Source organism: Hahella sp. HN01, assembly GCF_018986435.1.
GTDB lineage: Bacteria > Pseudomonadota > Gammaproteobacteria > Pseudomonadales > Oleiphilaceae > Hahella.
This window is the reverse complement of sequence record NZ_JAHMIN010000022.1, coordinates 57,672-114,531: the sequence shown is the minus strand read 5'-3', so window position 1 is coordinate 114,531 and position 56,860 is coordinate 57,672. Positions and strand designations below refer to the sequence as shown.

Below are 56,860 nucleotides of genomic sequence, written 5' to 3'. Positions count from 1 at the left end.
GACTTCAGACTTCAGACTTCAGACTTCAGACTTCAGACTTCAGACTTCAGACTTCAGACTTCAGACTTCAGACTTCAGACTTCAGACTTCAGACTTCAGCTGCGCCTTTATTTTTTAAACGCGATTAAATGTTCTGCTTTCAGGCGAATGGCGACTTCCGCATCAATGGGGAAATCCTGGTGGCTGGGCGTCAGCGCTTCCAGTTTGCGGCCAGAGCTGAGGAGGAGTCGATAGAGGGTTGAGGAGCCAGCAAATATCTTATCGATAATTTTGGCCTTTTGAGGGGAGGTATCGTCGAATACCAAGTCGTCAGGACGGATCAATACTTCGACAGCCTGTTGCGGATTCCAGGGGTAGGCCCTGTTGCCGCGAATGACGCCAAGCTCGGTTTCAACGCTGTCATGGGTGGTCAATACGCCGGGTAATAGGGCTCCGCGGCCGATAAAGTTGGCGACAAAGCGGTTGGCGGGTTCGTGGTACAGGTTATAGGGAGTATCCCACTGCTGTAAGCCTCCTCCGTGCAAAATGCCAACGTGATCGGCCATGGCGAAGGCTTCGTTTTGGTCGTGGGTCACCAGAATTGCGGTGATGTCCCGCTTTTTGAGTATTTCCCTGACGTCCAGGCTAAGGCGCGAGCGAAGTTCCGCATCCAGATTGGAAAAAGGCTCGTCCATTAGTAGTAGCACTGGATCTGGCGCAAGTGCGCGAGCTAAGGCGACGCGTTGCTGCTGGCCTCCAGAAAGCTGGTGAGGGTAAGCATTGGCGTAAGCTGTCATACCGGTAAGCTCCAGCATGTCTTTCAGCTTTGCGTCTGCTTCCGTCGCACTGCGATTATGCAGGCCAAACCTGATATTTGCGGCGACGCTTAAATGAGGGAAGAGCGCATAATCCTGGAATACCATGCCGACTTGGCGTTTCTCCGTCGGCACAGTGGCGGATGACGTAGACACAGGCGCGCCGTTTACTCTCACCTCTCCCGCAAAGACGGGCTGAAAGCCCGCCAATACACGCAGAACAGTCGTCTTGCCGCAGCCGCTGGGGCCTAGCAAGCTGGCTATTTCGCCTTTGTTCAGCTGAAAAGACAGATGAGATACGACAGCCTGATCACCATAGCCGCAGCTGAGGTCTTTGGCCTCCAGCAGAGGAGCGCTCGCCGCCATGTTAAACCTGCTTGCCGTAGAGCAGGAATTCCATGAGGGCCTTTTGCGCATGCAGGCGGTTCTCTGCTTCGTCCCAGACAACGGAGCGTTGGTCATCAAGCATGTCTGTGCTGATTTCCTCGCCTCGGTGTGCGGGCAAACAATGCATGAACAGCGCATCGGGCGCGGCTTTATTCATTAACTCAGGGGAAACCTGGAATTGGGAGAAAGCCTTTTCCCGCTCTGCCTGCTCTTGCTCTTGTCCCATGGAAGCCCATACGTCGGTAACGACCAAGTGGGCGCCTGCGACAGCGTCAGACGGGTTGCGAAATATTTTTACCCGGTCCGCATTCTGCTCTACTAACGACTGCATGGGCTCATATCCTTCAGGGCAGGCGACCGCCAGTTCAAACCCGAATTGGCGCGCAGCGTTGATGTATGAGTTGCACATATTGTTGCCGTCGCCAATCCAGGCGACTTTCCTGCCTCGGATAGAGCCTCTGTGTTCGACATAGGTCTGTATGTCTGCGAGAAGCTGGCAGGGGTGGTAGTCGTCAGTCAGTGCATTAATGACCGGTGCAGAGGAATACTTGGCGAAGAGTTCAAGTTTGCTGTGTTCAAAGGTGCGAATCATGATGATGTCGACCATGCGCGACAGAACCCGAGCGCTATCCTCAATAGGTTCTCCGCGGCCCAGCTGTGTGTCGCGAGGCGAAAGAAATATGGCTGAGCCTCCCAGCTGCGCCGCTCCCGCCTCAAAAGAGACGCGAGTGCGAGTGGAGGACTTCTCAAAAATCATACCCAGAACCTGGCCTTGCATCGGCGTATAGGCCTGTTTGCTTTTATGTTTGGCTTTAAGCTGGATGGCCCGCTCAATCAGATATTCCAGTTCAGCCGGGGAAAAGTCACACAATGTCAGAAAATGTCTGATGCTCATGGTGCGTTACTCGCCATTTCAGTAGGTTTAAGTCAAATATAGAAGGAATGAAAGACGACGGCGGTCGCCTTTCAGTATGCACGGCTATAAACCTACCTTGGTTTTTTTCGATCGTCCGCTGCGTAGAGCTTGATCAGTCGCACCAGTGTCGTTACTAGATGTTCTGCTTCAACGTCCGTCATGGTCAGAGCCGGCAATAACCGGATAACGCGATCAGACGTGACATTGATCAGAAGTCCCACTGTTTGCGCCAGGGGAACTAATTCGGGGCAGGGCTCAGTCATTTCTATGCCGATCATCAAGCCCTTGCCGCGAATGTCCTTGATATATTCGGCGCCACCGAATTCCTGCTTCAGCTTGCTGAGGATTTGCTCGCCAAGAGTACGGGCTCTTTCGGTCAAATTGTTGCTTTGAATCGTCTTAATGACCGCCATCGCCGCTGCGCAAGCAAGTGGATTGCCGCCAAATGTCGAGCCATGAGAACCGGGATGGAACACTTCGGAAGCGACGCCTTTGGCCAGGCAGGCGCCAATAGGCACGCCATTGCCCAGGCCTTTGGCTGTTGTTACGACATCGGGAGCGATGCCATAGTCCTGGTAAGCGAAGTAAGCGCCAGTGCGGCCGTTGCCGGTTTGCACTTCATCCAGCATCAGCAGCCAGCCTTTGGAGTCACACAGTTTTCTTACTGCATGGAGATATTCTACTGGCGCGATGTTAACGCCGCCTTCGCCCTGGATAGGTTCCATCATTACCGCGACAATATTATTGTTGGCGCGAGCGATATTCTCCAGGGTTTTCATATCGTTGTATGGTGCTCTAACGAAGCCTGACACCAATGGCTCAAATCCGGCCTGAACTTTGCGGTTGCCGGTTGCGCTCAATGTCGCGAGAGTGCGGCCGTGGAAAGAGTGATCCATGACGATAATTGAGGGGGATTCAATGCCCTTCTTTTTGCCGTATAGACGGGCAAGCTTGATGGCGGCTTCGTTGGCTTCGGCGCCGGAGTTGCAAAAGAAGACACTGTCCATACCGGCGACTTGGCACAATAGATCGCCCAGTTGTTGCTGTAGAGGAACCTGATAAAGATTGGAGCAGTGCAAAAGCTTCTTGGATTGGCTGCAAACCGCTTCGGAAACGGCAGGGTGCGCATGACCCAGTCCACATACGGCGATTCCGGTTACTGAGTCAAAGTAGCGGTTGCCTTGAGTATCGTATAACCAGCAACCTTCTCCATGCGTAAAGGCGATGGGCAGTCTGCCATAAGTATTCATCAGGGTTGGACCGGCCATTTTCTTCGTCCTCTTATATACAACCTTAAACTCTATATATGGTTGAAAACCCTATATAACGCAAAAAGGCAGCCCCGGCTGCCTGTTCCAACAACTATAGTATAGATAATTGTTACACATGGCAACGAAGCCCAGGGAGGCGCTGATCTGGCTCAAATTTCCTGGTTAACGGACGATTATTTGCCCCTGAAGAAGCGTCTCTTTTCGCGTATACTTCCGCTCCAGAAGGGGCGAAGAGCCTTATTTTTTGCGCTCTATGTCGATGCCTGTTTAAATCGTCATCGCTAGCGCATAAAAACATAGTAAAATAGTCAACCAATCACTCAATGACTGTTATTAAAGGTTAGGTTTATGGATGTCATCGAAGTTATCAAAGAGCAATTGACCAGCAACCCTGTCATTCTTTTTATGAAGGGGTCGCCCAATGCTCCTCAGTGCGGATTCTCCGCTCGTACTGTTCAGGCGTTGATGGCCTGCGGTGAGAAATTTGCTTATGTGAATATTCTGGAGCATCCAGAAATTCGTGAAGCGTTGAAAACCTACTCTAACTGGCCGACCTATCCTCAGCTTTATATTAAAGGCGAGTTGGTAGGCGGGTGCGATATCGTCACTGAGTTGTACGAATCTGGCGAATTGCAGGGAATGGTGAAAGGCGCTGCAGTCGCAGAATAACCATTTCAAATATGCGGCTTTGGACCTGCAGCTATAGCTTAGCTGGCGGGGGTGTACAGGATCTGCACTAGATAACTGTATCCAAATACGCTGTCTGTAGAAGGTGGGCGTTGATAGGGGTTGGCGGCGTATGCGCTGCGAATCGCCGCAGCGTCCAGCTTCTCGTTCCCACTACTCCTCTCTACCTCCGCTTTAACTAGCATTCCTGTTTCTTGAAACTGCAACTTGAGCACGACCATGCGGGGCTCTGTGAGGTCGCTATATTCATATTGATTGTTGTAGAGGCGATTTTGCGCCAAGTGGCGCACGAGGTATGGCCAAAAAGTAGAGTGTGTTGATGGTTGGCTTTTCAATAGCTCTAGGACGGATGCGTCCATCTCATATGTTTTGTTTTCTGGTTTATTGGGTTTCTTGTCGCCAGAGAGCGGCTCGCCTTTAAACAGGTCGCTCACCCAGTTCAGGTTAGTGCGATTTGCATTGCTGCGAGGTATTCCTGAGAAGGTATCTTGTTGTGCGCCTTTCCATGGCGGCGTGTCGTCGACAATGTCCTTTGGCGTATCGGCTTGTGTGGGTTTGTTATTAGTTTGAGCTTCTGGGGCGGCGGGCGCTCGTGCGCTGAGAGTGACTGTAATTGTTGAGTTTTCTTTTGGTGGAAGCTGGATGGAAAATAGTAGAAAGAGTATGCCTGCGTGAGCGAGGATGGAGAAGAAAATAGCGTTGGTGACGCGCGCGCCGTTAAATTCACTGTCAGACATAAAATACATAGAACTTGAGGTCTGCAGTGAATTTAACTTATTTCCCAGGGCGGTAGAAATGAGTTTTCGTCAGTTATGTGAAGCGGGTAGTCCTATTCCGCCTCACGCCGCCTTGCCTGACATCTTTCTCAGGTTGCCAATAACGGCATCCATCGCCCTGTCGAACAGGAGGCCTTCTTCCAGCGCTTTGATACGCCCTTTACGTAATTCGTGAGCCAGCTCGCCTCGGGTCTTCTCGACGACTTTCAGTCCTAGGCGGTTAACGAATATGTAGGTGTCGGAGTCCTCGATCTTTGTGGACAGCTTGCATCTGAAGCGAGCGCCATTTACCAGAGAAAACTCAATCCAGGCTCCGCACTCCATCTCGTCCACTTTGGCGAGATACTCCGCCAGTGCGGCGTCTTCGTACTCGCTCTGACGTTCTACCGCTGTTTTTGCGGCAGGAGTGAGTTTTTGTTCTATGACTACTGGGACCGATACGGGCGGCTTGGGTGCGTCATTCTGTGCGCTGGTTATAGACTGTTGCTTGAAGGTTTCTGTCAGCGCCTTCTTCAGTTCTCCCAGCATGTGCTCAAGCTTGGCTGAGTTGTAGGAAACCTCTTTCAAGCCAGCTTTGAGGTTTTTGAGTAACTGGGGAACAACTTTAACCCAGCGCTGTCTGGCTTCAACTTCGGCATGGGGCTGTAAGCACCAAGTCAGTTCGTCCACCACTTTGGTGCACTGATTCAGGCGATGTTCCGTGTCTTCTTTTAAGTAAGCCAGGAACATAACGCGGCTCCAACCGCCGCGAAGTAGTTCAACGGCAACAGGTGGGAGAGGTTGCGCAGCGATTTTCTCGCTGAGAATCTGTTCTACCACCTGATGGGCTTTATGGGACTTGACGCGGCCAATTTCCGCTTCTTTGGTTCGCTGCTCAACCAGCTTGGCCTTTCGTTCTTCGCGGCTTAAATATTGAGAGAACTCTTGGTATATCTCTTCGAAAAGCTCGCTTTCGCCGTTGAACTCCTCAAGGATGCGCTGAACGGCGCGGTGAATTTGTTCGTAGAGCTTGTCGCGTTTTTTCTCTGATGCGTCACTCCAGCCAATGCCTGCTTTCGCCAGTGCGTTTAAAAGCTTGCGGGCAGGGTGGGACGGCTTACTAAAGAAACTTTTGTCTCTGATTGCGACTTTGAGAATAGGGATTTGCAGGCGACTGATTAGAACCTGAATCGGAGCCGACAGGTTGTAGTCATCAAGAATGAATTCGAAAAGCATTGAGACCAGGTTGATGAGGTCTTCATCAACTTGATCAAGTGCTGTCGCCTTGCCTGACTTCTGGCTTTCTTCGGTCAACAGCCCTTGTACCGCTGAGCGTAGATCTAACGCTACGACGGGCCCTTCCGCCAGATTCTCAGTGCGAACGCTATGCTGCAAACGGGATAGGATTGAAAGTAAGTCGGCGTCTGCAATAAATTGCACATTTCCTGGGGGCGGAGCTTGTCGTCCACCGGCTCCAGCGTTTGCGCCTTGTTGCTGCTCAGAAGAGTCTGAAGGCGTGTTCCTGAGCGCGGACAGTAGCTCTTGTACTTGACTAAAAACATCGCCTGCGCCGTCATGACTGTTTGCATCGCTTTGTGCTTCCAAAGGGCGTGCGGAGACGTCGGAAGTTGACCGGGGAGTGACGCGGGACTTTTTGGCCGTATATTTCAGGTTAGGCATAACACCCGCCTGAATCATTATCTTGTTAGCCTCTTCAAGACTCTCGACCAAGTTGCCCATTACGTAGCGGTCGAATTGCTTATAAACGATCAGCTTTTCTTTTATTTCGATATCAAGACCGATACAGGCGTCGGAAAATGCCTTGCAGATATGCTCGGGGTCTAATGGGTTGACCGCATTTTCTTCATTGGTTTCGCCATACACACTGGATACGCGAGTCTGAAACTGCAATAGCGAGCCGGAGAAGTTAGCTCTTGCCTTGCTGATCATGCTGTTAATCGCGACGGACTCTTCCAGGGCGTCGTTCTGCACCAGGCTCAGTACATCAACATCGACATTGTTGGACAATGTCTCGCTGGACTTGTGCTGAGAGGGGGGCTGATTGAACAGGCGTGCGAGTTCCTGCTGGAAGTGGTTTTCTATCCCCTTCCGTTTTATCCGGATCTCACGCATGGCTTCGAAATAGCGATTCTGCTCATTATTTGTATGAGCGTGATTCGCTAGTTCAAAGAAAGAATCATCAACACCATCGAACATGCTGTTGAGGAAGTTAAGGAGCATTGAGATGGAGTGATCGCGAATACGCGTAAGCAACTGCTCATCCGCGGGCTTTGGGTGAGCCTTCACGCGCTCGCGAATGTAACTTACACCGCTCCCCTTATTCATAAACTTCTCCTGTTGCACCCAAATGGGGCGTCAAAAACAAGCTGACAACAGATATTGTTATTTTTTTTTGGGTATGAGTTTGGCGGTGAGTCGTTATAATAATTGCCGTCTATTTTACGGCTTTATATACAAAAATCTACCATAAGTTACTAAAACGGTCTTGCCATCTTAGGCTGTATTGCGCCGTTTTAGTCGATTCTATGCGGTCGCCCCTAGAGTCGACCGCATAGGTAAAGGCGTTAATAGCTTCAGTTCGTATAAACCGGACCGATGCCAACGCTCCAAATGACAACACTGGTGGCGATTAAAGCTACAAGCATAACCAGACCAACGGTCAGAACGCTTGTGGCGAACATAAAGCCTCTTTCTTTAGGGATTTTCATCAGAATCGGTAGACCTTCGTAAAGAAGATATACAGAGTACGATACCCCGACTAATCCTGCGAACATGTCTACCCAAATATTGGGGTAAACGGCTATGGCTCCCATGATAAATAATGGTGTTGCTGCGTATGCAGCCAGCTCAATACCTCTGGGCGCATTTTTGTCCACGCCATAAGTAATTGCCATGAAGTCGATGAATTTGCCCAGAATATAGATTCCGGACAGCATCGCCACGTAGAAAAGCGCGCATAAGTTAAAGGCGCTTACTTGAGTTAGCTTGACGGTTTCTTCGCTGCCAATGGTCCAGCCCACTTGCGTAGAGCCGATATAAGCGGCGATGGTTGGAATTAAGGCCAGTAATAGCGTGTGTTGTACGTACAGTCGCCCGGTTGTGGCGCGCTCTTCGCGTATTGACAGCCATTCCTGATCTGGATGCGTGAAAAGACCTAACGTGTGGCCCAGGATCATATAGGAAGCCTCCTTCTTATTTTTATGGTCACTATTACTTCATAGTGTTCCGGCTATTTTTAGTCAAGAAGTAGCTTATATTTTGATCTTTTAAACGATTTTTTTTTATTCGCTAACTGCATATGGAGGGGCGCCGGACATTGATTTGAATGAGTTTCCGGCGCGTATTATTTACTGTTGGGCGGCTTTTTTCTTTTTGCTGCTCTTTGGAGGGGCGAATGGGTCGTGGACGATGGCGGCCTTAACGACATTGTCTTTGACCTGTTTGATTTCCACATTGTACCCGTGCAGCTTAAGGCATGTTGGATTCTCTGGAATGGTCTCCAGCAGTTCCATGATAAGTCCGTTTAGCGTTTTGGGGCCGTCGGTGGGAAGTCTCCACCCCAGTATTTTGTTGATCGTGCGGATTGTCGCAAAGCCATCGATCATGTAACGGTTGTCGTCCATTGGCGTGATGTCTGGGCTGGTGGCGGCGATATCGGTGGTGAACTCTCCGACAATCTCTTCCAGTATATCTTCCAGGGTGGCTATGCCTTGTACGTCGCCGTATTCGTCTACAACAACCGCAATTCGCCGCTTTTCTTTCTGGAAGTTAAAAAGCTGGGTGTTTAGCGGAGTGCCTTCTGGAATGAAGTAGGGCTCACGGCAGCTTTGCATGATCATTGCCTTGTTTATCTCGTTCTGAGTGAGAAATTTGGCGGCATTGCGGAGGTGGAGGATGCCTATAATGTTGTTTATATCCCCCCGGTAGACTGGCAGCCGGGTGTGTTGAGCTGATCTTAATTGTTCGACAATTTCATCAATGTCGTCCTCTATGTCGATCCCCGTAATTTCATTTCGTGGGATCATGATGTCCTCTATGGTGACTTTCTCCAGATCCAGGATGCTCAGAAGCATTTGTCTGTGTCGTTTTGGGATGCGGACTCCCGCCTCGTGAACCAGGGTGCGTAGCTCTTCGCGAGACAAGTGGTCGGATCCTGCTTGAGACTCGGTGACTCCAAATAGGCGCAATAGCGAGTTGGAGGCGATATTGACGCACCGTACAAAGGGATAAAGGAGTTTTAGGAGAGGGATTAGCGCCACTGAGGCGGGAAATGCTACTCGCTCCGGGTAGAGGGCGGCGAGCGTTTTGGGTGTAACCTCAGAAAAAACCAGGATAGTTATTGTCAATGCTGATGTGGCGATAGCAACGCCGGCGTCTCCCCATAGGCGGGTAGCAATAACGGTGGCGATTGCGGAGGCGAGTATGTTGACGAAGTTATTACCTATCAGAATGACGCCGATCAGCTGATCTGGACGCTGCAGTAAGGTGTTCGCGCGTTTTGCGCCTTTGTGTCCGTTTTTGGCCATGTGCCTTAAACGATAGCGATTCAGAGTCATCATCCCTGTCTCTGAGCCGGAAAAGAATCCAGAGAGAGCTATTAGGATGACTAATACAGCGAGTAGAAAGGTGGTGGATAAGTCGTTCAAGGGGAGCGTTAAACCGTTTGTTGTGATTACGAAGTCATCATAGAAACGCTTGGGGGCGTGTCAAGATCAGATTTTGGGTTGAATGATAAACTCTAAGGCGATCTTGCTGCCCAGAAACCCTAGGGCTAGCAGTAAGCATCCGCCAATTGTCAGTCTGGCGGCGAGCAAGCCTCTCCAGCCCCATAGGTTACGGCCAACGGCCAAGAGTGCGAAGATAAGCCAGGATAAAATCGAAAGCGCTGTCTTGTGGACCAAATGTTGTGCGAACAGGTCCTCCACAAAAAAGCTACCAGTTATTATCGCCAGAGTGAGAAGGATCAGGCCTGTCCAGATCATCTCAAATAAAATATCTTCGGTGGTTTGAAGAGGGGGGAGCGCTTTTACGAGTCGGCCGGTCATGTGAGACTTCAGCTGCTTGTTTTGGGCATAGAGAAGTAAGGCTTGTAATCCGGCCAGACTAAATACGGAGTATGCAATCACTGATAAGGTGATGTGCGCCATGAGCCCCACGTGTCCGGGCTCTACCACCTGAGTGGGGCCTTTAAAGCTGACGGCTGCGATGACTGTTATGATCGCTATGGGGTAAATTAGCAGCTTCAGGTTGTGTACGGGTTTTATGTATGCGAAGGAAACAATCAAAGCGCTGAGGAATAGGCTGATTATTGAGATGATTTTGAAAAAGCCGAAGTCTGCTCCGAGAGAGGTTGAGCTCAGTAGCCAAACGCTAACTGCATGCGCTGCGACAGCCAGAAAGCCAATGGCTCCGGCCAAGTGCGGGCGTTGTGGCGTCTTGCCCTCGTAAACAGCGTATTGAAAGGCTGTGGCGACAGTGTAAAAAACGGTGGCGACTATGCTAAGGGTGACAACGCTCATTAAATGTCAGTCATGTCGGCTGGGGTGTGTTAGCTGTTTTGGCCCTGCTGGTTGTTGTCTTTGTTTATGGAAATGAGGCGCTTTGGCATATTCTTGCGCTTACTCAAAAGCGCCGAAAGTCGCCTAATAAACAAAGAGTTGGAAAAATAGGTTTCGGCTGGGTCCATTTGTTAGATGAAGTATGCCGTAGGGTTGGATATAATCCAAGCCCTTTTACGACATACCTGATTATTAAGGGGAACGCTATATGTTTGATAGTCTGACGGAAAGGTTGTCCGACAGCCTAAAAAAGATTACCGGCCAGGCGAAACTAACTGAAGACAACATCAAGGAAACTCTCAGGGAAGTTCGCATGGCTTTGCTGGAGGCTGATGTTGCTCTCCCCGTCGTAAAAGAATTCGTTGATAGCGTTAAAGCGAAGGCCGTAGGTCAGGACGTGATGCGAAGCCTGACGCCGGGGCAGGAGTTTATTCGCGTTGTGCAGAATGAGCTTATTGCTGTCATGGGGCAGGCGAATGAAGACTTGAATCTTAATTGCCAGCCTCCAGCCGTGATTTTGATGGCGGGCTTGCAGGGCGCTGGTAAAACGACATCTGTGGGTAAGTTGGCTCGGTTCCTAAAGGAGCGTCGCAAAAAATCTGTCATGGTGGTGAGTGCGGACGTATATCGTCCCGCCGCTATTAAACAGCTGGAAACCTTGGCGGGGGATGTCGGGGTTAATTTCTTCCCGAGCACTGCTGACCAAGATCCCGTTGATATTGCAAGTGCGGCAATTGCTGAGGCTCGCAAGCGTTTTAATGATGTGGTGATTGTTGATACGGCGGGGCGGTTGCATATTGACGCGGATATGATGTCCGAAATCAAGCGTCTGCATGCTGCGGTCAATCCGATTGAAACTTTATTTGTTGTTGACGCCATGACGGGGCAGGACGCGGCGAATACCGCTAAGGCGTTCAATGATGCTCTGCCTTTGACGGGCGTGATTTTGACGAAGGCGGACGGTGATGCTCGTGGCGGCGCCGCCTTGTCTGTGCGTTCTATTACTGGCAAACCCATCAAATTCATGGGGATGGGGGAGAAAGTAGAGGCTCTGGAGCCGTTTCATCCAGATCGAGTTGCGTCAAGAATCCTTGGTATGGGGGATGTGCTCTCTCTTATAGAGGAGGCTGAGCGCAAGCTTGATAAGAAGAAGGCTGAGAAGCTCGCCAAGAAAGTTATAAAAGGGAAGTCCTTTGATCTCGAAGATTTCCGTGACCAGCTACAGCAAATGAAAAATATGGGCGGAATGGCTGGCATGCTGGATAAGTTGCCGGGAATGGGGCAAATCTCTCAAGTCGCGCAACAGCATATGAACGATAAGATGTTTGTTCATATGGAGGCGTTGATAAATTCAATGACTCCGCATGAACGGCGGTTTCCTGATGTTGTAAGCAATTCACGCAAACGTCGGATTGCCATGGGGGCGGGTCTACAAATACAAGACGTGAATCGCCTTCTTAAGCAGCACAAGCAAATGCAGAAGATGATGAAAAAATTCAGTAAGAAAGGTGGCGTCATGAATATGATGCGGGGAATGGGTGGGATGATGCCTCCTGGTGGTGGAATGCCTCCAATGGGGCGCATGAGATAGTTCTGGCGTCTAATTGCCAGAGAGTAAACAAAAAGGTTTTCAATGCTTGAATTATTGCGTAGAATATGCGCCCTTTCAGGTGTTGAGCCAACAACATTGGTTTATTTACAACAGGATTCAAACTGAGATGGTTACAATTCGACTAGCGCGTGGCGGTTCAAAAAAACGTCCTTTTTATCACCTTAACGTGACTGATAGCAGAAACGCCCGTGACGGCCGTTTCATTGAGCGTGTAGGTTTCTTCAACCCTACTGCGCGCGGTAACGACGAGCGTGTCCGTGTAGACGCAGAGCGTCTGCAGTTCTGGGTTGAGCGTGGAGCTCAGATGTCTGATCGCGTTCGTGATCTGGTGAAGGCCAGCGCTTAAGCAGGTTGGTGAAGCACGCCGATGAATGAGAAAATTTGCATAGGCAAAATCGTCGGTGTGTATGGCGTAAAAGGTTGGCTGAAAGTTCATTCTTTCACGTCGCCACCGGAGAATATGCTTCGGTACGCTAATTGGGAATTGGTGCGCGAAGATGGAAATCGCTCGGGCGCAAAGCTTCGGTCTGGTAAGCCTCAGGGTAAAGGGATCGTTATTGCGCTAGCTGGCGTGGATGATCGAGATATGGCAAAAAACTATGTTGGTTGTCAGATTGAGATTGAGTCGTCAGAGCTTCCAGTTTTGGAAGAGGGTGAATTCTATTGGCGTCAATTGGAAGGGCTCACCGTTGTTACCTCTGAAGGGGTAAATATAGGGCGGGTGAGTCATTTGATTGAAACTGGCGCTAATGATGTGCTTGTCGTTGCAGGATCTGCGGAAAGCATTGATAAGCGTGAGCGGCTAATTCCTTACTTGCCAGGCCAATTCATAGAGAATATTGATCTGGATAAGAATTTAATGGTTGTTGACTGGGATCCGGATTTTTAAAGTGTGGTTTGGCGTCATAACTTTATTTCCGGAAATGCTGAAGTCGGTTACGGACTTTGGCGTGGTGGGCAAGGCTATCAAGCAGAGTTCGATAGAAGTTTACTCTTGGAATCCCAGGGATTACGCAACCGATAACTATCGCACGGTAGATGATAGGCCGTATGGCGGTGGTCCTGGAATGCTGATGAAGGTGGAGCCTTTAGAGGCTGCATTAAATGCGGCGAAGTCTGTGGCTCCTGCGGGAAGTAAAGTTATTTATCTGTCTCCTCAGGGGAGGCGAATAAATCAAGCTTTGGTTCGCTCGGCGTTAAATGTCCCAGGATTGATTCTTCTGTGTGGTCGTTACGAAGGGATTGATGAAAGATTGATTGAGGATGAAGTCGACGAAGAGTGGTCTTTGGGTGACTTTGTTCTTAGTGGCGGCGAGATTGCCGCTATGGCTATTATCGATAGTGTTTCTCGGCTTGCGCCAGGAGTGCTCGGTCACAATGAGTCTGCTGAGCAGGACTCTTTCGAGAATAGCTTGCTGGATTGTCCTCATTACACGAGGCCGGAGGTATATCGCGATAAGCGGGTTCCTGGGGTTTTATTGAGTGGCAATCATGAAAAGATTAGGCGTTGGAGGTTGGAGCAGTCTTTGCTTAGAACGCTTCAGCGCAGACCCGATTTGCTCGAGCAGCGTGAGCTATCCGAAGAAGAAGCTCAAATCATACAAGAGTTGCGGCGCGGGCAGTTAATATCAGAAACGTAGGATTACTTCGGATTAGTTAGGAGCGAGCCATGAGCAGCAAAAACACAATCATTAGCCAGCTTGAAGCTGAGCAAATGACTAAAGAAATCCCAGAGTTTGCTCCGGGTGATACAGTAACTGTAAGTGTGAAAGTGGTAGAAGGTTCTCGTGAGCGTCTGCAGGCTTTCGAAGGTGTTGTGATCGCAAAAAGAAACCGTGGTCTGAACTCTTCTTTTACTGTTCGTAAAGTTTCATATGGTGTTGGTGTGGAGAGAACTTTCCAGACTCACAGCCGTTTGGTCGACAGCATCAATGTTAAGCGTCGTGGCGACGTTCGCAAGGCTAAGTTGTATCACCTTCGTGATCTTAGCGGTAAGGCTGCTCGCATCAAAGAGAAGTTGGATTAATTCCGGCTTCGGTTTATCCAGAAAAGGGTGGTCAATTGACCGCCCTTTTTTGTTTGTGGTCAGGCTGGAAGTTTGAAAAGGAAAGATGACTAGTAATATGAGTTTTTCGCAGGCCTGCCAGGAAACTATCGATAGATTCATAGAGATGCTGTGGCTGGAACAGGGGCTGTCTGAAAATACAAGGATGTCCTATCGGTCTGACCTTGTGCGCTTGGCGGAATGGCTGGCGAGAAGTGGAAAAACACTTATCGAGGCTTCTCGGGAGGATTTATTTTCCTTTTTGGCTGCCCGCATGCAGAAAGGTGCTAAGAGCGCCTCGTCGGCTCGTATGTTGTCGACGTTGCGAAAATTCTATCGCTATCTGTTGAGGGAGGGGGTTGTTCGGGAGGACCCGACGTTAAGGATTGAGCACCCAAAAGTGGGGCGGCTATTGCCGGGGGCGATTTCTGAGGCTGAAGTGGATAGGTTGCTGGCGGAGCCGGATATTTCGTTGCCGATTGAGGCCCGGGATAAGGTGATGCTAGAGGTGTTGTACGCCAGCGGATTGCGTGTATCCGAGCTGGTTGGTCTTCAGCTTTATCAGGTTAACTTGAGGCAAGGGGTGTTGCGTGTCGTTGGAAAGGGGGATAAGGAAAGACTGACTCCTTTGGGGGAGCAAGCGGTAGAGCAATTAGAGGCCTATATCAAAGGTGTTCGGCCCGAATTGACGGGGGGGCGAGAAGATGGCGTCCTTTTCCCGAGTTTGCGTGGCGGGGGGATGACGAGGCAAACCTTCTGGTATCGTATCAAGCTATATGCGTCACGCAGTGGGATTGCTAAGAACATAACGCCACATACACTTCGTCACGCATTCGCCACTCACTTACTGAATCATGGTGCGGATCTGCGCGTGGTTCAATTGCTTCTTGGGCATAGCGACTTATCTACTACTCAGATATATACCCATGTGGCCAAGGCCAGGCTGCAGCAACTGCACTCAAAACACCACCCTCGCTCCTGATTTTTTTGTATTTGCTTCATTTGAGTGTGAGCTTGAAAGGGTTAGGTTAAATCTATTTCACGTTACACAATTGACCTAGTTTTGATAGGAACATTTGTGTAATTTTAGGGTCTAACTATATATTCAAGAACGGATGAAGGTATATTCATGCACGTAATGCGCCCTTTTGTATTGGTATTAATGGCATTGTCGGTCGCTTTCGGAGCGCGCGCCGACGAGCAGCAAGAGCAAGCCGTGAAAGTGATTAAACAACGGTTGGCTGAGGCTGTGCCTGGGCTGAAAATCCTAAAGGTTAGCCCTAGCCCAATACCGGGAGTGTATGAAGTGGAGTCCAATAATCCGCAGCTGCTGTACACCAGCGCTGATGGGCAATATTTCGTGGCGGGTGATATCTACCAAGTGAGCGAGGGGCGCATCACTAACTTGGCGGAGCGCCGGCGTGAAGAGACTCGCGCAGAGTTGGTCAACTCGATTGATGAGTCAAAAATGATCGTATTCAAGCCCGAAGTGGTGAAGGCTTCTATCACTGTTTTTACGGATGTGGACTGTGGATACTGTCGGAAGCTTCATAAGGAAATTCCTCGTTTAAATGAGCTGGGCGTGCAAGTTAATTATTTGGCTTATCCTCGTGCGGGCGTAGGGTCGGGAAGCTATCAAAAAATGGTTTCCGTTTGGTGTGCTGATGACCAGCAGACTGCTCTGACAGAAGCGAAACTAGGGAAAACTCCTGCTTCCAAGGACTGTAAAAATCCAGTCGCCGATCAATATAATTTGGGGAATCAGATTGGTATTAGCGGGACTCCAGCCATCGTGCTGCATGATGGTCGCTTGATTCCAGGATATGTGCCTGCTGACTCTCTTGCTAAAGGCTTGGGGTTGGAAGTTAAGTAGTAGAAGTTTGGCTAGCGGAAGTGAGGCATTCTCTTCCGCTAGCAGCGAAAGTTTTTCTCGTCCTTCCTTATTTCACACTCCCTTTCAATGTTGTTGCATCTTTGAGCTCCCCCGGGAGATAGCCCCTCTTTTTGGCACGCACGGAATTCCATGCTTAGTTCATAATTACTCAGTCCAGTAAAAGGTGTGCTGCTATCGCATCCAGCGAGAAGCAGTGGAACGAAAAGAAGAGCTCTTGATAAGCAATGTTGAGCTGATTTTCTGGTTTGAGTGGCCATCTATATTTCCGTAATGCCAGTCTGCGCCAAAAGGAATTACTTAACAGGTTAGCCGCTGTTTTCTGGTGGCGCCATTTCCTGTTATCAGGTTGTGTCAGGGTGAGTTAAGATCCCTTGCTCTCCTTGTAAAATAAGCGCTGCGCTGCGTTGACACACTCCGGGGTGCGGGTTATCGTGGCCTGTTCCCAATATTGTATTCATCTTAATCTTCGCCCTCTGGCCGTTCAGGAGATCGCAATGGAATTTCCGCGCATCAGTCGCTTGCCGCCCTATGTTTTTAACATTGTTGGGGAGCTCAAGCAGCAGGCGCGAGCGAGGGGGGAGGATATTATTGACTTTGGCATGGGGAATCCTGACCAGCCAACCCCTAAGCATATAGTCGACAAGTTGACTGAAACTGTGCAGCGGGGTGATACGCATCGTTACTCTCAGTCCAAGGGTATCCCCAGGCTAAGAAAGGCCATTGCCGGATGGTATAAAAACCGCTTTGATGTGGATTTGGACCCTGAGAGAGAAGCAATAGTCACTATTGGCTCTAAAGAGGGGCTTGCCCACCTAGCTTTGGCGACAATGGGGCCGGGAGACGCCGTGTTGGTGCCGAACCCGAGCTACCCGATTCATCCTTATGGGTTTGTCATTGCTGGCGCAGATATTCGACATATCCCACTGGGCGAGGATACGAACGCGTTTTTCACCGAGTTGGAAAAGGCGATTCTTGATTCATGGCCTCGCCCCAAAATGCTGGTCTTGAACTTTCCTGGCAACCCCACTTCCCAGTGTGTTGAATTAGACTTTTTCGAAAAAGTCATTGCCATCGCCCGAGAGCATAAAATCTGGGTTGTGCAGGATATCGCTTATGCGGATATCGTATTTGACGGTTATAAAGCACCTTCGATTTTGCAAGTTCCTGGGGCGAAGGAAGTGGCGGTGGAATTCTTCTCTCTGTCTAAAAGCTATAATATGCCTGGCTGGCGCGTTGGATTCTGTTGTGGAAACGCAGAACTGATAGCGGCTTTGGCTCGCATTAAGTCTTATCTGGATTACGGTACTTTTACCCCGATTCAAGTGGCGGCGATTGCTGCATTGGAGGGCGATCAGGCTTGTGTGGAAGAAATCCGAGCGATGTATCAGTCCCGTCGCGACGTATTATGCCGGGGTTTGGACAGTATTGGCTGGGATGTAACTCCGCCTAAAGCAACCATGTTCGTTTGGGCGAAAATTCCTGAACACTATCGCCACATGGGGTCACTGGAGTTTTCTAAAAAGCTGTTGCTGGAGGCGAAGGTGGCGGTATCTCCAGGTCTTGGCTTTGGGCATTATGGAGATGAGTACGTGCGTTTCGCACTGATTGAAAACGAACATCGTACGCGGCAGGCGATCCGGGGCATTAAGACGATGTTTCGTAAAGATGGTTTGATACTGGATTAAGGCACTCTTAAATGCGCCATAGTAAGCGCGTAATGTTGTGGAGACGTGGTAGATGAAAATAGCTATTTGTGGATTGGGCACTGTAGGTAGTGGAACTTTTAACGTGCTGGCGCGCAATGGTGTTGATATTGCGGCGCGTGCGGGTATGGCTATTGAAGTAATCCGTGTCGCATCCCGTCGGATGAATCCGGCTTGTGAGCTGGACTCAACGCAATTTACCACTGATATCTTCGCTGTAACTTCTGACCCTGAAGTTGAGGTCGTTGTTGAGCTGCTTGGCGGCACGACAATCGCAAAAGAGTTGATCCTCAAAGCGATCGAGAACGGCAAACATGTGGTTACCGCCAACAAGGCGTTAATTGCAGAGCATGGCGGCGAAATTTTTGAGTTGGCTGCGCGCAAGGGTGTCACAGTGGCGTTTGAAGCGGCTGTGGCTGGTGGCGTGCCGGTGATCAAGGCGCTGCGTGAGGGCCTTGCTGCAAACCGAATCAACTGGCTGGCTGGAATTATTAACGGTACTGGCAACTTCATTTTGACGGAAATGCGTGACAAAGGTCGCGCGTTTGAGGATGTGCTGAAAGAGGCGCAAGCCTTAGGATATGCTGAAGCAGACCCGACATTTGATGTGGAAGGCATTGACGCTGCGCATAAGCTGACCATTTTGGCGTCCGTTGCATTCGGTATTCCGCTGCAATTCAAGCGCGCCTATACGGAAGGCATCAGTGCGATTGCGCCGGAAGACGTTCAGTATGCGGAAGAGTTCGGTTACCGCATCAAGCACTTGGGCATAGCGAGACGTTTGGAACATGGTGTTGAGCTGCGTGTACATCCAACGTTGGTGCCAGAAACTCAGCTGATCGCAAAAGTCGATGGCGTTATGAACGCCGTGATGGTCGACGGCGACGCTGTGGGGCCGACTTTGTACTACGGCGCTGGCGCTGGTGCTGAGGCTACAGCGTCTGCGGTAGTCGCAGACTTGGTGGATATCGCCAGGGCGTCGCGTCAAGGCGTGGCGGTTGGCGTTCCTTCTCTGGGGCACAACCCTGAGCACCTCAATGACCTTGAGGTGGTTCCAGTGGAGGAAGTTGTTAGCGCTTATTATTTGCGCATCCTTGTGCAGGACCATCCAGGAGTGCTGGCTAATGTCGCTCAGATTCTGAGTGAACACAGCATCAATATTGAATCGATTGTGCAAAAGGAAAGCGAGCAGCATGACGGGCTGATCCCCATGATTATGCTGACACACCGGGTGCAGGAAATGAATATGAATCATGCCCTGGCGGTGATCGAGGCGCTCCCTGATGTGGTTGGCAAAGTGACGCGCATTCGCGTTGAATCATTCAGTTGAATAAATTTAGAAAGCCATGCCGGTGCAGGGTTTTCGATTAACAGTATTAGGTGAACGCGCAGTGCGGTAATTGGCGTTGCGCTAAAGGTAAAGGGTTTAAATCGTGAAGTATGTAAGCACCAGAGGCAAAGCGCCTGCGCTTAACTTTGAAGAGGTTCTGTTGACCGGGTTGGCTTCGGATGGCGGCCTGTACGTGCCTGAGTTTTTACCTCGTTTTACCCCTGAGGAGATTGCCTCTTGGGCTGGGCTGAGTTACCCGGAGCTGGCGGTCAAAGTCATGTACCCATTCGTGGAAGACTCTCTGTCTATCGAAGAGTTCTCCGCCATCGTCAATGACGCATACTCAGAATTCGCTCATTCCGCTGTGGCGCCGCTGAAGCAGATTTCGGCGAATGAATGGGTGATGGAGCTATTTCACGGGCCCACTCTGGCGTTTAAGGATTGCGCGCTGCAATTGCTGGGGCGTTTGGTTGATCATTTCCTTGAGAAGCGTGGACAGAAAGTGGCGATTCTGGGAGCCACTTCCGGTGATACTGGATCTGCGGCGATTGAAGGCTGTCGTCATTCCAAGCATGTCGATATTTTCATTCTTCATCCCCATGGTCGCGTTTCTGAGGTTCAGCGTAGGCAAATGACTACGGCGCCGGGCGATAATGTTCATAATCTGGCGATCGAAGGAAACTTCGATGACTGTCAGCGGATGGTGAAGGCGAGCTTTGGCGATCAGGCGTTTTTGGGAGGCCGTCCTCTCGTTGCGGTGAACTCGATCAACTGGGCGCGGATCATGGCGCAGATCGTTTATTACTTCCATGCCGGGCTGAGTGTGGGGGCGCCTCACCGTAGTGTCGCTTTCTCTGTGCCTACAGGGAATTTTGGCGATATTTTTGCTGGTTACCTCGCACGCAATATGGGCTTGCCGGTGAGCCAGTTGGTCATTGCCACCAATCGCAATGACGTGCTGCATCGTTTTATGAGCAATAACCAGTACAACCTGCAGCCATTACAACATACGCTATCTCCAAGTATGGATATTGTTGTGTCCAGCAACTTTGAACGCTTGTTGTTTGATCTACATGGTCGTAATGGCTCTTTGTTGGCGGAACTTATGGAGAAGATGAATAAAGAGGACGTAGCAATTGAGGAGTATCGCTGGCGTCATGCCAGGGAGTTGTTTGATTCCTACGCTGTGGATGATGAATCTACTCTGGCGAGTATCGATCAGATTTATGCCGAAACGGAAGAGATTGTAGATCCGCATACAGCGATTGGCATCAAGGCCGCTCGAGCCTGCCGTCGCGATAAAAGTGCGCCAATGGTGATTCTGGCGACTGCGCACGCCGCGAAATTCCCTGAAGCTGTGGTTAAAGCCGGCGTCGAGGAAGAACCGAAGCTACCTGCTCATATGTCTGATCTGTTCGACAGAGAAGAGCGCTTCACGGTGTTGCCGAATGACTTGCAGGCGGTGCAGCGCTTTGTGCAGGATCAGCTCAAGAAATAATCTCCATTGACAGATCGTGGCGGTGACTATTTGCATGGTCCCGTCACGAGTCACTCCTATTTAGCCAACCAACAAATTGGATAGCCGGTGAGCGAGCTCTCCCAAACCATATCGAAAAAACGTATCGAACGTCGTCCTGTTCCGGCGGAATGCCTTGATCAGGCTGGGCTTCCTCCTTTGCTGCAGCGGATCTATGCCTCCAGAGGCGTCGCCAGTTGTGATGAGTTGGAGTACTCGTTAAGCCATCTGCTGCAATTGGATAGTCTGGCGGGCGCGCAAAGCGCAGCGGATATTCTGGCGGAAGCGTTGCAGCGCAATCAGCGCATAATTTTCGTAGGCGACTTTGACGCTGACGGAGCCACCAGTACGGCTTTGGGGGTGTTGGCGTTGCGTATGTTTGGCGCGGCCAATGTGGACTACATTGTCCCCAATCGTTTTGAGTTCGGCTATGGCCTGTCTCCTGAGATAGTCGATGTGGCGTTGTCACGTCAGCCGGATGTGCTGATTACGGTAGATAACGGCATCGCCAGCATTGAGGGCGTAAAAGCCGCCAAACGGGCTGGATTGCAAGTCATCGTGACAGACCATCACTTGGCGGGTGATGAGTTGCCGGAAGCTGACGCAATTGTTAATCCCAATCAACCCGGTTGCGACTTTCCCAGTAAATCTATCGCTGGGGTAGGAGTGATTTTCTACGTGATGCTGGCTTTGCGACAGGCGTTACGCGACAAGGGGTGGTTCGCCGCTACGGGTATGATAGAGCCAAACCTGGCTAATTTACTGGATTTGGTCGCGCTGGGAACAGTCGCCGATGTGGTGTCGCTGGACGCCAATAACCGCATCCTGGTAGAGCAGGGGCTGCGACGCATCCGCGCCAAGCGCTGCCGCCCTGGCATTAATGCTCTGCTGCAAGTGGCTGGACGTAATCAGGAAAAGCTTAGCGCTTCCGATCTGGGGTTCTCAGTTGCCCCAAGGCTCAATGCAGCGGGGCGTTTGGAAGATATGACCGTTGGCATCGAACTGTTGCTGACGGAGGATCCCGCCAAGGCGTTGATGATTGCGCAGGAACTTGATGGATTGAATCAGGCGCGCAAAGAAATAGAGCGCGACATGCAGGCCCAGGCGCTTTCGATTCTTGATCGCATGAACTGGACTTACGACAACCCTCCTGCGGCGGTTTGTCTTTATGATGAAAGCTGGCACCAGGGTGTGGTGGGAATTCTGGCTTCGCGCATCAAGGACCGTATGCACCGCCCCGTTATTGCTTTTGCGCCCGGAGATAATGGTGAGCTAAAAGGGTCGGCTCGATCAATACCCGGGTTGCATATTCGCGATGCGTTGGATGCGGTCGCCACCAAGCGCAGTGGGCTGTTGTCCAAGTTCGGCGGTCACGCCATGGCGGCGGGACTGTCTTTACGGCCGGAAAACTTCACTGCTTTTTCGGAAGCGTTTCAAGAGGTTGTCGCAGCGGCTGTGAGTGCGGACGATCTGCAGGCGAAACTTTTGACGGATGGCGAGCTGTCTCCCGAAGAGCTTTGCATGAATATGGCGATTACTTTGAAGAATGCGGGGCCGTGGGGGCAATCCTTCCCTGAGCCGCTGTTCGACGGCCAGTTCCGCATCGCCAGCTGCCGAATTGTTGGCGAGCGCCATCTCAAGATGACGCTGGCGGATAATCGCTCAGGCAATTGCTATGACGCTATATACTTCAATATTGATCCCGCGACGCCGTTCAGTGAATGGGATCGGGTGAAGGTGGTTTTCAGGCTCGACGTAAATGAGTTTCGCGGGCAGAGCAATCTGCAACTGCTCATCGAGTATCTGGAGCCATGTAATTAGGCTGTCTATCGCCTTTTCCTAGGTGTAACTCACTGTTCAGTTTGTTTACAATAGCGGGCTTTCTTTACGGTCGGTGGATGATCCGCCGCCGTTTCAACTGTTTTTTGAGGCCCCGACGATTATGTTAGAAGTGAATCCAATAGTTAATACCATCAAGGACTTGCGCTCCCGCGTAGAATCTTTACGGAGGTATCTTTGACTACGACGTCAAGAAAGAGCGTCTGGTTGAAGTAGAAAGGGAGCTCGAAGATCCCAGCGTGTGGAATAATCCTGAGCGCGCGCAAGGTCTTGGTAAAGAGCGTTCCTCCCTTGAAGTGGTAGTTAAAACCGTCGATGACGTGACCGGCGGATTGACGGATTGCTCCGACTTGCTGGATATGGCGGTGGAAGAGCAGGACGCGGATGCGGTTGCTGAAGTAGAAACCGAATTGGAATCAATCCGCGCACAGGTGGAGACTTTGGAGTTCCGTCGGATGTTTGCGGGAGAAATGGACCCCAATAATGCCTACCTGGATATTCAGGCGGGTTCCGGAGGCACCGAAGCGCAGGATTGGGCGAGCATGATGCTGCGTATGTATCTGCGTTGGGGCGAGCGTCGTGGATTCAAAACTGACTTGATCGAGGAATCCCCCGGTGAAGTGGCCGGTATCAAAAGCGCCACGATTCACTTCCAGGGTGAATACGCTTACGGGTGGCTGCGTACGGAAACCGGCGTGCACCGTTTGGTGCGTAAGTCGCCGTTTGACTCTGGCAACCGTCGTCATACTTCCTTTGCGTCTGTGTTTGTCTCTCCGGAAGTGGATGACGATATCGAAATCGACATCAACCCGGCGGATCTGCGTATAGACGTCTATCGCGCCTCAGGCGCTGGCGGTCAGCACGTTAACCGGACCGAGTCCGCCGTACGTATCACGCACATGCCTTCCGGCATCGTGACGCAGTGCCAGAACGACCGTTCTCAGCACAAAAACAAAGATCAGGCCATGAAACAGCTGAAAGCGAAGCTGTATGAGCTTGAAATACAAAAGCGCAATGCCGAAGCGCAGCAACTGGAAGATAGTAAGTCCGATATTGGTTGGGGCAGCCAGATCCGGTCTTATGTATTGGACCAGTCGCGCATAAAAGACTTGCGTACATCCGTAGAAAACTCCAATTGTCAGGCGGTGCTTGACGGCGATATTGATGAGTTTATCGAGGCGAGTTTGAAGCAGGGCCTGTAATCAGGCCCTTCGCTTTTGTCTCGACCCGTAATTTTTGCCAATTGATTGATAAATAGTGGATTAAACTAACCATGACAGAGAACCAAAATCCTGCAATAGATGAAAACAAACTGATCGCTGAGCGCCGGGGCAAGCTGGGTAAGTTGCGGGAAAAGGGGCAGGCGTTTCCGAATGATTTTCGTCGCGACAGCTACTGTGCAGACCTGCAGGCTCGTTATGGTGATAAAAGCAAGGAAGAGCTGGAAGAAGCGGGCGTGCGCGCGAAAGTGTCTGGCCGCATCATGGCGATGCGTGGACCTTTTGTCGTCATACAGGACACGACGGGGCGTATTCAGCTGTACGTAGATCGTAAGGGCTTGCCGCCGGAACAGTTGGAAAACGTCAAACTGTGGGATTTGGGCGATATTGTGGCGGCGGAAGGCGCTCTGCATAAATCAGGCAAGGGCGATCTGTACGTGAATATGGAAAACCCGCGTTTGATGGTGAAAGCGTTGCGTCCTTTGCCGGACAAACATAAAGGTCTGACCAACACTGAAATGCGCTATCGCCAGCGTTATCTGGACCTGATCACGAACGAAGAAGCGCGTGAAACCTTCCGTATTCGCTCCAAAGTGATCGAAAGCATTCGCTATTTCCTGACCAAGCGCGACTTTATTGAGGCGGAGACGCCGATGTTGCAGGTCATTCCTGGCGGCGCCACGGCGCGTCCCTTTGTGACCTATCACAATGCCCTGGATATTGAGATGTTCCTGCGTATCGCGCCGGAGCTTTACTTGAAGCGTCTGGTGGTTGGCGGTTTTGAGCGGGTATTTGAAATTAACCGCAACTTCCGCAATGAGGGCTTGTCCACTCGCCATAATCCTGAATTCACCATGATCGAATTCTATCAGGCGTTTGCAGACTACAAAGACCTGATGAACCTGACCGAGGAAATGCTGCGTTGGGTGGCTCAGGAAGCGCTGGGAACGACGGAAGTGCGCAACACCTCCAAGAATGCAGAGGGCGAGGTGGTCGATGAAATCGTCTATGACTTCGGCAAGCCTTTCCTGCGTATGACCGTCGTGGAGTCTATTCTTCACTTCAATCCTGAATTGACGCTGGCGGATATTGATAATATGGACAGCGCCAAAAAAGTGGCGACGGACCTGGGTATTCCTCTTAAAGCATCCTGGGGTCTGGGCAAGGTTCAAATCGAAATCTTCGAGAAGACAGTTGAGCATCGTTTGATGCAACCGACCTTTATTACTGAGTATCCGACGGAAGTATCGCCATTGGCGCGTCGTAATGACGATAATCCTTTCGTCACTGACCGGTTTGAGTTTTTCGTGGGCGGTAGAGAAATCGCTAACGGATTCTCGGAGTTGAACGATCCGGAAGATCAGGCTGAGCGCTTCCGTAAGCAAGTGGAAGAAAAAGAGGCGGGCGACGATGAAGCGATGTTCTTCGACGAAGACTACATCACTGCGCTTGAGCACGGCATGCCGCCTACTGCGGGTGAGGGCATTGGCATCGATCGATTGGTGATGCTACTGACCGATTCGCCCTCAATTCGGGACGTTATTTTGTTCCCCCATATGCGCCCGTTGGCGGACTGATCGTTCCGCCGCATTGAACGGATAGAGAAAAGGAGAATGCAGATGCAAAGCTGCGCAGAGGTGCTGTTTGGGGCTTTGGCCCCAGACACCCGCTGGAAGGACGCCCTGAAAGACGAGTTTTCCAAGCCCTACATGGTGCAGCTGGAGCAGTTTCTTGGGGCGCAAGACGGACTGGGCAAGGTGATATACCCTAGTCTGGATAACTGCTTCAACGCGCTCAACTCGACGCCTTTTGAGAATGTGTCTGTTGTCATACTGGGACAGGACCCCTATCACGGTCCGGGTCAGGCGCATGGACTTAGCTTTTCCGTGTTGCCAGGGATAGCGCCGCCGCCATCGTTGGTGAATATCTTTAAGGAAATTAACAACGAGCTCGGATTGGGCGTGCCTGAGCATGGATGTCTGGCCTATTGGGCGCAACAAGGCGTTTTGCTGCTGAACAGCGTACTGACAGTGGAGCAGAGCAAGGCCGCCTCGCACCAGGGGAAAGGCTGGGAGCAGTTCACTGACAGAGTGATACAGCTGATAAACAGCGAGCGGGAAAATGTGGTGTTTTTGTTGTGGGGCAGTTACGCCCAGCGCAAAGGCGCCTTTATTGACCGCCAGCGTCACTGTGTGCTGGAAAGTGTTCACCCGTCGCCGTTATCCGCCCATCGAGGTTTTATGGGGTGTGGTCATTTCGCTAGCACGAATGACTATCTGCGTGCTCATCAGAAGAAAGCGATTGACTGGCGACTGCCTCCGAAGGATCGTTTGGATGAGAAGGGGCGGCTGATCAAGAAAGCGCCCGCCTCTGTAGAGTAAGTCCAAAGCGGCGGACCCAGGTCCGCCGTTTTTTGTTTGCGTCAGGAAGGTGAAAGTAGCGCCATGGCGGCTTCCATTTCCGCGCTTAAATCCTCCGCCTCGTTCATATCTATTTCCGGGTCGAGTCCGAGTCGGTTGAACGCCGATATCTGCCCCCAATCCATCTCCGTGTAAGGATGCTGGCTGCCTATCAGGCTTTGCAGCTTGGCGACCATCACCACATCTGCGTAATCGACGCTGGGCGTTTCCCGATGGAAGTTGCTGAACTCTGTAGGCACGATTTGCAGCTCCGCAGGGAAGTCCCATTTTTTGAGAATGTATTGCCCAATCGTGGGCTGTAGGGTTTCGATCAGTTTGTCGAGGGTTTCGTTGTCGACATGAATGTCGTTATGCTCGATATAGGTCAGTACGGGCAGGGCGCCGATCTGGTGCACCAGTCCCGCGAGGGTCGCCTGATCGGGTTTCAGCTTGGTGTAGTGCTGCGCCAGCACGTGGCAGATGCCCGCCACTTCTGTACTGCTGCGCCAGATTTCCCGCATGCGTTGATCTATCTGTTCCGAGGTGGCCTGGAACATTTGCTCCATCGCCAGCCCTGTCGCGAGGTTTGCGGTGTAGGCCATGCCGAGGCGGCCAATCGCCATGGTCAGGTTCGATATTTCCCTGCTGCCGCGTAAAAGCGGGCTGTTGCATACACGTATAATGCGGGCGGTCATGGCGGTGTCGTTGCTAATAACTTTAGCGAGGTCCTGAACGGATGAGTCCGGACTTTCCGCCACTTCTCGAACTTGCAGAGCGACCTCCGGAAGGGTGGGCAGCACCAGCTTATCGGAATCTATTGCCTGAAGTATGTCTGCTTTGATTTTCTCTTCTAATTCTGCCATTTGCATATCCGTGAATAGGTTGGCTGCATTGGATTCGGGCCCACTGAGAAGCGCTTCAGCCTCTTGCAAGGTCCAATTTAAGTTATAGCAGAATTTTTGAGGGATGCTTGTCGGCGGCGCATAGAAACGCGCCGCTAAGGTGTAGGATTATGCTAGAGCTTTTTCTTGGGGTTGCTAACTTCTTCAATTGCGTAGGGAAGTTCAAGTAGTTGCAATGAGGCGTCCGGAGCCTCCTCCAGGTGTAGCGCTTTGTCCGTCGCCGCAGACTTATCCAGCACGGCGAGAGTTTGCCCTTGAGCGCTGCGCACGACTGAACCAATGCGGGCGCCGGTCTCGTCGATAACCGCTGAGCCAGGGGCAGGGGCTAAGCTATCAGAAGAGAGTAAGAACATACGCTTCTTCAGGGTGCCGAGGTATTGCATGCGGGCGACGATTTCTTGCCCCGTATAGCAGCCCTTCTTGAAGCTGATAGCGCCCAGCGCCTGCAGGTTCAGCATTTGTGGGATAAACTCATCCAGGGTCTCTGGATAGACCTCTCCCAATCCTGAAAGAACTTCCAGGCGTTCCCAATCCTCAATGGAGCCAGCCGCGCATTGTGTATCCAGCTCTGGTAGTAACTTTGACGCCTGGTCGCTATCCAGCCAGCACTCCACCCGGGAGGCTTTATCTGGAGAGCGGATAAGCAATATGCCTTCGCCGACATGGCTGGCGTCTGAGGAAGTAGGAATATTCGAGGAGATAGACTGCAGTCCATCCAGATCTCCGCTCAGTCCTATCACGCCCCAATTCTCCAGCAAGGTGACAGTGCACTTATAAAACACCTTGTACTTATTGAGGTGAGCGAGAAAGCTTTGCGCGATCTCTACGGGAAGTCTCAATAAGTAGCTGTCAGGCTGGGCTTGCGCTATGCGGAACAATGCGACCATGCGGCCTTTAGGGGTGCAGCAGGCGGCCAGCGAAGAATGATTGCTGGTAATATTCTGAACGTCGCAGGTAAATTGACCTTGCATGAATTTGATGGCGTCGGGCCCTTTTATTTCCAGTAAGGCGACGTTGGTCAGCCTGTGGAGATGCGGGGCGTTGTCGCTTACCTGCGCCGCCGGGGTATTTACGGGGGCGGCGAAGGCGTTCCAAAAGGACGTCATATAGATGGATCTCCCTTAATTCCTGGCGAAGCGTAAACAAACTCGAAAACGGCGAAATGCATCCGGATCGCAATTATCCCGGACGAGAAACACCAAGTCTCGCCAGCCTGTACGACAAACCAGCAAGGTAACAATTGGAGTGACGCAAGTGTCTCCGTGCAGACGGGTATCAAGTTCACGTTGATTGCGTTTGAATAGCCTGACTTTCACGTCTTCGTCGCCGTTTTTTTCATAGCGGATTTTTATCACGCTAGTCGGCCAGGTTAGCAGAGCATACTGACCGACGGTGAAGACAAAATGAGCGCCTAACAGAGCGCTCAAAGAAAGTTTTAGCCAGATCGGCATCGCCAGAGCCAGCAGTACTACGCCAATCAGTCCGAAAAAGACGGTAAAGAACAGCGTCAACCTTAGCGATGGCCGCAACTCAATCGTAGCTTGGTTGAACACGGTCTAGGATGATTTTAACGATGCGCGCCAGATCAGGATCTTCCGGCGTGGATTTTTGCATAAACCACTGGAACATATCCGTATCTTCGCACTCTAAGAGCATACGGTAGCGCGCTTTGTCTTCGTCCGGGAGTTCGGGGTAGGCTTCCTTGAGAAAGGGAACCAGCAGCACGTCCAACTCCAGCATTCCGCGTCGGCTGTGCCAGAATAAACGCTTGTATTCTACATCTTCAGTCATGTGCGCCTCTGTATGTTGCCCGTGGGCCGTCATTCTGGCTGCATGATAACGGTCCCAGGCTCTCGCCGCCACCCATGGCTGCGTGAAACCTTATCGGGGCGATTTATAAACGTTCACCAAGGCTCAGCGGGAAAATTAACGGGGGTTAAAATCGTGTTTTCCGGCGTTTTGAGCGGGTGGGGGTAGTCCAGGGTGTAATGCAGGCCGCGGCTTTCTTTGCGTTGAATCGCCGAGCAGATAATCAGGTCCGCAACCGTCACCAGATTACGCAGCTCAAGCAAGTCATTGGACACTTTATAGTTGCTGTAATACTCACGGATTTCCTGATGCAACAGGTCTACGCGATGCTTGGCGCGTTGCAGGCGTTTGTTGGTCCGTACGATGCCGACGTAGTCCCACATGAAGCGGCGCAGTTCGTCCCAGTTGTGTGAGATCACAACATCTTCGTCGGAGTCTGTCACCTGACTTTCGTCCCAGGAGGGAGCGGGCGGCGGCTCTGGCGTGTGGGCGATACGGCTGGCGATGTCTTCTGCGCAGGACTTTCCGAATACCAGGCACTCCAAGAGGGAATTGCTGGCCATGCGGTTAGCCCCGTGGAGTCCGGTAAACGCAGTTTCGCCGACAGCATATAGAGAGTTAAGGTCCGTGCGCCCGGCGCTGTCGGTAACCACTCCTCCGCAGGTGTAGTGGGCGGCGGGAACCACAGGAATGGGCTCTTTGGTGATATCAATACCGTAAGACAGGCAGCGCTGGTGCACTGTGGGAAAATGTCCGAGGATAAAATCTTTGTCTTTATGGCTGATATCCAGATACAGGCAGTCCGCGCCAAGTCGCTTCATTTCGTGGTCGATGGCGCGGGCGACGACGTCACGTGGAGCGAGTTCTTCGCGCTCGTCAAACTGACCCATGAAGCGCTTGCCGTTGGGTAGCAGAAGCTTGCCGCCTTCGCCGCGAACGGCCTCAGTAATCAAAAAGGATTTCGCCTGAGGATGATAGAGGCATGTCGGGTGGAATTGATTGAATTCCATGTTGCCCATGCGGCAGCCTGCGCGCCAGGCCATAGCGATGCCGTCGCCGGTGGCCACGTCAGGATTGCTGGTGTAAAGGTAGACTTTGCTGGCGCCGCCGGTGGCGAGCACCACAAATTTGGCGCGGAACAGCTCAACATGGCTGGTTTTCTTATTCAGCACATAAGCGCCGACACAGCGGTTGCCGGGAAGAAACAGTTTGCTATGGGTTATCAGGTCGATGCCGACCCGGTCTTCGAATATTTCAATATTGGCTTTTTCGCGCGCGCGGTCGGCCAGAGAGCCTGATACTGCGCGGCCGGTGGCGTCTGCGGCGTGAACAATTCGGCGATGGCTATGTCCGCCTTCTTTGGTGAGGTGGTATTTTTGCGTGGACTCTTCGGATTCGTCCGTATCGAACTGCACTCCCTGGGAGATAAGCCATTCAATCGCCTCACGACCATGCTCAACGGTAAAGCGCACGCTGTCTTTGTCGCACAGCCCTGCGCCGGCCACCAGCGTGTCCTGCAAATGGGATTCTGTGCTGTCGTCATCGTCCAGCACCGCTGCGATACCGCCTTGCGCCCAGAGCGTGGAGCCGCTTTTGAGCTCAGTCTTGGACAATACCGCCACTCTTAAATCGGAAGGAAGATTCAGGGCGACGGTAAGGCCTGCGGCGCCGCTGCCGATAATGAGGACATCGTGTTCGAAGCTTAAACTCATAGCCTTTGCGTGACTCCAGCAATCAGGAAAAAACAGCCAGGAAAAAGGGCCGGATAGTTGTTGGGCCCAAGCAGAATAGCTGAATATACTAACATTAATGGCTAAGAGTGAACTATCCGAAAAAAGTTGTGTCTATAGGGCTATGCAATCAACTTTTATAGACGCAGCAAACGGTGGTTCTTTTATGTCAGTGCAGGTTTTGACCGCTCTTGAATCAACGCGTGGTCGCGCTGAATTACTGGATAATAAGGAAAATATGAGCGCTCCTAACAAGACGACAGACCAACAATTGGTTGAGCGGGTTCAGCGAGGCGACAAGCGCGCCTTTGACATGCTTGTGGTGAAATATCAAAGCAAAGTCATGGCGATTATCGCCCGCTATATCCGCGATCATCACGAAGTGATGGATGTTGCGCAGGAAGCGTTCATCAAAGCCTACAAGGCGCTCGCCAATTTTCGCGGTGAAAGCGCGTTTTACACTTGGCTTTACCGTATAGCTATCAATGCGGCGAAAAATCACCTTATGGCTCAAGGGCGTCGCCCGCCAGGGGAGGATGTGGACGCCGACGAGGCGGTTTTATATGAGGGCGGCTCCGCTTTGAAAGATATTGACTCCCCCGAGCGCCAAGTACACCGCGATCAGGTTAAACAGGCGATATTCCAGGCGCTGGATGAGCTGCCTGAGGATTTGCGCTCAGCCCTGACGCTGCGTGAGTTCGATGGCCTTAGCTATGAAGAAATCGCAGAGATCATGCAATGCCCCGTAGGGACGGTGCGATCGAGAATTTTCAGGGCCCGGGACGCGGTGGATGCGCGAATTGCGCCGATGTTGGAACAGAAAATGCGCGCCTGAAATGGGCGGAGAACGAGGGAAGGCTGGAGCGTCATGGGTTTTTCCAACGGGGACGCCGGGAATCACCAGGGTTGGCGAAATGAAAAGTATTACAGAGAAGCCGGAGCGGCGCACAGGCTCCGGATTTGCAGAGGTTGACGGTTATGAATGAACGACTGAAAGAATCTATGTCCGCGCTTTTGGATGGAGAAGCGGATGAGCTGGAGGTGCGCCGTATATTGGCGCAGTCCCACGATGAAGAGGTGATGGCGACCTGGAGTCGGTATCAGCGTGTTCGCGATGAGCTCCACGAAGAAGCTGCGCAATGGGCGCATGTTGATCTGCGGCAGGGCATTTGGTCAGCGCTGGAGGAAGAGGAGGGCGTTGATCGCAATGAGAACGTTGTAGAAGAGGAGGCTGAACCGGAAGAAGCTCGCGCTGGCGGCGGTTGGTGGCGGGGAGTCGCTGTCGCGGCGTCGGTCGCTTTCGCAGCGGTATTTATGGTGGAGTTCTCCGGCGGGCCAAACACGACGCAGCATGCTCCTGCGGTCGCTAGCGGACAGCAAAGTGCGCCTGCGTTGAATGTGAACGGCGCTGGCTCTCATTTGGTGGCGGATTCCGGTGCGGAAAGCGAAGAGGCTGTTCAATTCTCCGCAGAGCACGCGAGCAGGTTGAACGCCTATTTGATGAAGCATGCCGAGCAGGCTGCGCTGAACGGCTCGCAGGTTATTTCTCCCTATGCCCGTTTGAGCGCCTTTGAGGTGGTTGAGGGGCAGGGAACGGAGCAGCGCAGGTAAGCAATGAAACTGGTAATTCGTAAAGCGGCGGCGATTAAGGATGATGTCCGACAGTGGAGTCTGGTCTGGATTTTAGCGCTGATGTCTTTGATTTCGGCGTCAGCGCAGGCGTCAGGGCCGCAGGAATGGCTGCAGCGCATGTTGGAGGCGCGTCAGGAACTCTCTTACCGTGGCGCATTTATCTATAGCCGTGGTGATGAAATGAGCTCAATGAAGGTCTTTCATCGTTCGCAGAATGGCGTTGAGAAAGAGCGTTTGGTCGCCATGGACGGAGAGATGAGGGAGATTATCCGGGACGGAGACATGCTGATTTGCGTGTTTCCCGGCGGCAAGCAGGTCCGACTGGAGCAGGCTGCCTACACCGGGCCTTTTCCGGGGGCGGTTTTGAATGGCGGCTCCGATGTTGATTCGGTCTACGAGTTGAAAATGGCCGGAGAGGAGCGGGTAGCTGGGCATGATGTGTTGAAAATGGCGGTCATGGCCAAGGATCAGTACCGCTATAGCTACTACCTGTGGTTGGAAAAAAACTCCGGTATGCTGCTCAAATCTCTTTTGACCAACCGTAAGGGCGAGGTGCTGGAGCACTTCCAGTACACGGTGCTGGAGCTGGGGGCGCAAGTGACGGACCAGGAGCTGGCGCCTTCAATGCCTGAGGCGGATGTCAAAGCGTTGGAGCCAAAACAAGGAGAAACCTTGCCTGAACAATGGATGCCCGCCTGGCTTCCGAAGGGGTTCAGCATGTCGCCTAACGTAACCAAGCGCAACGATATAATGCCTGGAGATATGCGCACGCAGGTATACGGCGACGGTTTGACCATGTTCAGTATATTTGTCGAAGAGAATAGCCCCCAGGCCATGCCGGAAGGGGCTTCACGAATGGGAGCGACCACTGCTTACTCGAAACATATCAGGCACGGAGGCATGACCTACGTCATTACAGTTGTAGGTGAGGTGCCCATTGAGACAGTCAAGCGGGTGGCGGATAATATGAAGTCAAGTCCATCCGCTGGAGACGCCTCTTGATATTGGAAACCGGGAAAGTCGTTGCTGTCGGCGACCATGAAGTCTGGGTAAGGACCACCAGGGAGTCCGTCTGCCAGAGCTGCTCAGCTCGAAAGGGCTGCGGTTCGCGACTTCTCAATCAGATGAGCGATGGCGCCTCGACCCAGATTAAAGTGGCGAAAACATTTGATGTCGACGTCGGAGACGAAGTGGAGATTGGCGTTGCTGAGCAGGCGTTGCTCAACGCCTCTCTGCTGGTTTATCTGGCGCCCCTGATTGCGATGATCATTTTGGCTGGGGTCAGTCAATCTCTGCTGCATTGGCCGGATCTTGGCGTGGCCTTGGCGGGCCTGTCAGGACTGGGCTTAGGCTTTGTTTTTGTTAAAATCTTGTCATCAAGGCTGTCTTGCAATCCCTCCTACCATCCCCAATTATTACGCAAGCTTTGTTAAGCGTCGTATAGCCTAGTTCCAATTGTCTAAAGGAAATCTGACGCCACTATATGTGTGCCGAGAGGCGTTGGCTCGTCTGGTTGGAGCGCCTGGGTCAAACGACTGTGCCCATGCTTCGCGTGGGTGGTTTGGGTAACCAAGTGGAGTTGCATATGAAGGTTTGTCAGAAATATACGGCGGTTTTWCTGGTTTGGATGAGCGCCGTCATCAGCATGCGAGCAGGGGCCGTTGATCTACCTGACTTCACCGGATTGGTGGAGAAAACTTCTCCGGCGGTGGTAAACATCAGCACCGTACGTAAAGTCGGAGACGATAGCGCCCAGTATTATTTTGGCGGCCCCGAGCAAGATCAGATTCCTGAATTCTTTCGTCACTTCTTTGGCGACCCATACCGTCGCAGAGGCCCGCAGGAAGCCCAGTCCATGGGGTCGGGCTTCATCGTGTCCAAAGATGGCTACATCCTTACCAACAACCATGTCGTAGCAGGCGCAGATGAAATCTTTGTCCGGCTGATGGACCGTCGTGAACTGACGGCGAAGCTGATCGGATCGGATGAAAAGTCGGATTTGGCGGTTTTGAAGGTGGAAGCGGATGATCTGCCTGTTCTTAAGTTGGGCAAGTCTTCTGAGTTAAAGGTGGGTGAGTGGGTTGTCGCCATTGGCTCTCCGTTTGGATTTGAATATACCGTGACGGCAGGCATCGTCAGCGCCAAGGGGCGCAGCCTGCCGAATGAAAGTTACGTCCCTTTTATCCAGACGGACGTGGCGATTAATCCTGGCAATTCGGGCGGGCCGCTGTTCAATCTCGAAGGGGAGGTTGTCGGCATCAACTCTCAGATTTACACCCGTTCAGGTGGATTCATGGGCGTTTCATTTGCGATCCCCATTGATGTCGCATTGGATGTGATGAATCAGCTGAAAGACACCGGCGCGGTCAAGCGCGGTTGGTTGGGTGTGCTGATTCAGGAAGTGAATAAGGATCTGGCGGAGTCCTTCAATCTCAACAAGCCGCGTGGCGCATTGGTGGCGCAAGTTATGAAAGGCTCCCCCGCCGATAAGGCCGGCCTGCAGCCAGGCGACGTCATTGTCAGCTATAACGGCAATGAGATTGGATTGTCCTCTGAGTTGCCGCATCTAGTGGGGCGCACCACGCCGGGAATAAAGGCGACAATGAAAGTGGTTCGACGTGGGGATGAAATGGATGTTGACGTCGAGATCGGCCAGTTGCCGGCGGACGACAACGGCGTGGCCAGCGTACCGGCGGGCCAGACCGCTCCACAGAATAACGCCCTGAACTTACAGGTTCGCGATCTGACGGATGAAGAAAAAGAGAGCATGCAGGTATCGAGAGGCGTCATGGTGGCGCAAGTGTTCCCAGGACCTGCGGCGACGGCGGGAATTCAGCCCAATGACGTGATCAGCAGCATCAACAACAAAGATGTAGAGTCCGTGGCGCAGTTCCATGAGGTGGTTGAGAAGCTGCCGGTTGGCAAGTCGCTGCCAGTACTGATTATCCGTCAGGGCAATCCAGCATTCATTGTATTGAAGCTGAACAACAAGTAGGCCCAGGTCTGACTGGGCAAGCGGGCGGCCGGGKTTCTTTGGGTGAAGCCCGGCCGTTGCTCGTTTTATTGTAGGGAAAGTGGCGTTTCTCCCAATATCGGYGTGAATTCTGAGGGTATTTTGTTAATTCGCTGCAATTTACTCGGCGGAGCTGTTAAAATTTCGCCGCCTTCAACTTTGAATCTGAGTGACAGTAGTCCGTGAGTAAACTCAACCATATTAGAAATTTTTCTATCATTGCCCACATCGACCATGGCAAGTCCACTTTGGCTGACCGCTTTATTCAATATTGCGGCGGTTTGTCTGATCGGGAAATGTCCGAACAGGTGCTCGACTCCATGGATATCGAGCGAGAGCGGGGCATTACCATCAAGGCGCAGAGCGTAACGCTCTATTACGACGCAAAAGATGGCTCCCGTTATCAGCTGAATTTTATCGATACTCCCGGACACGTGGACTTCTCATACGAAGTATCTCGTTCTTTGGCCGCCTGCGAAGGCGCTTTGCTGGTGGTCGACGCAGCGCAAGGCGTTGAAGCGCAGTCCGTGGCGAACTGTTACACCGCCATCGAAATGGGGCTGGAAGTTATTCCCATTCTGAACAAGATGGACCTGCCGCAGGCGGAACCAGCGCGTGTGCGCCATGAAATTGAAGAGATCATCGGCATTGACGCCGCCGGCGCCGTGGAAGCCAGCGCCAAAGCCGGCATGGGCATCCAGGAGAGTCTGGAGCAAATCGTTCAGTTGGTGCCACCTCCTGAAGGCGATCCGGATGCGCCGTTGCAAGCCCTTATTATCGACTCCTGGTTTGATAACTATCTGGGCGTTGTGTCTTTGGTGAGGGTTAAAAACGGAACGCTGAACAAGGGCGATAAAATCCTGATCAAGTCGACCAAGACCCAGGAACTGGTGACTTCAATCGGCGTATTCACCCCGAAGCGTACGGAGACCGGCTGCCTGAAGGCGGGGGAAGTGGGGTATGTCATCGCTGGCATTAAAGATATCCACGGCGCTCCCGTCGGTGACACCATTACACTGGCGAAAACTCCGGATGTGGCTTCCTTGCCAGGATTCAAACGTGTGCAGCCTCAGGTATACGCGGGCGTATTCCCCGTCAGTTCTGACGACTACGAAGACTTCCGTGATGCGTTGGACAAGTTGACGCTCAACGATGCGTCATTATTTTTCGAGCCCGAAACGTCTGACGCTTTGGGATTCGGTTTCCGTTGCGGTTTCCTGGGGATGCTGCATATGGAAATTATCCAGGAGCGTTTGGAGCGGGAATACGACCTGGATCTGATTACTACTGCGCCGACGGTAGTCTACGAAGTTCTGACCAAGAAGAACGAAGTCATTAAAGTCGATAACCCTTCCAGGCTGCCAGACCCTGGTTTTATTGAGGAAATGCGCGAGCCTATCGTTGAGGCCAATATTCTTGTGCCGCAGACTTATCTTGGCAACGTCATCGCCCTCTGTGTGGAGAAGCGTGGCGTGCAGAAGAATATGCAGTTCCTGGGGAACCAGGTCGCACTATCCTATGAATTGCCGATGGGGGAAGTCGTACTGGACTTCTTTGATCGACTCAAGTCAGTAAGCCGCGGCTATGCGTCTTTGGACTACCACTTTGTTCGTTTCCAGGCCGCTAACCTGGTGCGTCTGGATATTCTGATCAATGGCGATAAAGTCGATGCATTGGCGCTGATCGTTCACCGCGATAACTCCGCCTCGCGTGGCCGCCTGCTGACGGAAAAAATGAAAGAGCTGATTCCACGTCAAATGTTCGATGTGGCGATTCAGGCGGCTATCGGTGGACAGATTGTATCCAGAACTACCGTTAAAGCGTTACGCAAGAACGTATTGGCCAAATGTTATGGCGGCGACGTTTCACGGAAGAAAAAGCTGTTGCAGAAGCAGAAAGAAGGTAAGAAGCGGATGAAGCAGGTGGGCAGCGTTGAAATTCCACAGGACGCGTTTCTCGCCGTGTTGAAGGTCGATAAATAAGCCCAATTGCGGACTGAAAGCAATAAATACAAACTGAATAGGATACACGATGGACTTTGATTTCTCTTTGATTCTGGTTGTACTGACCCTGGTCTCAGGTCTGATTTGGTTAGGCTTTTGGCTATTTGTTAAGGTCAGGACGCGTGGGGGAAGCAATGCGATGATCAAAGAGCCGGTTGTGGTGGAGTATTCCCGGTCTTTCTTTCCTGTTCTGTTTTTGGTATTGGTGGTCCGCTCCTTTCTTATCGAGCCCTTCCAGATCCCGTCCCAATCCATGATGCCTACTCTGGAAGTGGGCGACTTTATCCTTGTTAACAAGTATTCCTATGGGCTGCGAGTTCCTGTTTTGGGGTATAAGTTCCTGGATTTGGGAGATCCGCAACGTGGAGATGTGATGGTGTTTCGCACTCCGGAAGACAACACTACCAACTATATCAAGCGTGTCGTGGGCGTTCCTGGCGATACAGTGGAATATAAAGATAAGCGACTGACCATCAATGGGGAGCCTATTGATGAAAAGCTAATCGCCGCATTGCCCGCGGGCGCGCCCAGAGAGCTGTATTACGAGGAACAGTTGGGCGAGCAACTCCATCGCATCATAAAAGAAAACTATCCAAACACTGGGCATGAAGGCAAATGGGTTGTGCCGGAAGGCAAATATTTCATGATGGGCGACAACCGGGATCGCAGTAAAGATAGCCGTTATATCGGACTTGTGCCGGACGAAAATATCGTTGGCAGGGCATTCGCTATCTGGATGCACTGGGAAAAGTTTTTGTCATTGCCCTCTTTCTCACGAGTTGGTTCGATACAGTAAGTGCGCATTAGTGTAAAAACAGTGAGTTAACGTCTACTCTCTAAATAATATCGATTAATAAGAGGATGATAAGGAGTGAATATGCGCAAGAATCAACAGGGCGCTTCTGTTCTCGCAGTCTTGGTCTGGGTTGCTGTCGGGATTTCAGTTATTACCCTAGGCATTAAACTCATTCCTATCTATATCGATGATTTTGCTGTGAAATCATCATTAGAAGGCCTTAATAGAGAGGCTGACTTAGCGCGGTTGTCCAATCCAGAAATTTTGTCCAGGTTGGACAAGCATTTCATGGTCAATAATGTGCGTAATTTTGATAAGAATAGTATCAAGATTACGCGTGAGAATACCAAGATGCGCATAGACATAATTTATGAGCAGCGTACGAATATTATTAACAATATTGATGCCGTTGTTTCATTTAATCATCATTTGGAAGCCAATAATCAGTGACAGCTAAGCTGGAAAGACTGCAACGTGCGCTCGGATACACATTTAAAGAGCCTGCTTTGCTTACTTTGGCGCTCACCCACCGCAGCTTCGGTGGTCGTAATAATGAGCGCTTAGAATTTTTAGGGGACTCTGTCCTCAATTTTATTATCGCCGATTACCTCTTTGGTCGTTTTGAAGAAGCGCGGGAAGGGCAGTTGAGTCGTTTGCGCGCCAGAATGGTAAAAGGGGTGACTCTGGCTGAAATCGCCAGGGAATTTGATCTGGGTGAGTATCTGCGCCTAGGGTCAGGGGAGATGAAGAGCGGCGGCTTTCGTCGGGAATCTATCCTGGCTGATGCTTTGGAGTCCATCATTGGCGCCATTTATTTAGATGCTGGCTTTGAAGTCTGCGCCGACAGGGTGCTTAACTGGTTTGAAACCCGTTTGCAGAAGCTTAACCTCAAGGATACTCAGAAAGACTCCAAGACGCGTTTGCAGGAATATCTGCAGGCGCGTCAGCTTAATCTGCCGCGCTACGAGGTTATTTCCGTGCAGGGAGAAGCGCATGCTCAAACTTTTCATGTGCGGTGTGAAATAGACGGTTTGTCTGACCCGACAGAAGGGACTGGCGGCAGCCGGAGAGTGGCGGAGCAGAAAGCGGCGAAACAAGCATTGGTGGCGTTAGGAGTGGATCAGTGAGTATTGAAGTAAGTTCACAAGAAAATAGCCGCTGTGGTTATGTTGCGATTGTAGGTCGGCCAAATGTAGGCAAGTCCACCCTGTTGAACCATATACTGGGGCAGAAGATCAGTATTACCTCGAAGAAGCCGCAAACTACCCGACACCAGATTCTGGGTATCAAGACAGAGGGTGACTACCAGGCTATTTATGTAGATACGCCTGGTCTGCATCAGTTGGACAAGAAAGCCCTTAATCGGGTGCTGAACAAAGCGTCCTCCTCAGCGATCAAAGATGCGGATGTGATAGTTTTTGTCGTTGATAGGAAGCGTTGGACGGAAGAAGACGACTATGTCTTGTCAAAAATCGCCAAGGTGAATCGTCCGCGCATTCTGGCGATCAATAAAGTGGACAAGCTGGAAAATAAAGACGACTTACTGCCATTTATCGATAAAGTGCAGAAGATGTGCGAGTTTCAGCACATTATTCCACTTTCCGCTCTGCGTGGACTGAATATTGATCGTTTGGAAACTGTTATTAACGAAATGCTGCCGCAGGGGATTCATTTCTTCCCTGAAGATCAAATCACGGATCGAAGCGAACGTTTTATGGCGGTGGAAATTATTCGTGAAAAAGTCATGCGCCAGTTAGGCAACGAAGTGCCTTATGAAATTGCTGTAGAGATCGAGCAGTTTAAGCGTGAGGGCGCATTGCTGCGTATTAGCGCTCTGATCCTGGTGGAAAGAGAAGGTCAGAAAAAGATTGTGATCGGTCAGAAAGGGGAGCGAATCAAGCGGATTGGTTCCGATGCGCGTAAGGACATGGAAAAGTTGTTTGAAAGCAAAGTCATGTTGGAAACCTGGGTGAAAGTGAAGTCTGGCTGGAGCGATAACGAGCGCGCTCTACAAAGCCTGGGTTACGACGACCGCTAGCGGAAATATCGGCCGCTATGCACCGGGTTTCGCTTCAGGCCGCCTATGTGCTGCATAGTCGGCCGTATCGCGAAAGCAGCCAGATTGTCGATTTGCTTACCGAGGCTGATGGTAAAGCTTCCGCTGTTATGAAAGGCGGTGGTCGCAGGAAAGGCGCTTCAAACACACTCCAGCCTTTTACTGAACTGGAGGTTGAGCTGGGAGGGCGCGGCGAACTCAAATCCCTCATTCGTTGCGAGACCACTAACCTCCGTTATCCTCTGGCGGGGGCCGCTCTCTATGCTGGCCTTTATCTCAATGAGTTGTTGCTGAAGCTGCTGCAGCCATTGGAAAGCAGCCGAGAGGTTTTTGACGCTTATAAATCAAGCCTGACATTTTTGTCGCTTCCCCAAACGAATCTTGAGCCCGGATTACGGGAGTTGGAGTTTACGCTGCTTAATGAGCTGGGCTTTGGCGTGGATTTTTGTGTGGAGAGCGCGACAGGGGATGCCGTGAAAAGTAATATTGCTTATCACTTTTCCCTTACCGAAGGCGTTAGTCGAACGCCAGAGCCATACTCAATTGTGATAGAGGGGCGCCATCTGCTTGCAATGGCTGAGCGGGACTGGTCTGTTCCTGGGAGTCTTGCCGCCGCCAAGAAGCTGACGCGTCGTTGCCTAGATGAACTGTTAGGCGGTCGTCCGCTGCACTCCCGGGAGCTGATGCGCAGTTACCTCAAGCTCACCAAGGGCTAACCGCCGCCGAAGTCAAATGCCGCGAAATCCCGGTCTCGCTAGGACTGAGGCGCTGACTGGGTTTGATATTCCCTGAACTCCGTTTGCCAGTCATTTCTGTCTGACCAGTAAAGCACTCTTTCTATCTCTTCAAAGAGCGCGGAAACAGCCGTTTCCAGTGGCTCTACGTCACGCTTTATCTGCCCTTCCAGCTCTGCTGCGGCGTTGCGTAGCAAGGGGACTCCGCAGTAGCGCGTCGCGCCATGCAGGCGGTGAACACGCTCCAGCAGCTCAGACCTGTCCTGTTGCTCCCATGCGCTTTCAATAGACTTGCGCTCTTCCGGTAGATTCTCAAGCAGCATGGAAAATAGCTCTTCCGCTAACCCTTTTTTGCCTCCAGCAAGCGTGACGCAACTGCGAATATCCACACACGGCTCGGTGGCGGCTTTCACTGACGGCTTTATCTTGCCGGGCTCTCGCACAGGCTGTTGGGTCAACAGTGGTTGCGGGGATAGCTGGAAGCCGGTTCTGCGCTCTATAATGCGCTGCAGTTCATCTTCATTAGTGGGTTTTGTGAGGTAGTCGTCAAAGCCGCTCTGTAACAGCTGTTTGCGCTCTTCTGACATCGCGTGCGCGGTGAGGGCGATGATCGGCGTGCGTCGCTTGCCTGCCTCAAACTCACGAATCTTGATTGTGGTTTCCACTCCGTCCATTCCAGGCATTTGCACGTCCATGAAAATTACGTCAAAGCGCTTCTGCTTGGCTTTGGTGAGCGCTTCGTAGCCGCTCATGGCGGTTTCCACCACGGCTCCCAGGTCCAACAGAAAGGCTTCTACCAGTTTGAGGTTGGCGAGGTTGTCATCTACCGCTAATACCAGCGGCTTGCGGCCACTGGTGGCGTTCAGCTGCTTGATGGATATTGCTGAGGGGGCTTCCTCTTCTTCAGAGCGTCCTTCGATCAACCAGCTAAGCGCATTCGCCAGCCGTCGCTGTGACGCCGGCTTGATCAGGAACGTTGAGGCGTCAGTCAATATTGGCGGCTCTTCGTTGCCGGTGTCGATGGTGGGGGTCAGTATTAGCGTGCGGCAGTCGAGTTTATATTCCAGCTTGCGCACGGTCTGCAGGTACGAGTTAGAACGCAAGTGGTGGCGGGTCAGGCCAATAATCGCGACGGCGAAGCCTTCGCCTTTGCGTTGAGCCTCTTCCACCTTGTCCGCCAGATCTTTGATGTTGTCCACCTGCGTGACATTGGAACCCCATTTGTTAAGCGTATGCTCCACCGCCAGTCCGGTTTTTTTCTGGTGTTCAAGATAGATGACTCGCTCGCCCTCGAACAAGCGGTGGTTAAGCTCGTTGTCCGGTTGGTTGGGGGCGATTTCAACAGGAAGCTCGATCCAGAATGTCGACCCTTTGCCCAGTTCGCTCTCTACTCCGATCTGACCGCCCATTTGCTCGGTCAGGCGCCTGGAAATAACCAGACCAAGACCCGTGCCGCCAAAACGCCTTGCCGTTGACGCATCCGCCTGACTGAATGCGCTGAAGAGCGTCTGCTGCTGAACGCGAGAGAGTCCTACGCCGCTGTCTGTGACCGTGATCTTGATGAGCGAGCGCTCGTCGGACTCGTCCTCCAGCATGACGCGCACCACCACTTCGCCGCTTTGAGTGAATTTAATACCGTTGTTGACCAGATTAGTGACGATCTGTTTGATGCGCAGCGGATCGCCCATGATGTGGCTGGGAACATCGGAATAGACGAGTCCCGCCAGATCCAGGTTTTTCTCGTGGGCGCCCGGGGCGAGCATGGTGAGAACGTCTTCCACGATTTCCTGAAGATTGACGGTGGTGTTGTCCAGCACCAGCTTGCCAGCCTCGATTTTCGAGAAGTCGAGGATGTCGTTGATGATCGTCAGCAGGATCTCGGACGACTTCAGGATGGTGTTGAGCTGGTCCCGTTGCTGTGGTCCCAGATTGGATTTCAGAAGAAGATGCGTGAACCCGATGATGCCGTTAAGCGGTGTGCGGATTTCGTGGGACATATTGGCGAGGAACTCGGACTTCACCCGACTGGCTTCGATCGCTTCTTTGCGAGCCATGTCCAATTCAATATTCTGGATTTCTATAGTTTCCAGAGTCTCTCTCAGGTCTTCCGTGGCCTGATCTATATTCTGTTGCATCTCACTGCGGGCCTTGGCGAGAGCTTCCGCCATGGAGTTGATGCCGTCCTGCAGTAAAGCCAGCTCGGGACTTGCTTCTATATAAACACGGGTGTCCAGCTTGCCTTCTTTTATACGAGTAAGCGCTTGCGCCACTTGAGATAGCGGCGAGGTAAGGTCGCGACTTAAACGCAACGCCAGGATAGTGCAGACAATAATCGCGCTGAACACGGCGCTGACAGCAAAGAGAATGGTCCGATATTTGGCGACCTGTGTCGGCGCTCGGGAGACTTCAATGACCGCCCAGCCCAAAATGTTGTCCTGCAGACCATTGGTGGTTTCAGATTCCTGTAAGTTGGCGTCTTCGCTCAGGCTAAGGTCTTGTAAGGTGACCGGCGCGGTGAAGCGCAGCACATCCTCGCTGGAATAAATCGTAAGCTGAGTAGATAAGCTGGCGGGGATTGTATGCTCTTCCTGAATGCGCGGACCGGCATGGGCTAGTATCTGACGCTGGCGTCCGTAAATCGAGACTGAACGAATGTCTTTCTCTTCCAGTACGGCGTTGGTTAACCCAATCAATTGACGACGGTTTCCGGTGAAAACGCCATACTCTGCAGCGTTTGCGAGGTGGCGGGCGGAGTCGGAGCCGCGCTCCAGAAGCACGTCGCTAAGATCGTCCAGGCGTGTAAATACAAAGGCTGCGGACAACGTGAACGCAATAGTAAGCGATGGCGCCAAGGTCAATAAGATGACCTTTACTTTTATTCCCCAACGTTTCATGCAGGGGCCCTTCGGCGGCTTGTAGAGGAGGCGCGGATAAACGGCATATTATGGTATTTATGATATAAAGTGATTTTTATATTAAAAAAGAATATATCGCCACTCTCAGATTATTGCTTATCATGGCCGATGTTCGGCCAATATCAAGTCCGAACGCGGCTATCGACGGAAATGGTTCGATGGCGTAACAGGGACCGGATTTTTGCTCAGGCGACGTCGAGTCATTGTCACAGCGGCGCCGCAGCGGACAAGGACATTTCCGATTCTACAGCTAATTGATTGAATTTAAAAAGAAGCGAACGTTAAAGATGTCATACCCCACGATTGAATCCTACGTTGGAAACACACCGCTTGTTCGATTGCAGAGACTGCCCGGCGACACCAGTAACGTCATTCTGGCGAAACTTGAAGGGAATAATCCAGCGGGATCAGTCAAAGACCGTCCCGCCATGAGCATGATTCAGGAGGCGGAAAATCGGGGCGGCATCCGGCCTGGCGATACGTTGATTGAGGCGACCAGCGGCAATACCGGGATTGCTCTGGCTATGGCTGCAGCGATCAAAGGTTACCGTATGGTCCTGATCATGCCGGCGCATATGAGTGAAGAGCGCCGCGCCGCAATGACCGCCTATGGTGCGGAAATCATCTCTGTATCCAAAGAAGAGGGCATGGAAGGCGCGCGTGACCTCGCCAAGCAAATGGAGTCAGAAGGAAAAGGCAAGGTGCTGGATCAGTTCGCTAACCCGGATAACCCCCTGGCGCACTACAAGACGACGGGCCCGGAAATCTGGCGGCAAACTGATGGCGCTATTACTCACTTCGTCAGCTCCATGGGAACCACCGGCACTATCATGGGGACCTCTCGTTACCTCAAAGAGCGCAATCCGGAGATTCAGATTGTCGGCCTGCAGCCTGCTGATGGCGCATCCATCCCCGGTATTCGTCGCTGGCCGGAAGCGTATCTGCCCAAAATATACCAGCCTGAGTCCGTGGATCTGGTTTTGGATATCGCTCAACAGGAAGCCGAAGAGACCATGCGCGCCCTGGCCCGGGAAGAGGGGATCTTCTGTGGCGTATCTTCCGGCGGCGCCATCGCTGGAGCGTTGCGAATTTCCCGTGAGGTTGAAAATGCGGTGATCGTCGCCATTATCTGTGATCGGGGCGACCGCTACCTGTCTACCGGCGTATTCCGCGGCTAAAGCGGTCGCGCCGGAGCGCGACGCCAAAGCCCTTATATCTGTTGCGGGAGGCCGCTATAATGGCCGGCTTTTTATCCAGATCGGCCCCATAGCCCAGGTTTATAAGCATGTCTCGTCGTAGAAAGAAGTTACCCCAAGAGTCCATTACCTGCGAAATTGAATCTCTCAGTCACGAAGGGCGCGGCGTCTCCCAGAAAGACGGCAAAACCCTGTTTGTCGAAGGCGCATTGCCTGGCGAAACTGTGACTGCGCGATATGTAAACAGTCGTCGCAGCTATGATGAGCTTGCTGTAGAAGAGGTGCTGACGCAGCATCCACAACGCATTGAGCCTGACTGTCAATTCTCAAAACTATGCGGCGGCTGCAGTATGCAGCATGTTGATCTGGGCTTTCAGATCAACCACAAAGAGTCTGTGCTGCTGGATCACCTAAGACATTTTGGCGACCTGAAGCCTGAGCAGGTTGTTCCGCCTCTGGTGGGCGCGGGGCGCGGTTATCGCACAAAAGCGAGACTGGGTGTGCGTTATGTCGCCAAGCGTGATGAAGCCCTGGTCGGCTTCCGCGAGCGCTATAGCAATTTCCTGACCGCCATTGATGAATGCCCGATATTGATCGAGTCCGTCGGCGGCCGAATTCCTGAGCTGAAAGCGCTGATTCGAAGCCTCTCCGGCTATCAGCGCATTCCTCAGATCGAAGTGGCGGCGGGCGATGATGTTTGCGCCTTGGTAATTCGTCATATGGACCCGCTTACTGAAGATGATTTGCAAAAACTGATCGCTTTCTCCGAGCAAACCGGGTTGGCAATCTATTTGCAACCGAAAGGTCCCGATACCGTCGCCAAATTGTGGCCGAAAGATGGCCAGGAACTGCTCAGCTATCAACTGAGCGACTATGATTTGACGATGCAGTTCCATCCAATGGACTTTACTCAGGTCAATCGCGATATCAACCGTCGGATGTTGGCGCAGGCCCTGGAATGGCTGCAGCCGCAGGCGGGCGAGACTATCCTTGACCTGTTTTGCGGACTGGGTAACTTCACTCTGCCTATTGCCCGCACGGCGGCGCATGTTGTGGGTGTAGAGGGCAGCGAAGATATGGTGCGTCGAGGCTACGCCAATGCGGAACTCAACGGCGTCAGCAACGTAGAGTTTCATGCAGCGGACCTGCATCTTCCCTTGGCTCCGGTTAATGAGGCGAAGCATGCATGGCTGCGCACTTATGACAAAGTTCTGCTGGATCCGCCGCGCTCTGGCGCGGAAGAGTTAGCGAAGCAAATGACCCGTTTTGGGGCGAAGCGAATTGTTTATGTGTCCTGTAACCCCGCTACTTTGGCGCGGGACGCCGGCATTCTGGCGGCGCAGGGATACAAGCTGATCAAGGCCGGGGTAATGGATATGTTCCCGCATACGGCCCATGTCGAGTCAATGGCCTTATTCGAGAAAGCGTAAGACCGTTACTCAGAAAATAAGAGAGTCTGGCGAAAGGCGTCACTATGGTTAAAGTTCGCGAAGATTATCCTTTGGCTCAGGACGGGTCAGTTGATATCAACGGTTGGATTGACCGTTTACAGCAACAGGTTGAACTGGAGGATGTGGCGTCGTTTCGTCGCGCCTGCCTGCTGGCGAAAGAGATCGAATCAGAGGCTGTGCGCGCCGGAAATCTTTGGTCGGAAGGCTCCAGCAGCTTTCTGACCGGTTTGGAAATGACGCAGATTCTGTCAGAGCTGCAGCTGGATACGCCCAGCTTGATTGCGGCTGTGCTTTACCGCGCAGTGCGTGAAGGCAAGCTCTCCCTTGTCAGAGTGAACGAAGAGTTTGGCGAAGAAGTCTCCAAATTGATTGAAGGCGTTTCGCAGATGGCGGCGATTTCCAGCCTGCGTCATCCTATTCAGGGTAGCGTGCTGGGGCAGACTCAAACTCAGGTGGACAACATTCGCCGCATGCTTGTCACCATGATCGACGACGTGCGCGTGGCTTTGATTAAGCTGGCCGAGCGAACCTGCGCCATTCGAGACGTAAAAAACGCAGGGTCCGACAAACGCCACCGCGTCGCCAGAGAAGTTTTCGATATTTACGCGCCGTTGGCGCACCGCTTGGGGATTGGTTATCTGAAGTGGGAGCTGGAAGATTTGTCTTTCCGCTATCTGCATGAGACCGCCTATAAGAAGATCGCCAAGTTGCTGGACGAGCGCCGCCTGGATCGGCAGAAGTTTATTGAAGAGGCGCTCTCCGCTTTGCGTCAGGAGCTGGAAGCCAGTGGCATCAAAGCGGAGCTTTCCGGTCGGGCCAAGCACATTTACAGCATATGGCGCAAAATGCATCGTAAGGGGATCGACTTTTCGCAAGTCTATGATATCCGCGCCATCCGTATTCTGGTTCCCAGCATTCGCGACTGCTACTCCGCCTTAGGGGTGGTGCATGCGTTGTGGCGCCACATTCCCCATGAGTTTGACGACTATATCGCCAACCCGAAGCAAAACGGGTATCAATCTTTGCACACAGCAGTAGTGGGTCCTTCCGGGAAAATCATGGAGGTGCAGATCCGCACGCAAAAAATGCATGAAGAAGCGGAGCTGGGCGTCTGTGCGCATTGGCTATATAAAGGCACGGATACACAGCAGAAATCTCACGGTTACGAGCAGAAAATCGCCTGGCTTCGGCAAGTGCTCGAGTGGCAGGACGAACTGGGAAGCAAGACTTCGGAGCTTGTTGATCAGTGGCGCAACGACATTGTCAGCGACCGCATCTACGTATTCACTCCAGACGGGCATGTTATTGATTTGCCAGCAGGATCGACGCCTATTGATTTCGCCTACAAGGTGCATACGGAAATCGGGCACGCTTGCCGGGGCGCTAAGATTCACGGCCGAATCGTACCGCTTAACTACAAGTTGAAAACCGGCGATCAGGTGCAGATTCTGACCTCGAATCAGGCTCGCCCCAGTCGCGACTGGCTTAACTCGGATCTGGGCTATGCCAATACTTCCAGAGCGCGGGCGAAAATCACCCATTGGTTTAAGCTGCAGGATCGCGATCAAAATGTCGAAGAAGGGCGCGATATCCTGCAAGGTGTGTTGAAACGTCTGTCATTAGAGCAGCTGGACTTCGACGATCTAGCGCAAAAAGTAAACTATCCTTCCGCGGAAGACATGTTCGCCGCTATCGGCGCCGGCGATCTCAAGCCGATGCAGGTGGCCCATACGGCGCAGAACATGTTGGAGCCGCGGGATGAACAGCTGTCGCTGCATCTACGCGCTGCACAGGAAAGCGCTAAGTCTTCCGATGTTCACATCCGTGGCGTCGGTAACCTGATGACTCAGATGGCGAACTGCTGTAAGCCCGCCCCGGGCGACCCCATCGTCGGCTATATCACTATTGGCCGGGGTGTTTCCATTCACCGACAAGATTGTATCAACGCGCTGCAGTTACAGACGGTCGAACCCAATCGCATGATAGAAGTAAGTTGGGGCGATACCGAGTACACCTATCCTGTGGATGTGGTTATTAATGCTTATGACCGCCCCGGACTATTGCGGGATATCACCTTGTTGCTGGCGAATGAGAAGATCAACGTGACCGCCGCATTGACAAATACTGACAAGAATCAGAGTACCGCGGATATTCGTCTGACCGTGGAAGTAACTTCCATCGATGTATTGGGCCGCATGTTCGACCGTATTCGGAGGCTGCCCAACATTATCGATGCGCGCCGCGCCAAGCCGGGAGAAGGGTGATGAGCGAGAAAGACAAGAGCGTCCAATACACTCTGGAAGATCTTTTATATTTGATGCGCCGCCTGCGGGACCCGAAGGATGGCTGTCCCTGGGATTTGAAGCAGGACTTTGCATCCATCGTTCCGTTCACCATAGAAGAAACCTATGAAGTAGCGGATGCGATTGAGCGCGAAGATTGGCCGCACTTGCGTGATGAACTGGGGGATTTGCTGTTTCAGGCGGTTTTCTATTCACAACTGGCGCAAGAGAAAGACTTGTTTCAATGGCCGGATATTGTGGATGGCGTCGTGCGTAAACTGTTGCGCCGTCATCCTCATGTATTTCCCGATGGAACCCTGGAAAGCCGTTTGGCTCCAGGGGAAACTATCAGCGAAGAACAGATTAAGGCCAATTGGGAGCGTATTAAGCAGCAGGAACGAGAGCTGAAGAAGCAGGGCGAAGTGCAAGAGACGACAGCGCCCTCAAGTGTATTGGCGGATATTCCCAACGCCATGCCTGCGTTGCAGCGAGCGCAAAAGCTGCAGAAGCGAGCATCGTTGCATGGCTTTGACTGGCCGGAAATCAACCCTGTTCTCGACAAGATCCATGAAGAAATAGATGAGCTACGCCACGAGCTGGCGGCGCCGGTTCTAGATCAGGATAAGCTGGAAGATGAGTTGGGAGATGTGCTTTTTTGCTGCGTGAATCTGGCGCGATTCGTTAAGGCTGATCCCGAGGCGGCTTTGCGCAGGGCTAACGCCAAATTCGTCAGGCGATTTTCTCGCATCGAGTCGCTACTGCAAGAGCAGGGCAAGACCCTGGACGACGCGTCGTTGCAGGAAATGGACTTGCTCTGGGATAAAGCTAAAGAAGAAGGCCTATAAAGCAAGATGCGCGCTGTCTGCGCGCATCTTTGAATACGGTTAGCTATTGGCCGCTTTCAGCTCTTGCTTGAGTAGGCTGATGTACTTCTTGCTCAACTGCAAAAATCTGGGCGTTGGGCCGACATCTTCGTACATGGGGTCGCCCATTTCATCTTCCGCCACTACTTTGACTCCCTGCACATAAGGAAAGCTGCTTTCCAGCTCATCCAGCGCGGCGGACAGGAGTTCGCTAATGATTTCTTCCTGACTGCGAAGCGGGTACATTTCTGCAAGGGCTGCGACTCTGGCTGCGTCTTCTATGCGCAGACGCAGGGGATATTCCTTGTTCGTAAGACGAACGTTGGCGGTGTTTTCCCAGTTTTGTACGAGAGCGTTAATTTTCATAAAGCGGCCTATGTAAAACAAACGACATCAATTTCAGTCTAGGAGGCCCCCAATAATCGGGCCATAAGAGCATGTACGTAGCGGCCTGAGAAGGTGGCCGAACGTGACGCGGGCGGTTCCGCGGGGGTTATATTCAGTTTAGACCGTATACGGCGGGGCGGCTTCCGAAGCGGATGAATGGTGAGACAACCACGACGGGGGGTGCTATTGTTCTAGTTCGGAATTTTTCGATATTTCACTGAGTTATAGTTAAGAAAAAGCGATTGCAACAAAACGTCAACGAAGAAAAGACTTTTGAAAAAGCGGCGGAGTAAGAGAAATGATGAAGGAATTGCATCCAGAGCTGAGAGAAAACGTACGCCTTCTGGGAGAGTTGTTGGGACAGAGCATCCGCTACCACCTTGGCGACGAAATATTCAATAAAATCGAGAAAATCCGTATCGCCGCAAAAGCAGACCGCAATGCGGAAATCAGCCAGAGAAAGCAGCTGAAAGAGGTGCTTTCGGGCTTGAATGATGAGGAACTGGCGCCGGTTGCAAGAGCGTTCAACCAGTTTCTAAACCTTACCAATATCGCTGAGCAATATCATATTGTAAGGCGTCGGGCGCCCGCCAGCGAACTGGTCGATAACCGCCTGGACACTATCGAAGTCGTGTTTGACCGCCTTATTGGCCAAGGCGTCAGTAAAGATAAATTCTTCGCGCAACTGGCGGACTTGAATCTGGAGTTCGTGCTGACGGCGCACCCCACTGAAATTACCCGTCGCACTTTGATTCAGAAATATGACCAGATTTCTGAGTGTCTTGAATCCCTGGACCGTAGCGACTTGCTGGACGAAGAGTACGCCAAGATTGTTGAGCGTCTGCGTCGCCTTATCACCGAAGCCTGGCATACGGATGAGATCCGTTATGAGCGTCCCACCGCAGTGGATGAGGCTAAGTGGGGCTTCGCCGTGATAGAGAACTCGTTATGGCAGGCGGTGCCGGATTTCATGCGTCAGATGGACGCCGCTCTACAGGAGCGTTTTGGTGAAGGGCTGCCGATTAATGTGAATCCCGTGCGGTTTGCATCCTGGATGGGAGGGGACAGGGACGGTAATCCCAATGTCACCTCAGAGGTTACTCGCGAAGTCTTTTTGTTGAGTCGTTGGATGGCGGCGGACCTGTATTTGCGTGATATCGAGGCATTGCGCTCAGAACTATCTATGACTGCGTGTAATGGCGAGCTGGCGCGTGCTTCGGGGCAGAGCCGTGAGCCATACCGGAAGATTCTCGCCAAGTTGCGCAGCCGGTTGGAGGCGACAAGGGTCTGGGCCGCTGAGGCACTGGACTCCACGAAAAAGCCTTCCGCTGATGTATTGCTGAATAATGCGGAGCTGATTGAGCCGTTAATGGTGTGCTATCGCTCGCTGCGGGACTGCGGTATGGAAGTTATCGCCAACGGGCCGCTACTGGATGTCATTCGTCGGGCGCAATGTTTCGGTCTGCAATTGGTGAGACTGGATATCCGACAGGACTCCGAGCGTCACAGCGACGTTATGAAGGAAATATGCGCTTACCTCGATATTGGCGATTACTCGCAATGGACGGAAGAAGAGAAACAGGCGTTTTTGATTCGGGAACTGGAGGGGCGGCGTCCGCTACTTCCCAAAGAATGGCCCGCGTCTGCAGAAGCCAAGGAGGTCCTGGATACCTGCAAGGTTGTAGCGATGCAACCTCCAGAAGGACTGGCTTCCTATGTTATCTCCATGGCGAGCGACCCATCCGATGTGCTGGCGGTAATTCTATTACTGCGTGAGAGCGGCATGCGCCATCGTATTCCGATTGCGCCGCTGTTTGAGACCCTGAGCGACTTGCAAGGCGCAGCGGATAGCATTGGTCGTTTGCTGGACCTTCCATGGTATCGGGAGTACATCGGCGGTAAACAAGAGGTCATGATCGGCTATTCGGATTCCGCCAAGGATGCGGGGCAGATGGCGGCGGCCTGGGCTCAGTATCAGGCGCAGGAGGCGCTGGTCAAAGTGGCCGCGAAGCACGATGTGAAACTGACGCTTTTCCACGGTCGTGGTGGAACGGTCGGTCGTGGCGGCGGACCTGCTAACCGAGCCATTTTGTCACAACCGCCAGGTTCCGTTGCGGGTAACTTCAGGATTACCGAACAAGGTGAAATGATCCGCTTTAAGTTCGGGCAACCCAAGGTCGCCAAACAGAGCTTTAATCTCTACCTCGGCGCGGTATTGGAGGCTTCCTTGGTGCCGCCGCCTCAGCCTGAGCCTGCTTGGCGCGAGATGATGGACAAGTTATCCGGACTGGCGGTGAACTCCTATCGCGAAGTGGTGCGTGAACGTCCAGGTTTCGTCGAGTATTTTCGTTCCGCGACGCCGGAGCAGGAGTTGGGTAAGCTGGCGTTAGGCAGCCGTCCTGCGCGTCGTAAGGCGTCTGGCGGCGTTGAAAGTCTGCGCGCGATTCCATGGATTTTCGCCTGGACGCAAATGCGACTGATGTTGCCTGCCTGGTTGGGTAGCGATACCGCACTGCAAACCGCAGTAGACGATGGCGGCGCCGATACGTTGAAAGCGATGCTGACCGGGTGGCCATTCTTTGAGACACATGTGGACATGCTGGAAATGGTGTTGTCCAAAGTCGACCCGGAGATTGCGCGCTTTTATGAGGAGCGTCTGGTTAAGCCCGAGCTGCATCCATTGGGGGATGAGTTGCGTCGCCGGGCGGGGTGCGCCGTGCGCTTGATCAATGAGCTGAAAGGGCAGGATGAACTGTTGCTGGATAACCCTGTCTTCATGCATTCTCTGCAGGTCCGTAACCCCTATACGGACCCGCTGCACTACTTACAGGTAGAGCTATTGGTGCGTGATCGGGCTGAGGGCGAGACCAACAAGGAAACGGTTGAAAAAGCGCTCAAAGTTACGATGGCGGGCGTCGCCGCCGGTATGCGTAATACCGGTTAATCCCGCCGCCGACCCGGCGTCGCCGGGTCGGTTACCAAACTCCAACATTGCGCAACGCAAGCTTACCTTTGCATGTGATTCATATCACGCACATCCCCTCAACCACATATAAACTAAACTATTATTTGTACTCATTTAGTAGAACGGGGGAAGTGTGCCGCTTGCATCCAGAGTTATGCAGTATCTGAATCGGCAGGGAGTGCCGTATCAACAGATACACCATGATCGCGCAGGCAATATCGACGCTGCTTTGAAGGCGGCTGAGGTGTTGCCTGATTGTGTGGCGGTTGCGGAAATCCTAGTGGACGCCAAAGGCGTCGTGATGGCGATCACCGAATTCGGGACGCAAATGAACCTGGATGCCCTCAATGGCGCGATTCGGCGCAACCTGCAGCGCCTTACCGGCCGACAGGCGGATCGCCTTTTCCGGGACTGCGAACCCGGCTCACATCCCCCCATCGCCAACGCTTATGGCGTTCATGCCGTATGCGATGAGCGTCTGTTCGCCAAGGAACAGATATATATTCAGTCAGGGTGTCATAACACTTTACTGCGCTTGGATCGCGAAAGCTTTCAGAGAGTGATGAGTAGTGCTATAAAACTTAAGCAAGGTTGTTGCGAGGCGCAGGCAATGAATCCTTTATCATCAGATACTCCAGAAAGTCCCGATGTAGGCGAAGCCAACGCTGAGCGCGTGGCGGAGCGACTGAAGCGTCTTTACAAGTTGCCGCCGATGCCAACGGTTGCGACGCGGATACTGCAGGCCACCTCAGATCCAGACGCGACGGCAGGCGAATTGGCGGCGATTATTGAGCAGGACCCCAGCCTTGCGGCGCAGATTATGCGACAGGCCCGCTCGGCGTTGTACGGATACAGAGGTAAGCTGGAAAGCGTCAAAGATGCGGTGATGCGCGTCCTTGGATTTGAGCGCGTCAGTCAGTTGGCGCTGTCTATTTCCGCCAGTAAGGCTTTTGATTTACCCAATGAAGGCCCGCTTGGCATCGTGTGTTTCTGGCGACATGCGCTGCATGTTTCCCTGTTGGCGCAGCGTCTGGCTTTTCACGTGCCGGATGAACGCATCAATCCATCGCTGGCGTATTTGACCGGGTTGCTGCATAACTTTGGTATTTTGCTTCTGGGGCATTTGTTCCGCCCCGAATACACCATGCTCAATAAACTTGCGGAAGCGGACCCGATGACTGAGTTGGCCGTGTTGGAAAAGCAAGTGCTTGGCATGGGCGGCGCCAAGGAGCTGGTCGGTTTGGGGCATGGGATGCTGGGCTCCATTTTGTTGGAGCATTGGCGGTTGCCGAAGGAAGTTTCCATGACCGCAGCAGGGCATCAGGTCAAAGATTATCACGGCCCTTATGAGGATTATGTCTTGCTGATTCAGTTGTCTAACTGCTTGCTCAAAGAGCTTGAGTTGGGCGACGATCAAGTTCCAGATGATCCGGTGTACTACGCCAAGCGTCTGGATATGCAGCCTGAGATCGTATTTGAAGTGTTTGAACAACTGAAGCAATCCAGCGATTCACTGAATCAACTGGCCTCCCAGATGGGGTAGATCCGCCAAGGAGCCGCCGCACGGGCGGCTTTATCGAGATTGGCGCTTCAGGTTGCCTGCCTATATCCGTATAATTCAGCTCTTTGCTAATCTTCCCTACAATGTGCAGCGTCTCTAATCGGATGTGTATTGTCGCCGGAATCGCGGGGAAATGCGATTAGAATCAATGTGTTGAGAGTGGTCTCACAGAAGGCCATGATGGAACTCGACAATAATAACTCGTCGACAGACTGCTGCGTCGGCCTGTAGCCGGCGCAAGCGCACAGGAATTTGTTGCTTGGATCAGGAGTGTAATTGGTATGAGAATTATTTTGTTGGGCGCACCCGGCGCCGGAAAGGGCACGCAAGCGCAGAATATTATGAAGAAATTCGGGATACCCCAGATTTCCACTGGCGACATGCTGCGCGCTGCGGTAAAAGCAGGCTCTCCTCTGGGCCTGAAAGTGAAAGAGGTCATGGCGTCGGGCGGATTGGTGTCAGATGAAACCATTATCGCGCTGGTCAAAGACCGCATTAAAGAAGACGATTGCGCCAACGGTTTCCTGTTTGACGGCTTTCCTCGCACAATTCCGCAAGCGGAAGCGCTGCGTGAAGCCGGTGTAAAAATTGATAATGTCGTAGAAATCGCCGTAGATGATCAAGAAATCATCAAGCGTTTGAGCGGACGTCGCGTACATGAAGCGAGCGGTCGCGTTTATCACGTCGACTACAACCCACCCAAGGTGGAAGGTAAGGACGACGTTACCGGCGAACCACTGGTTCAGCGTGAAGACGATAAAGAAGAAACTGTGCGTAAGCGTTTGGAAGTTTACCATTCTCAAACCGCGCCTCTGGTCGATTACTACCGCAACTGGGCGGAGAAGGATGCGGACGCTGCGCCTGAATATCTGCGCGTTGAAGGCGTTGGCTCAGTAGACGAAATTCGTGACCGTGTCTTCGCTGGTCTGTAGAATAATACTTATATCTTCATCTTCGGGCGGCGCTGTTCTGCGCCGCCTTCTCTTCAGAATTGATTGAACAATCCTCATGGCAAAAATACTCGCGCTCGATACATCAAGTGACGCCTGTTCCGTAGCCTTATGGAACGACGGCGAGTTGACCGAACTGCTGGAAGCGACGCCAAGAGCTCACGCCAAGCGCTGCCTGCCTATGATTGATAGTTTGCTTGGCGATAGCGGTTTGCGTGTGGGGCAGTTGGATGCGCTGGCGTTTGGAAGAGGGCCGGGCTCATTTACCGGGCTCCGCATTGCAGCCGGTATTGTGCAGGGATTGGCTTTTGGCTCCGACTTGCCCGTTATTCCTGTTTCTACGTTGCAAGCGATGGCGTTTGCGTGGTTCAAGCGCCAGAAAAGCCCTGCCGGCCAAGTTGTTTGTCTGCTCGATGCGCGTATGAACGAAGTCTATTGGGCGGGCTATGAGCATTCCTCGGGTAGCGTTAAAGAAGTTTATGCGGAGCAAGTGGTTCCTCCAGAAATGGTCGATGCGCAAGTCTCGGAACAGGAACTGGCCATATTGGGGAGCGGTCTGGTTTATCTTGAGCGTCTGCCGGCGACGTTGATCGAAAGCTCGCCCATACAGGAGCTCGAGTGGGGGCCGCGTGCGGCTGCAATGGCGGAAATGTCTGTGTCGATGTTTGAGATGAGGCGTACTGTGTCCGCCATTGAAGCTCAGCCTATTTATTTGCGTGATGAAGTGGCCTGGAAAAAACTTCCCGGTCGCTAAAAGCCGTTAGTGTTTCTTTTCTGTTTACCTCTCCAAACTTTCACGAATGTCGCGCTTGACGTCGACCTCGACAAGTGGAACTTTAAGGGGCTTTTTTTTGTGCTTAATATTTTATGGGAACATTTTAGATGACTTGGCTTGAAATCGTTGTTTTGGCGCTGATTCAAGGGCTGACGGAATTTCTTCCTATTTCCAGCTCCGCGCATTTGATTCTTCCCTCTGAGGTTTGGGGCTGGCAGGATCAGGGATTGGCGTTTGACGTGGCCGTTCATGTCGGCACCTTGCTGGCGGTTATGATTTATTTCCGCGCCGATATTTTCAACTTGCTCAATGGATGGATTAAGCAGATTGCTGGCGGCGGCGCATCGCAAGAATCGCGTCTCGCCTGGGCGGTTATTCTCGGCACTATCCCTGCGGGTCTGGCGGGAGTACTGTTGGACAGCTGGATTGAAGAGAACCTGCGTTCCGCTTTGGTTATCGCACTGGCGACTATAGGTTTCGGGGTATTGTTGGGACTGGCCGACCGCAAAGTAGGAACGCGTGATATTGACCAGTTTACTCTGAAAGATGCGTTGATTATTGGCGTCTCCCAGGCGCTGGCGCTGATTCCAGGCACGTCGCGCTCCGGTATCACCATGACGTCAGCCTTATTTCTTGGTTTGAACAGGGATACGGCGGCCCGATTCTCTTTCTTGCTATCCATCCCTTTGATCGCCGCTGCTGGCTTGTTCAAAGGGCTTGAGCTGGCGGACACCGGGACTAGTTCGCAATGGTCTGAGATTGCCGGGGCGGTGCTTATTTCCGCCGTCAGCGCCTACGCCTGTATTCATTTATTTTTAAAATTTTTACAGAAGATAGGTTTCATGCCGTTCGTAATCTATCGCATGCTATTAGGCGCAGGTCTTTTGATCTGGT

Annotated in this window: 50 protein-coding genes (1 of these 50 running past the window's edge); 35 read left to right on the top strand and 15 right to left on the bottom strand. The window is 52.2% G+C overall.

The genetic code is table 11. The features are described 5' to 3' along the window. Positions 1-107: 107 nt before the first annotated feature. From KP814_RS20485 to KP814_RS20475, 3 genes are all read right to left on the bottom strand, one after another. Positions 108-1,160, bottom strand: coding sequence for an ABC transporter ATP-binding protein (locus KP814_RS20485; RefSeq protein ID WP_216738514.1), 1,053 nt, complete (start codon positions 1,158-1,160; stop codon positions 108-110). 1 nt (position 1,161) lies between these two features. Next, on the bottom strand, positions 1,162-2,076 hold the full coding sequence (gene argF / locus KP814_RS20480; RefSeq protein ID WP_216738513.1) for an ornithine carbamoyltransferase: 915 nt from the start codon (positions 2,074-2,076) through the stop codon (positions 1,162-1,164). Positions 2,077-2,168: 92 nt separating this feature from the next. Next, on the bottom strand, positions 2,169-3,365 hold the full coding sequence (locus KP814_RS20475; RefSeq protein WP_216738512.1) for an aspartate aminotransferase family protein: 1,197 nt from the start codon (positions 3,363-3,365) through the stop codon (positions 2,169-2,171). 351 nt (positions 3,366-3,716) lie between these two features. Between KP814_RS20475 and grxD the strand changes: the two genes are divergently transcribed. Then, positions 3,717-4,037, top strand: a complete 321-nt coding sequence (gene grxD, locus KP814_RS20470) for a Grx4 family monothiol glutaredoxin (RefSeq protein WP_127972779.1) — start codon at positions 3,717-3,719, stop codon at positions 4,035-4,037. Positions 4,038-4,075: 38 nt separating this feature from the next. Here the strand turns inward: grxD and KP814_RS20465 are convergent, their stop codons facing one another. The 5 genes from KP814_RS20465 to KP814_RS20445 all read right to left on the bottom strand — a co-directional run bounded on the left by KP814_RS20465 (position 4,076) and on the right by KP814_RS20445 (position 10,350). After that, complete coding sequence (locus KP814_RS20465) at positions 4,076-4,792, bottom strand: TonB C-terminal domain-containing protein (RefSeq protein ID WP_216738511.1); 717 nt, start codon at positions 4,790-4,792, stop codon at positions 4,076-4,078. Positions 4,793-4,894: 102 nt separating this feature from the next. Continuing rightward, complete coding sequence (locus KP814_RS20460) at positions 4,895-7,156, bottom strand: DUF1631 domain-containing protein (RefSeq protein WP_216738510.1); 2,262 nt, start codon at positions 7,154-7,156, stop codon at positions 4,895-4,897. A gap of 248 nt (positions 7,157-7,404) precedes the next feature. After that, on the bottom strand, positions 7,405-8,007 hold the full coding sequence (locus KP814_RS20455; RefSeq protein WP_216738509.1) for a Yip1 family protein: 603 nt from the start codon (positions 8,005-8,007) through the stop codon (positions 7,405-7,407). A 171-nt stretch (positions 8,008-8,178) separates the two neighbouring features. Further along, positions 8,179-9,477, bottom strand: a complete 1,299-nt coding sequence (locus KP814_RS20450) for an HlyC/CorC family transporter (RefSeq protein ID WP_253938510.1) — start codon at positions 9,475-9,477, stop codon at positions 8,179-8,181. Positions 9,478-9,543: 66 nt separating this feature from the next. Continuing rightward, a complete protein-coding gene (locus KP814_RS20445) occupies positions 9,544-10,350 on the bottom strand; it encodes an inner membrane protein YpjD (protein ID WP_216738508.1) in 807 nt (268 codons plus the stop codon). Positions 10,351-10,597: 247 nt separating this feature from the next. Between KP814_RS20445 and ffh the strand changes: the two genes are divergently transcribed. The 14 genes from ffh (at position 10,598) to ung (ending at position 25,928) form a co-directional block, all read left to right on the top strand. After that, a complete protein-coding gene (gene ffh, locus KP814_RS20440; protein ID WP_216738507.1) occupies positions 10,598-11,980 on the top strand; it encodes a signal recognition particle protein in 1,383 nt (460 codons plus the stop codon). A 127-nt stretch (positions 11,981-12,107) separates the two neighbouring features. Further along, complete coding sequence (gene rpsP / locus KP814_RS20435; protein ID WP_216738506.1) at positions 12,108-12,347, top strand: 30S ribosomal protein S16; 240 nt, start codon at positions 12,108-12,110, stop codon at positions 12,345-12,347. 21 nt (positions 12,348-12,368) lie between these two features. Next, positions 12,369-12,890, top strand: a complete 522-nt coding sequence (gene rimM / locus KP814_RS20430; protein ID WP_216738505.1) for a ribosome maturation factor RimM — start codon at positions 12,369-12,371, stop codon at positions 12,888-12,890. 1 nt (position 12,891) lies between these two features. Further along, complete coding sequence (gene trmD, locus KP814_RS20425) at positions 12,892-13,641, top strand: tRNA (guanosine(37)-N1)-methyltransferase TrmD (protein ID WP_216738504.1); 750 nt, start codon at positions 12,892-12,894, stop codon at positions 13,639-13,641. Between the two features lie 29 nt (positions 13,642-13,670). Beyond that, positions 13,671-14,027 carry a 50S ribosomal protein L19 gene (rplS, locus tag KP814_RS20420; RefSeq protein WP_127972772.1) on the top strand — a complete coding sequence of 119 codons (357 nt, stop codon included), beginning with the start codon at positions 13,671-13,673 and terminating at the stop codon, positions 14,025-14,027. 97 nt (positions 14,028-14,124) lie between these two features. Continuing rightward, positions 14,125-15,027 carry a site-specific tyrosine recombinase XerD gene (gene xerD / locus KP814_RS20415; RefSeq protein ID WP_216738503.1) on the top strand — a complete coding sequence of 301 codons (903 nt, stop codon included), beginning with the start codon at positions 14,125-14,127 and terminating at the stop codon, positions 15,025-15,027. A gap of 147 nt (positions 15,028-15,174) precedes the next feature. Continuing rightward, a complete protein-coding gene (locus KP814_RS20410; protein ID WP_216738502.1) occupies positions 15,175-15,918 on the top strand; it encodes a DsbC family protein in 744 nt (247 codons plus the stop codon). A gap of 515 nt (positions 15,919-16,433) precedes the next feature. Then, the gene (alaC, locus tag KP814_RS20405) at positions 16,434-17,624 is read left to right on the top strand and encodes an alanine transaminase (RefSeq protein WP_216738501.1); all 1,191 of its coding nucleotides are present in this window, start codon (positions 16,434-16,436) and stop codon (positions 17,622-17,624) included. A gap of 52 nt (positions 17,625-17,676) precedes the next feature. After that, on the top strand, positions 17,677-18,972 hold the full coding sequence (locus KP814_RS20400; protein ID WP_216738500.1) for a homoserine dehydrogenase: 1,296 nt from the start codon (positions 17,677-17,679) through the stop codon (positions 18,970-18,972). A gap of 103 nt (positions 18,973-19,075) precedes the next feature. Further along, positions 19,076-20,470: a threonine synthase gene (thrC, locus tag KP814_RS20395; protein WP_216738499.1), complete on the top strand. Its 1,395-nt coding sequence runs from the start codon at positions 19,076-19,078 to the stop codon at positions 20,468-20,470. 87 nt (positions 20,471-20,557) lie between these two features. Beyond that, positions 20,558-22,309 (top strand): single-stranded-DNA-specific exonuclease RecJ, encoded by a 1,752-nt coding sequence (gene recJ, locus KP814_RS20390; protein WP_371824074.1) that lies wholly within the window; start codon positions 20,558-20,560, stop codon positions 22,307-22,309. Positions 22,310-22,430: 121 nt separating this feature from the next. After that, positions 22,431-23,529 (top strand): peptide chain release factor 2 gene (gene prfB, locus KP814_RS20385; RefSeq protein WP_216738498.1). Its coding sequence is split into 2 segments (ribosomal slippage): positions 22,431-22,505 and positions 22,507-23,529, totalling 1,098 coding nucleotides; the frame shifts between segments, so codons are not numbered across the junction. A 71-nt stretch (positions 23,530-23,600) separates the two neighbouring features. Then, positions 23,601-25,124: a lysine--tRNA ligase gene (gene lysS / locus KP814_RS20380; RefSeq protein ID WP_216738497.1), complete on the top strand. Its 1,524-nt coding sequence runs from the start codon at positions 23,601-23,603 to the stop codon at positions 25,122-25,124. Between the two features lie 42 nt (positions 25,125-25,166). Further along, positions 25,167-25,928 (top strand): uracil-DNA glycosylase, encoded by a 762-nt coding sequence (ung, locus tag KP814_RS20375; RefSeq protein ID WP_216738496.1) that lies wholly within the window; start codon positions 25,167-25,169, stop codon positions 25,926-25,928. Between the two features lie 41 nt (positions 25,929-25,969). Here the strand turns inward: ung and KP814_RS20370 are convergent, their stop codons facing one another. From KP814_RS20370 to nadB, 5 genes are all read right to left on the bottom strand, one after another. After that, complete coding sequence (locus KP814_RS20370; RefSeq protein ID WP_253938509.1) at positions 25,970-26,809, bottom strand: HDOD domain-containing protein; 840 nt, start codon at positions 26,807-26,809, stop codon at positions 25,970-25,972. A gap of 152 nt (positions 26,810-26,961) precedes the next feature. Continuing rightward, positions 26,962-27,954, bottom strand: a complete 993-nt coding sequence (locus KP814_RS20365; RefSeq protein WP_216738494.1) for a folate-binding protein YgfZ — start codon at positions 27,952-27,954, stop codon at positions 26,962-26,964. 15 nt (positions 27,955-27,969) lie between these two features. Beyond that, positions 27,970-28,401 (bottom strand): protein YgfX, encoded by a 432-nt coding sequence (locus KP814_RS20360; protein WP_216738493.1) that lies wholly within the window; start codon positions 28,399-28,401, stop codon positions 27,970-27,972. Next, on the bottom strand, positions 28,379-28,639 hold the full coding sequence (locus tag KP814_RS20355; protein WP_011395704.1) for a succinate dehydrogenase assembly factor 2: 261 nt from the start codon (positions 28,637-28,639) through the stop codon (positions 28,379-28,381). Before KP814_RS20355 ends, KP814_RS20360 begins: the two co-directional genes overlap by 23 nt. 113 nt (positions 28,640-28,752) lie before the next feature. Then, positions 28,753-30,369, bottom strand: a complete 1,617-nt coding sequence (gene nadB / locus KP814_RS20350; RefSeq protein ID WP_216738492.1) for an L-aspartate oxidase — start codon at positions 30,367-30,369, stop codon at positions 28,753-28,755. A gap of 256 nt (positions 30,370-30,625) precedes the next feature. On the opposite strand from nadB, the gene rpoE reads away from it, so the two are divergent. From rpoE to recO, 11 genes are all read left to right on the top strand, one after another. After that, entirely contained in the window at positions 30,626-31,222 is a 597-nt protein-coding gene (gene rpoE, locus KP814_RS20345) for an RNA polymerase sigma factor RpoE (protein ID WP_216738491.1), read from the top strand. Positions 31,223-31,365: 143 nt separating this feature from the next. Further along, positions 31,366-31,998 (top strand): sigma-E factor negative regulatory protein, encoded by a 633-nt coding sequence (locus tag KP814_RS20340; protein ID WP_216738490.1) that lies wholly within the window; start codon positions 31,366-31,368, stop codon positions 31,996-31,998. A gap of 3 nt (positions 31,999-32,001) precedes the next feature. Next, complete coding sequence (locus tag KP814_RS20335) at positions 32,002-33,021, top strand: MucB/RseB C-terminal domain-containing protein (protein WP_216738489.1); 1,020 nt, start codon at positions 32,002-32,004, stop codon at positions 33,019-33,021. Then, a complete protein-coding gene (locus KP814_RS20330; protein WP_216738488.1) occupies positions 33,018-33,452 on the top strand; it encodes a SoxR reducing system RseC family protein in 435 nt (144 codons plus the stop codon). The genes KP814_RS20335 and KP814_RS20330 overlap by 4 nt, the downstream gene beginning before the upstream one ends. A gap of 152 nt (positions 33,453-33,604) precedes the next feature. Further along, positions 33,605-35,014, top strand: coding sequence for a DegQ family serine endoprotease (locus KP814_RS20325; protein ID WP_216738487.1), 1,410 nt, complete (start codon positions 33,605-33,607; stop codon positions 35,012-35,014). Positions 35,015-35,214: 200 nt separating this feature from the next. Further along, entirely contained in the window at positions 35,215-37,014 is a 1,800-nt protein-coding gene (gene lepA / locus KP814_RS20320; protein WP_216738486.1) for a translation elongation factor 4, read from the top strand. 49 nt (positions 37,015-37,063) lie between these two features. After that, on the top strand, positions 37,064-37,831 hold the full coding sequence (gene lepB, locus KP814_RS20315) for a signal peptidase I (RefSeq protein ID WP_216738485.1): 768 nt from the start codon (positions 37,064-37,066) through the stop codon (positions 37,829-37,831). A gap of 81 nt (positions 37,832-37,912) precedes the next feature. Then, positions 37,913-38,281, top strand: coding sequence for a DUF4845 domain-containing protein (locus tag KP814_RS20310; RefSeq protein WP_216738484.1), 369 nt, complete (start codon positions 37,913-37,915; stop codon positions 38,279-38,281). After that, on the top strand, positions 38,278-38,958 hold the full coding sequence (gene rnc / locus KP814_RS20305; protein WP_216738483.1) for a ribonuclease III: 681 nt from the start codon (positions 38,278-38,280) through the stop codon (positions 38,956-38,958). Before KP814_RS20310 ends, rnc begins: the two co-directional genes overlap by 4 nt. Continuing rightward, entirely contained in the window at positions 38,955-39,869 is a 915-nt protein-coding gene (era, locus tag KP814_RS20300) for a GTPase Era (RefSeq protein ID WP_216738482.1), read from the top strand. Before rnc ends, era begins: the two co-directional genes overlap by 4 nt. Before the next feature lie 17 nt (positions 39,870-39,886). Further along, positions 39,887-40,603, top strand: coding sequence for a DNA repair protein RecO (gene recO / locus KP814_RS20295; protein WP_216738481.1), 717 nt, complete (start codon positions 39,887-39,889; stop codon positions 40,601-40,603). A 38-nt stretch (positions 40,604-40,641) separates the two neighbouring features. On the opposite strand, the gene KP814_RS20290 is transcribed toward recO, so the two are convergent. Beyond that, the gene (locus KP814_RS20290) at positions 40,642-43,515 is read right to left on the bottom strand and encodes a response regulator (RefSeq protein ID WP_216738480.1); all 2,874 of its coding nucleotides are present in this window, start codon (positions 43,513-43,515) and stop codon (positions 40,642-40,644) included. Between the two features lie 308 nt (positions 43,516-43,823). Between KP814_RS20290 and cysM the strand changes: the two genes are divergently transcribed. The 4 genes from cysM to mazG all read left to right on the top strand — a co-directional run bounded on the left by cysM (position 43,824) and on the right by mazG (position 49,310). Then, positions 43,824-44,714 (top strand): cysteine synthase CysM, encoded by an 891-nt coding sequence (gene cysM / locus KP814_RS20285; RefSeq protein ID WP_216738479.1) that lies wholly within the window; start codon positions 43,824-43,826, stop codon positions 44,712-44,714. Positions 44,715-44,821: 107 nt separating this feature from the next. Then, positions 44,822-46,162 (top strand): 23S rRNA (uracil(1939)-C(5))-methyltransferase RlmD, encoded by a 1,341-nt coding sequence (gene rlmD, locus KP814_RS20280; protein WP_216738478.1) that lies wholly within the window; start codon positions 44,822-44,824, stop codon positions 46,160-46,162. 44 nt (positions 46,163-46,206) lie between these two features. Beyond that, complete coding sequence (relA, locus tag KP814_RS20275; protein WP_216738477.1) at positions 46,207-48,447, top strand: GTP diphosphokinase; 2,241 nt, start codon at positions 46,207-46,209, stop codon at positions 48,445-48,447. Beyond that, positions 48,447-49,310 carry a nucleoside triphosphate pyrophosphohydrolase gene (mazG, locus tag KP814_RS20270; RefSeq protein WP_216738476.1) on the top strand — a complete coding sequence of 288 codons (864 nt, stop codon included), beginning with the start codon at positions 48,447-48,449 and terminating at the stop codon, positions 49,308-49,310. The genes relA and mazG overlap by 1 nt, the downstream gene beginning before the upstream one ends. A 39-nt stretch (positions 49,311-49,349) precedes the next feature. On the opposite strand, the gene KP814_RS20265 is transcribed toward mazG, so the two are convergent. After that, positions 49,350-49,694: a type 1 pili tip component gene (locus KP814_RS20265; RefSeq protein WP_216738475.1), complete on the bottom strand. Its 345-nt coding sequence runs from the start codon at positions 49,692-49,694 to the stop codon at positions 49,350-49,352. 319 nt (positions 49,695-50,013) lie between these two features. Between KP814_RS20265 and ppc the strand changes: the two genes are divergently transcribed. From ppc to KP814_RS20240, 5 genes are all read left to right on the top strand, one after another. After that, a complete protein-coding gene (gene ppc / locus KP814_RS20260) occupies positions 50,014-52,659 on the top strand; it encodes a phosphoenolpyruvate carboxylase (RefSeq protein WP_216738474.1) in 2,646 nt (881 codons plus the stop codon). A gap of 175 nt (positions 52,660-52,834) precedes the next feature. Further along, on the top strand, positions 52,835-54,223 hold the full coding sequence (locus KP814_RS20255; protein WP_253938508.1) for an HDOD domain-containing protein: 1,389 nt from the start codon (positions 52,835-52,837) through the stop codon (positions 54,221-54,223). Positions 54,224-54,522: 299 nt separating this feature from the next. Next, positions 54,523-55,173: an adenylate kinase gene (gene adk, locus KP814_RS20250; protein ID WP_216738472.1), complete on the top strand. Its 651-nt coding sequence runs from the start codon at positions 54,523-54,525 to the stop codon at positions 55,171-55,173. 76 nt (positions 55,174-55,249) lie between these two features. Next, positions 55,250-55,945 carry a tRNA (adenosine(37)-N6)-threonylcarbamoyltransferase complex dimerization subunit type 1 TsaB gene (tsaB, locus tag KP814_RS20245; RefSeq protein ID WP_216738471.1) on the top strand — a complete coding sequence of 232 codons (696 nt, stop codon included), beginning with the start codon at positions 55,250-55,252 and terminating at the stop codon, positions 55,943-55,945. 128 nt (positions 55,946-56,073) lie between these two features. Then, positions 56,074-56,860 carry the 5' portion of an undecaprenyl-diphosphate phosphatase gene (locus KP814_RS20240; protein WP_216738470.1) on the top strand. The gene runs 14 nt beyond the window's last position, so the window shows 787 of its 801 coding nt (coding positions 1-787); it begins with the start codon at positions 56,074-56,076; its stop codon lies beyond the right edge, outside the window.

What these genes read in the sequence shown, in the direction of transcription:
- rimM (WP_216738505.1), top strand. Translation starts at nt 12,369, where the DNA reads ATGAATGAGAAAATTTGCATAGGCAAAATCGTCGGTGTGTATGGCGTA.
- grxD (WP_127972779.1), top strand. Translation starts at nt 3,717, where the DNA reads ATGGATGTCATCGAAGTTATCAAAGAGCAATTGACCAGCAACCCTGTC.
- KP814_RS20290 (WP_216738480.1), bottom strand. Translation starts at nt 43,515, where the DNA reads ATGAAACGTTGGGGAATAAAAGTAAAGGTCATCTTATTGACCTTGGCG.
- rplS (WP_127972772.1), top strand. Translation starts at nt 13,671, where the DNA reads ATGAGCAGCAAAAACACAATCATTAGCCAGCTTGAAGCTGAGCAAATG.
- KP814_RS20255 (WP_253938508.1), top strand. Translation starts at nt 52,835, where the DNA reads ATGCAGTATCTGAATCGGCAGGGAGTGCCGTATCAACAGATACACCAT.
- xerD (WP_216738503.1), top strand. Translation starts at nt 14,125, where the DNA reads ATGAGTTTTTCGCAGGCCTGCCAGGAAACTATCGATAGATTCATAGAG.
- KP814_RS20265 (WP_216738475.1), bottom strand. Translation starts at nt 49,694, where the DNA reads ATGAAAATTAACGCTCTCGTACAAAACTGGGAAAACACCGCCAACGTT.
- adk (WP_216738472.1), top strand. Translation starts at nt 54,523, where the DNA reads ATGAGAATTATTTTGTTGGGCGCACCCGGCGCCGGAAAGGGCACGCAA.
- alaC (WP_216738501.1), top strand. Translation starts at nt 16,434, where the DNA reads ATGGAATTTCCGCGCATCAGTCGCTTGCCGCCCTATGTTTTTAACATT.
- mazG (WP_216738476.1), top strand. Translation starts at nt 48,447, where the DNA reads ATGAGCGAGAAAGACAAGAGCGTCCAATACACTCTGGAAGATCTTTTA.
- rlmD (WP_216738478.1), top strand. Translation starts at nt 44,822, where the DNA reads ATGTCTCGTCGTAGAAAGAAGTTACCCCAAGAGTCCATTACCTGCGAA.
- KP814_RS20460 (WP_216738510.1), bottom strand. Translation starts at nt 7,156, where the DNA reads ATGAATAAGGGGAGCGGTGTAAGTTACATTCGCGAGCGCGTGAAGGCT.
- KP814_RS20340 (WP_216738490.1), top strand. Translation starts at nt 31,366, where the DNA reads ATGAATGAACGACTGAAAGAATCTATGTCCGCGCTTTTGGATGGAGAA.
- KP814_RS20455 (WP_216738509.1), bottom strand. Translation starts at nt 8,007, where the DNA reads ATGATCCTGGGCCACACGTTAGGTCTTTTCACGCATCCAGATCAGGAA.
- KP814_RS20410 (WP_216738502.1), top strand. Translation starts at nt 15,175, where the DNA reads ATGCACGTAATGCGCCCTTTTGTATTGGTATTAATGGCATTGTCGGTC.
- cysM (WP_216738479.1), top strand. Translation starts at nt 43,824, where the DNA reads ATGTCATACCCCACGATTGAATCCTACGTTGGAAACACACCGCTTGTT.
- KP814_RS20485 (WP_216738514.1), bottom strand. Translation starts at nt 1,160, where the DNA reads ATGGCGGCGAGCGCTCCTCTGCTGGAGGCCAAAGACCTCAGCTGCGGC.
- ffh (WP_216738507.1), top strand. Translation starts at nt 10,598, where the DNA reads ATGTTTGATAGTCTGACGGAAAGGTTGTCCGACAGCCTAAAAAAGATT.
- recO (WP_216738481.1), top strand. Translation starts at nt 39,887, where the DNA reads ATGCACCGGGTTTCGCTTCAGGCCGCCTATGTGCTGCATAGTCGGCCG.
- KP814_RS20310 (WP_216738484.1), top strand. Translation starts at nt 37,913, where the DNA reads ATGCGCAAGAATCAACAGGGCGCTTCTGTTCTCGCAGTCTTGGTCTGG.
- lepB (WP_216738485.1), top strand. Translation starts at nt 37,064, where the DNA reads ATGGACTTTGATTTCTCTTTGATTCTGGTTGTACTGACCCTGGTCTCA.
- tsaB (WP_216738471.1), top strand. Translation starts at nt 55,250, where the DNA reads ATGGCAAAAATACTCGCGCTCGATACATCAAGTGACGCCTGTTCCGTA.
- KP814_RS20400 (WP_216738500.1), top strand. Translation starts at nt 17,677, where the DNA reads ATGAAAATAGCTATTTGTGGATTGGGCACTGTAGGTAGTGGAACTTTT.
- argF (WP_216738513.1), bottom strand. Translation starts at nt 2,076, where the DNA reads ATGAGCATCAGACATTTTCTGACATTGTGTGACTTTTCCCCGGCTGAA.
- KP814_RS20475 (WP_216738512.1), bottom strand. Translation starts at nt 3,365, where the DNA reads ATGGCCGGTCCAACCCTGATGAATACTTATGGCAGACTGCCCATCGCC.
- rpsP (WP_216738506.1), top strand. Translation starts at nt 12,108, where the DNA reads ATGGTTACAATTCGACTAGCGCGTGGCGGTTCAAAAAAACGTCCTTTT.
- KP814_RS20465 (WP_216738511.1), bottom strand. Translation starts at nt 4,792, where the DNA reads ATGTCTGACAGTGAATTTAACGGCGCGCGCGTCACCAACGCTATTTTC.
- relA (WP_216738477.1), top strand. Translation starts at nt 46,207, where the DNA reads ATGGTTAAAGTTCGCGAAGATTATCCTTTGGCTCAGGACGGGTCAGTT.
- ppc (WP_216738474.1), top strand. Translation starts at nt 50,014, where the DNA reads ATGATGAAGGAATTGCATCCAGAGCTGAGAGAAAACGTACGCCTTCTG.
- KP814_RS20355 (WP_011395704.1), bottom strand. Translation starts at nt 28,639, where the DNA reads ATGACTGAAGATGTAGAATACAAGCGTTTATTCTGGCACAGCCGACGC.
- nadB (WP_216738492.1), bottom strand. Translation starts at nt 30,369, where the DNA reads ATGAGTTTAAGCTTCGAACACGATGTCCTCATTATCGGCAGCGGCGCC.
- KP814_RS20370 (WP_253938509.1), bottom strand. Translation starts at nt 26,809, where the DNA reads ATGGCAGAATTAGAAGAGAAAATCAAAGCAGACATACTTCAGGCAATA.
- KP814_RS20365 (WP_216738494.1), bottom strand. Translation starts at nt 27,954, where the DNA reads ATGACGTCCTTTTGGAACGCCTTCGCCGCCCCCGTAAATACCCCGGCG.
- KP814_RS20335 (WP_216738489.1), top strand. Translation starts at nt 32,002, where the DNA reads ATGAAACTGGTAATTCGTAAAGCGGCGGCGATTAAGGATGATGTCCGA.
- lysS (WP_216738497.1), top strand. Translation starts at nt 23,601, where the DNA reads ATGACAGAGAACCAAAATCCTGCAATAGATGAAAACAAACTGATCGCT.
- rpoE (WP_216738491.1), top strand. Translation starts at nt 30,626, where the DNA reads ATGAGCGCTCCTAACAAGACGACAGACCAACAATTGGTTGAGCGGGTT.
- ung (WP_216738496.1), top strand. Translation starts at nt 25,167, where the DNA reads ATGCAAAGCTGCGCAGAGGTGCTGTTTGGGGCTTTGGCCCCAGACACC.
- KP814_RS20445 (WP_216738508.1), bottom strand. Translation starts at nt 10,350, where the DNA reads ATGAGCGTTGTCACCCTTAGCATAGTCGCCACCGTTTTTTACACTGTC.